Origin of the sequence: Actinomadura rugatobispora (assembly GCF_042656285.1) — a bacterium.
In the GTDB taxonomy this organism is placed as follows: Bacteria; Actinomycetota; Actinomycetes; order Streptosporangiales; family Streptosporangiaceae; genus Spirillospora; species Spirillospora rugatobispora.
The window spans coordinates 1-56387 of sequence record NZ_JBHSON010000074.1 but is presented as its reverse complement, the minus strand read 5'-3'; the positions used below and the strand labels follow the sequence as shown (position 1 = coordinate 56387).

General features: G+C 69.2%; 58 protein-coding genes (1 of these 58 running past the window's edge). 38 read left to right on the top strand and 20 right to left on the bottom strand.

What is annotated here, in order from left to right:
- Together ACFPZN_RS39485 and ACFPZN_RS39480 are read left to right on the top strand one after the other, a co-directional pair.
- A protein-coding gene (locus ACFPZN_RS39485) for a phenylacetate--CoA ligase family protein (RefSeq protein ID WP_378287689.1) crosses the window boundary here: on the top strand, positions 1–719 show its 3' portion. The gene continues 361 nt to the left of window position 1, outside the view; only the last 719 of its 1080 coding nucleotides appear in the window; its start codon lies off the left edge, out of view; its stop codon occupies positions 717–719.
- A 45-nt stretch (positions 720–764) separates the two neighbouring features.
- Positions 765–2366, top strand: coding sequence for an AMP-binding protein (locus ACFPZN_RS39480; protein ID WP_378287688.1), 1602 nt, complete (start codon positions 765–767; stop codon positions 2364–2366).
- Here the strand turns inward: ACFPZN_RS39480 and ACFPZN_RS39475 are convergent.
- Entirely contained in the window at positions 2363–2779 is a 417-nt protein-coding gene (locus tag ACFPZN_RS39475; protein ID WP_378287687.1) for a Zn-ribbon domain-containing OB-fold protein, read from the bottom strand. The two genes, ACFPZN_RS39480 and ACFPZN_RS39475, sit on opposite strands and share 4 nt — an antisense overlap.
- Positions 2776–3951, bottom strand: coding sequence for a thiolase C-terminal domain-containing protein (locus tag ACFPZN_RS39470; RefSeq protein ID WP_378287686.1), 1176 nt, complete (start codon positions 3949–3951; stop codon positions 2776–2778). The genes ACFPZN_RS39475 and ACFPZN_RS39470 overlap by 4 nt, the downstream gene beginning before the upstream one ends.
- Positions 3952–4199: 248 nt before the next feature.
- Between ACFPZN_RS39470 and ACFPZN_RS39465 the strand changes: the two genes are divergently transcribed.
- Positions 4200–4715, top strand: a complete 516-nt coding sequence (locus ACFPZN_RS39465; RefSeq protein ID WP_378287685.1) for a flavin reductase family protein — start codon at positions 4200–4202, stop codon at positions 4713–4715.
- Between the two features lie 183 nt (positions 4716–4898).
- Here the strand turns inward: ACFPZN_RS39465 and ACFPZN_RS39460 are convergent, their stop codons facing one another.
- From ACFPZN_RS39460 to ACFPZN_RS39440, 5 genes are all read right to left on the bottom strand, one after another.
- Positions 4899–6164, bottom strand: coding sequence for an ROK family protein (locus ACFPZN_RS39460; protein WP_378287698.1), 1266 nt, complete (start codon positions 6162–6164; stop codon positions 4899–4901).
- Positions 6164–6952, bottom strand: coding sequence for an ATP-binding cassette domain-containing protein (locus tag ACFPZN_RS39455; protein WP_378287684.1), 789 nt, complete (start codon positions 6950–6952; stop codon positions 6164–6166). Before ACFPZN_RS39455 ends, ACFPZN_RS39460 begins: the two co-directional genes overlap by 1 nt.
- A gap of 131 nt (positions 6953–7083) precedes the next feature.
- Positions 7084–8364 (bottom strand): sugar ABC transporter permease, encoded by a 1281-nt coding sequence (locus tag ACFPZN_RS39450; RefSeq protein ID WP_378287683.1) that lies wholly within the window; start codon positions 8362–8364, stop codon positions 7084–7086.
- Positions 8365–8374: 10 nt separating this feature from the next.
- Complete coding sequence (locus ACFPZN_RS39445; RefSeq protein WP_378287697.1) at positions 8375–9130, bottom strand: ATP-binding cassette domain-containing protein; 756 nt, start codon at positions 9128–9130, stop codon at positions 8375–8377.
- Between the two features lie 201 nt (positions 9131–9331).
- On the bottom strand, positions 9332–10402 hold the full coding sequence (locus ACFPZN_RS39440; RefSeq protein WP_378287682.1) for a sugar ABC transporter substrate-binding protein: 1071 nt from the start codon (positions 10400–10402) through the stop codon (positions 9332–9334).
- Between the two features lie 411 nt (positions 10403–10813).
- Between ACFPZN_RS39440 and ACFPZN_RS39435 the strand changes: the two genes are divergently transcribed.
- On the top strand, positions 10814–12040 hold the full coding sequence (locus ACFPZN_RS39435) for a hypothetical protein (protein WP_378287681.1): 1227 nt from the start codon (positions 10814–10816) through the stop codon (positions 12038–12040).
- A 16-nt stretch (positions 12041–12056) separates the two neighbouring features.
- Here the strand turns inward: ACFPZN_RS39435 and ACFPZN_RS39430 are convergent, their stop codons facing one another.
- Positions 12057–13124 carry a zinc-binding dehydrogenase gene (locus ACFPZN_RS39430; protein WP_378287680.1) on the bottom strand — a complete coding sequence of 356 codons (1068 nt, stop codon included), beginning with the start codon at positions 13122–13124 and terminating at the stop codon, positions 12057–12059.
- Positions 13125–13320: 196 nt separating this feature from the next.
- Between ACFPZN_RS39430 and ACFPZN_RS39425 the strand changes: the two genes are divergently transcribed.
- The gene (locus tag ACFPZN_RS39425; RefSeq protein ID WP_378287679.1) at positions 13321–15873 is read left to right on the top strand and encodes a M14 family zinc carboxypeptidase; all 2553 of its coding nucleotides are present in this window, start codon (positions 13321–13323) and stop codon (positions 15871–15873) included.
- Positions 15874–15930: 57 nt separating this feature from the next.
- On the opposite strand, the gene ACFPZN_RS39420 is transcribed toward ACFPZN_RS39425, so the two are convergent.
- Positions 15931–16605 carry a hypothetical protein gene (locus tag ACFPZN_RS39420; protein WP_378287678.1) on the bottom strand — a complete coding sequence of 225 codons (675 nt, stop codon included), beginning with the start codon at positions 16603–16605 and terminating at the stop codon, positions 15931–15933.
- A 207-nt stretch (positions 16606–16812) separates the two neighbouring features.
- Here ACFPZN_RS39420 and ACFPZN_RS39415 point away from each other — a divergent pair, with 207 nt between their 5' ends.
- The 3 genes from ACFPZN_RS39415 to ACFPZN_RS39405 all read left to right on the top strand — a co-directional run bounded on the left by ACFPZN_RS39415 (position 16813) and on the right by ACFPZN_RS39405 (position 19507).
- Positions 16813–17985 carry a hypothetical protein gene (locus tag ACFPZN_RS39415; RefSeq protein ID WP_378287677.1) on the top strand — a complete coding sequence of 391 codons (1173 nt, stop codon included), beginning with the start codon at positions 16813–16815 and terminating at the stop codon, positions 17983–17985.
- 114 nt (positions 17986–18099) lie between these two features.
- A complete protein-coding gene (locus ACFPZN_RS39410; RefSeq protein ID WP_378287676.1) occupies positions 18100–18768 on the top strand; it encodes a TetR/AcrR family transcriptional regulator in 669 nt (222 codons plus the stop codon).
- Positions 18769–19276: 508 nt separating this feature from the next.
- Positions 19277–19507, top strand: coding sequence for a hypothetical protein (locus ACFPZN_RS39405; RefSeq protein ID WP_378287675.1), 231 nt, complete (start codon positions 19277–19279; stop codon positions 19505–19507).
- Between the two features lie 113 nt (positions 19508–19620).
- Here ACFPZN_RS39405 and ACFPZN_RS39400 read toward each other — a convergent pair whose 3' ends face one another.
- Positions 19621–20724, bottom strand: a complete 1104-nt coding sequence (locus ACFPZN_RS39400; protein ID WP_378287696.1) for a thiolase C-terminal domain-containing protein — start codon at positions 20722–20724, stop codon at positions 19621–19623.
- A gap of 390 nt (positions 20725–21114) precedes the next feature.
- Here ACFPZN_RS39400 and ACFPZN_RS39395 point away from each other — a divergent pair, with 390 nt between their 5' ends.
- Positions 21115–21720, top strand: a complete 606-nt coding sequence (locus ACFPZN_RS39395) for an ankyrin repeat domain-containing protein (RefSeq protein WP_378287674.1) — start codon at positions 21115–21117, stop codon at positions 21718–21720.
- Between the two features lie 34 nt (positions 21721–21754).
- Here ACFPZN_RS39395 and ACFPZN_RS39390 read toward each other — a convergent pair whose 3' ends face one another.
- A complete protein-coding gene (locus ACFPZN_RS39390; protein WP_378287673.1) occupies positions 21755–22054 on the bottom strand; it encodes a Dabb family protein in 300 nt (99 codons plus the stop codon).
- A gap of 55 nt (positions 22055–22109) precedes the next feature.
- Complete coding sequence (locus ACFPZN_RS39385) at positions 22110–22565, bottom strand: flavodoxin family protein (RefSeq protein WP_378287671.1); 456 nt, start codon at positions 22563–22565, stop codon at positions 22110–22112.
- A 185-nt stretch (positions 22566–22750) separates the two neighbouring features.
- Between ACFPZN_RS39385 and ACFPZN_RS39380 the strand changes: the two genes are divergently transcribed.
- The 4 genes from ACFPZN_RS39380 to ACFPZN_RS39365 all read left to right on the top strand — a co-directional run bounded on the left by ACFPZN_RS39380 (position 22751) and on the right by ACFPZN_RS39365 (position 26828).
- A complete protein-coding gene (locus ACFPZN_RS39380) occupies positions 22751–23380 on the top strand; it encodes an RNA-guided endonuclease InsQ/TnpB family protein (protein ID WP_378287695.1) in 630 nt (209 codons plus the stop codon).
- The gene (locus tag ACFPZN_RS39375) at positions 23381–23950 is read left to right on the top strand and encodes an RNA-guided endonuclease InsQ/TnpB family protein (protein ID WP_378287694.1); all 570 of its coding nucleotides are present in this window, start codon (positions 23381–23383) and stop codon (positions 23948–23950) included.
- Between the two features lie 236 nt (positions 23951–24186).
- Positions 24187–25245: an LLM class flavin-dependent oxidoreductase gene (locus ACFPZN_RS39370; RefSeq protein ID WP_378287693.1), complete on the top strand. Its 1059-nt coding sequence runs from the start codon at positions 24187–24189 to the stop codon at positions 25243–25245.
- A gap of 53 nt (positions 25246–25298) precedes the next feature.
- Complete coding sequence (locus ACFPZN_RS39365) at positions 25299–26828, top strand: AMP-binding protein (RefSeq protein WP_378287669.1); 1530 nt, start codon at positions 25299–25301, stop codon at positions 26826–26828.
- A gap of 70 nt (positions 26829–26898) precedes the next feature.
- Here the strand turns inward: ACFPZN_RS39365 and ACFPZN_RS39360 are convergent, their stop codons facing one another.
- On the bottom strand, positions 26899–27825 hold the full coding sequence (locus ACFPZN_RS39360) for a cyclase family protein (protein WP_378287692.1): 927 nt from the start codon (positions 27823–27825) through the stop codon (positions 26899–26901).
- A 36-nt stretch (positions 27826–27861) separates the two neighbouring features.
- Between ACFPZN_RS39360 and ACFPZN_RS39355 the strand changes: the two genes are divergently transcribed.
- Positions 27862–29061, top strand: a complete 1200-nt coding sequence (locus ACFPZN_RS39355; protein ID WP_378287667.1) for a serine hydrolase domain-containing protein — start codon at positions 27862–27864, stop codon at positions 29059–29061.
- 5 nt (positions 29062–29066) lie between these two features.
- Here ACFPZN_RS39355 and ACFPZN_RS39350 read toward each other — a convergent pair whose 3' ends face one another.
- The gene (locus tag ACFPZN_RS39350; RefSeq protein ID WP_378287665.1) at positions 29067–29807 is read right to left on the bottom strand and encodes an SDR family NAD(P)-dependent oxidoreductase; all 741 of its coding nucleotides are present in this window, start codon (positions 29805–29807) and stop codon (positions 29067–29069) included.
- Positions 29807–30430 (bottom strand): isochorismatase family protein, encoded by a 624-nt coding sequence (locus ACFPZN_RS39345; RefSeq protein WP_378287663.1) that lies wholly within the window; start codon positions 30428–30430, stop codon positions 29807–29809. The genes ACFPZN_RS39350 and ACFPZN_RS39345 overlap by 1 nt, the downstream gene beginning before the upstream one ends.
- Before the next feature lie 61 nt (positions 30431–30491).
- Here ACFPZN_RS39345 and ACFPZN_RS39340 point away from each other — a divergent pair, with 61 nt between their 5' ends.
- The 6 genes from ACFPZN_RS39340 to ACFPZN_RS39315 all read left to right on the top strand — a co-directional run bounded on the left by ACFPZN_RS39340 (position 30492) and on the right by ACFPZN_RS39315 (position 36435).
- On the top strand, positions 30492–31196 hold the full coding sequence (locus ACFPZN_RS39340) for an endonuclease V (RefSeq protein ID WP_378287661.1): 705 nt from the start codon (positions 30492–30494) through the stop codon (positions 31194–31196).
- Between the two features lie 65 nt (positions 31197–31261).
- A complete protein-coding gene (locus ACFPZN_RS39335) occupies positions 31262–31663 on the top strand; it encodes a Zn-ribbon domain-containing OB-fold protein (RefSeq protein ID WP_378287660.1) in 402 nt (133 codons plus the stop codon).
- Complete coding sequence (locus ACFPZN_RS39330; RefSeq protein WP_378287659.1) at positions 31660–32004, top strand: VOC family protein; 345 nt, start codon at positions 31660–31662, stop codon at positions 32002–32004. The genes ACFPZN_RS39335 and ACFPZN_RS39330 overlap by 4 nt, the downstream gene beginning before the upstream one ends.
- A gap of 54 nt (positions 32005–32058) precedes the next feature.
- A complete protein-coding gene (locus ACFPZN_RS39325; protein WP_378287658.1) occupies positions 32059–33633 on the top strand; it encodes a class I adenylate-forming enzyme family protein in 1575 nt (524 codons plus the stop codon).
- Positions 33630–35696, top strand: a complete 2067-nt coding sequence (locus ACFPZN_RS39320) for an acetate--CoA ligase family protein (protein ID WP_378287656.1) — start codon at positions 33630–33632, stop codon at positions 35694–35696. Before ACFPZN_RS39325 ends, ACFPZN_RS39320 begins: the two co-directional genes overlap by 4 nt.
- Positions 35683–36435: a glucose 1-dehydrogenase gene (locus ACFPZN_RS39315; RefSeq protein WP_378287655.1), complete on the top strand. Its 753-nt coding sequence runs from the start codon at positions 35683–35685 to the stop codon at positions 36433–36435. Before ACFPZN_RS39320 ends, ACFPZN_RS39315 begins: the two co-directional genes overlap by 14 nt.
- Here ACFPZN_RS39315 and ACFPZN_RS39310 read toward each other — a convergent pair.
- Positions 36422–37798 (bottom strand): amidase, encoded by a 1377-nt coding sequence (locus tag ACFPZN_RS39310; RefSeq protein WP_378287654.1) that lies wholly within the window; start codon positions 37796–37798, stop codon positions 36422–36424. The two genes, ACFPZN_RS39315 and ACFPZN_RS39310, sit on opposite strands and share 14 nt — an antisense overlap.
- A 69-nt stretch (positions 37799–37867) precedes the next feature.
- Between ACFPZN_RS39310 and ACFPZN_RS39305 the strand changes: the two genes are divergently transcribed.
- The 5 genes from ACFPZN_RS39305 (at position 37868) to ACFPZN_RS39285 (ending at position 41892) form a co-directional block, all read left to right on the top strand.
- Positions 37868–38419: a TetR/AcrR family transcriptional regulator gene (locus ACFPZN_RS39305; RefSeq protein ID WP_378287652.1), complete on the top strand. Its 552-nt coding sequence runs from the start codon at positions 37868–37870 to the stop codon at positions 38417–38419.
- A 407-nt stretch (positions 38420–38826) separates the two neighbouring features.
- Positions 38827–39048: a hypothetical protein gene (locus ACFPZN_RS39300; RefSeq protein ID WP_378287650.1), complete on the top strand. Its 222-nt coding sequence runs from the start codon at positions 38827–38829 to the stop codon at positions 39046–39048.
- Positions 39041–39616, top strand: a complete 576-nt coding sequence (locus tag ACFPZN_RS39295; protein WP_378287649.1) for a DUF2637 domain-containing protein — start codon at positions 39041–39043, stop codon at positions 39614–39616. Before ACFPZN_RS39300 ends, ACFPZN_RS39295 begins: the two co-directional genes overlap by 8 nt.
- A 235-nt stretch (positions 39617–39851) precedes the next feature.
- A complete protein-coding gene (locus ACFPZN_RS39290; RefSeq protein WP_353821829.1) occupies positions 39852–40445 on the top strand; it encodes a hypothetical protein in 594 nt (197 codons plus the stop codon).
- Between the two features lie 4 nt (positions 40446–40449).
- Positions 40450–41892: a hypothetical protein gene (locus ACFPZN_RS39285; protein ID WP_378287646.1), complete on the top strand. Its 1443-nt coding sequence runs from the start codon at positions 40450–40452 to the stop codon at positions 41890–41892.
- A 27-nt stretch (positions 41893–41919) separates the two neighbouring features.
- Here ACFPZN_RS39285 and ACFPZN_RS39280 read toward each other — a convergent pair whose 3' ends face one another.
- Positions 41920–42381: a hypothetical protein gene (locus ACFPZN_RS39280; RefSeq protein ID WP_378287645.1), complete on the bottom strand. Its 462-nt coding sequence runs from the start codon at positions 42379–42381 to the stop codon at positions 41920–41922.
- A 436-nt stretch (positions 42382–42817) separates the two neighbouring features.
- Here ACFPZN_RS39280 and ACFPZN_RS39275 point away from each other — a divergent pair, with 436 nt between their 5' ends.
- The 5 genes from ACFPZN_RS39275 (at position 42818) to ACFPZN_RS39255 (ending at position 46947) form a co-directional block, all read left to right on the top strand.
- Positions 42818–43096, top strand: a complete 279-nt coding sequence (locus ACFPZN_RS39275; RefSeq protein ID WP_378287643.1) for a hypothetical protein — start codon at positions 42818–42820, stop codon at positions 43094–43096.
- 86 nt (positions 43097–43182) lie between these two features.
- Positions 43183–43539 (top strand): hypothetical protein, encoded by a 357-nt coding sequence (locus ACFPZN_RS39270; protein WP_378287641.1) that lies wholly within the window; start codon positions 43183–43185, stop codon positions 43537–43539.
- A 1-nt stretch (position 43540) separates the two neighbouring features.
- On the top strand, positions 43541–43996 hold the full coding sequence (locus ACFPZN_RS39265; protein ID WP_378287639.1) for a winged helix-turn-helix domain-containing protein: 456 nt from the start codon (positions 43541–43543) through the stop codon (positions 43994–43996).
- 49 nt (positions 43997–44045) lie between these two features.
- The gene (locus ACFPZN_RS39260) at positions 44046–44612 is read left to right on the top strand and encodes an HD domain-containing protein (protein ID WP_378287638.1); all 567 of its coding nucleotides are present in this window, start codon (positions 44046–44048) and stop codon (positions 44610–44612) included.
- A 106-nt stretch (positions 44613–44718) separates the two neighbouring features.
- Complete coding sequence (locus ACFPZN_RS39255) at positions 44719–46947, top strand: NACHT domain-containing protein (protein WP_378287637.1); 2229 nt, start codon at positions 44719–44721, stop codon at positions 46945–46947.
- 15 nt (positions 46948–46962) lie between these two features.
- On the opposite strand, the gene ACFPZN_RS39250 is transcribed toward ACFPZN_RS39255, so the two are convergent.
- Together ACFPZN_RS39250 and ACFPZN_RS39245 are read right to left on the bottom strand one after the other, a co-directional pair.
- Positions 46963–47445, bottom strand: a complete 483-nt coding sequence (locus ACFPZN_RS39250; protein WP_378287635.1) for an NUDIX domain-containing protein — start codon at positions 47443–47445, stop codon at positions 46963–46965.
- 3 nt (positions 47446–47448) lie between these two features.
- A complete protein-coding gene (locus ACFPZN_RS39245) occupies positions 47449–48192 on the bottom strand; it encodes a helix-turn-helix domain-containing protein (RefSeq protein ID WP_378287634.1) in 744 nt (247 codons plus the stop codon).
- 177 nt (positions 48193–48369) lie between these two features.
- Here ACFPZN_RS39245 and ACFPZN_RS39240 point away from each other — a divergent pair, with 177 nt between their 5' ends.
- The 8 genes from ACFPZN_RS39240 (at position 48370) to ACFPZN_RS39205 (ending at position 54569) form a co-directional block, all read left to right on the top strand.
- The gene (locus ACFPZN_RS39240) at positions 48370–48519 is read left to right on the top strand and encodes a hypothetical protein (RefSeq protein ID WP_378287632.1); all 150 of its coding nucleotides are present in this window, start codon (positions 48370–48372) and stop codon (positions 48517–48519) included.
- A gap of 222 nt (positions 48520–48741) precedes the next feature.
- A complete protein-coding gene (locus ACFPZN_RS39235; protein WP_378287631.1) occupies positions 48742–48930 on the top strand; it encodes a hypothetical protein in 189 nt (62 codons plus the stop codon).
- Positions 48931–49000: 70 nt separating this feature from the next.
- Positions 49001–49303: a hypothetical protein gene (locus ACFPZN_RS39230; RefSeq protein ID WP_378287630.1), complete on the top strand. Its 303-nt coding sequence runs from the start codon at positions 49001–49003 to the stop codon at positions 49301–49303.
- Between the two features lie 59 nt (positions 49304–49362).
- On the top strand, positions 49363–51090 hold the full coding sequence (locus ACFPZN_RS39225; protein WP_378287629.1) for a cell division protein FtsK: 1728 nt from the start codon (positions 49363–49365) through the stop codon (positions 51088–51090).
- 164 nt (positions 51091–51254) lie between these two features.
- Positions 51255–51443: a helix-turn-helix domain-containing protein gene (locus ACFPZN_RS39220; protein WP_353832870.1), complete on the top strand. Its 189-nt coding sequence runs from the start codon at positions 51255–51257 to the stop codon at positions 51441–51443.
- Between the two features lie 90 nt (positions 51444–51533).
- Positions 51534–52712 carry a site-specific integrase gene (locus tag ACFPZN_RS39215; protein WP_378287628.1) on the top strand — a complete coding sequence of 393 codons (1179 nt, stop codon included), beginning with the start codon at positions 51534–51536 and terminating at the stop codon, positions 52710–52712.
- 295 nt (positions 52713–53007) lie between these two features.
- On the top strand, positions 53008–53433 hold the full coding sequence (locus ACFPZN_RS39210) for a DUF2637 domain-containing protein (protein WP_378287627.1): 426 nt from the start codon (positions 53008–53010) through the stop codon (positions 53431–53433).
- A 497-nt stretch (positions 53434–53930) separates the two neighbouring features.
- Positions 53931–54569 (top strand): GAD-like domain-containing protein, encoded by a 639-nt coding sequence (locus tag ACFPZN_RS39205; RefSeq protein ID WP_378287625.1) that lies wholly within the window; start codon positions 53931–53933, stop codon positions 54567–54569.
- 111 nt (positions 54570–54680) lie between these two features.
- Here ACFPZN_RS39205 and ACFPZN_RS39200 read toward each other — a convergent pair whose 3' ends face one another.
- Entirely contained in the window at positions 54681–55460 is a 780-nt protein-coding gene (locus ACFPZN_RS39200) for a DUF6881 domain-containing protein (protein ID WP_378287623.1), read from the bottom strand.
- Between the last annotated feature and the right edge of the window lie 927 nt (positions 55461–56387).

The following is a 56387-nucleotide window of genomic DNA, read 5'->3' as shown; positions in this document are numbered from 1 at the left end:
TCCACCTGGAATTCCTGCTCGACCCGCTGGACCTCGAACTGCGGCACATCCTCCTGGTGGGAGAGGTGCCCTCCCCCAACACCCACCGGCAGCTCGCGGCCGAATTCGAGGCGTCGGTACGGGAGCTGTACGCCGACCCCTACTCCGGCACGCCGATCGCCCAACGCGACCCCGCCAGGGAACCCGTCCTCTCCCCCGTGCGGGAAGGGCTGCTCGGGCTGGCCCCCCTGGACAAGGACGTGCTCCTGGACGCCCCCTACAGCGAGGGCCTCGCCGAGCTCGTCATCACCCCCGCCTGGCACTCCTCCCTCGGGGACGCGACGCTGCGCACCGGCCAGGCCGTACGCCTCGAAGGCGGCGAAGCAGGAGTGCCCGCCCCCGCCCACACCGTGGGCGAGCACGTGCTCGTGCGGGGCCGCTGGCTGCCGGTCCCCAAGGTGGCGGCGGCGCTCAGCCGCATCGACGGCGTCAGCCACTGGGACCTGCGCGTCAGCCGGGAGGGCACGCTCGACGCCGCCGCGCTGCACGTCACGTTCAACCGGGACACCCTCGTGAAGAACCCGATGTGGAAGTCGCGGATCGCGCAGGCCCTCTACGCGCTCACGCCGGTCTCCGTCGACGTCGTCATCGAGGAGGCGGTCTCCGAGGAGCGCCGCCCCGGCACGGTCACCGACCTGCGCGGCCACCACCTCGGCCGGGACCGTTCACAACCGTCCTAGCCCGTCTCAGGCAGTCGTCGTTCGTCGCCGCTCCGAGGAGGCGCGATGGAAGTGCAGCCCGTACCCGACTGGCGGACGATCCCGCGCATGCTGCGCGACCAGGCGGCCCGGCACGGGGACACGGAGGTCGTCGTCTCCGGCGACACCACGCTGACCCTCGCCGCGCTCGCCCGGCGGGCGGGCGAGGTGGCGCGCGCGCTGATCGCCCTGGGCGTGGAGCCCGGCGACCGCGTCGCGGTGTGGGCGCCCAACACCCCGGACTGGGTCGTCGCCGCCTACGGCGTCTGGGACGCCGGGGCGATCATCACGCCGCTGTCCACGCGCTTCAAGGGCATCGAGGCGGCCGGGCTGCTGCGGAAGGTCGGCGCCAAGGTCCTGCTGGTCGCCGAAGGGTTCATGGGCACGTCCTACCTCGACATGCTCGCCGGGGAGCGCGACTCCCTGCCCGATCTCCGGCATGTCGTCGTCCTCGGCGGACCCGCCGCCGGGCAGGACGGCGCGATCGGCTGGGACGAGTTCCTCGCGGAGGGCGCGGGCGTCTCCGCGGAGGCGGCCGAGGAGCGCGCGGCGGCCGTCGGCCCCGACGACCTCGCCGAGATCATGTCGACCTCCGGCACCACCGGAACGCCCAAGGGCGTCATGCTGCACCACGAGCAGCTCCTGCGCGGCTACTGGGACTGGGCCGAGCTGGTCACGCTGCGCGAGGGCGACCGCTACCCCGTCATCGCGCCGTTCTCGCACGGCTTCGGGATCAACGCGGGGCTGCTGGCGTGCGTGCTGCGCCGCGCCACCATGATGCCGATCGCGCTGTTCGCGCCGGACGAGCTGATGGGCCTGATCGAGGAGCACCGGGTCAGCGTGCTGGCCGGGGCGCCCCCGATGTTCTTCAAGATCCTGGACGAGCTGGACGGGCCCGCGCCGCGCGAGGTCTCCTCGCTGCGGGTGGCGATCTGCGGGGCCGCCGCGGTGCCGCCCGAGCTGATCCGCCGGCTGGACGACCGGGTCGGCCTGGACCGCATGATCAACGCGTACGGGCTGATGGAGGGCACCGTGGTGTCGATGACCCGGCCGGAGGACCCGGTCGAGGTGATCGCGGGCTCCACGGGCCGGGCCGTGCCGGGCGTGACGCTGCGGATCGTCGACGACGAGGGCAAGGACCTGCCGCCGGGCGAGCGCGGCGAGATCCTGGTCGGCGGGTACGGCGTCATGCGCGGCTACTGGCGCGACCCGGAGCGGACCGCGGAGGCGGTCGACGCCGACGGCTGGCTGCACACCGGCGACATCGGCACCCTCGACGAGGCGGGCAACCTGGCCATCGTCGACCGCAAGAAGGAGATGTTCATCGTCTCCGGCTTCAACGCCTACCCGGCGGAGATCGAGGGGCTGCTGCTGCGCTGCCCGCTGGTGGCGCAGGCCGCGGTCATCGGCGTCCCGGACGAGCGGCAGGGCGAGACCGGCCGGGCCTACGTCGTACCCGCCCCCGGCGGCGCGGCGACCCCGGACGCGATCATCGCCTGGGCCAGGGACAACATGTCCAACTACAAGGTGCCGCGCCGGGTCGTGCTGGTGGACGCGCTGCCGGTCAACGCCAACGGCAAGATCGACAAGCCCGCCCTGCACGCCCGCGCCGCCGCGGGCGCCGGCTAGCGGCGGGGACGCCAGTTCACCAGGGTCGTCGACTCGTCCACGTCCGCGAACACCGCCTCGACGGGGAGCCCCGGCTCCAGGACGGCCGGCTCCCCGTCGGTGAGGTCGCCGTACATGAGCAGGTCCTCGCCGTCGTCCAGGCGCACCAGCAGCACCGGGAACGGCACCCGGCCGGCCATCGCGGGCATGAAGACCTGGTGGTTGACGATCCAGCTGTAGACGCGGCCCCTGCCGCTCACCGGCACCCACGCCGACTCCCGGCTCCGGCAGCGGTTGCAGATCGCCCGCGGGGGGAAGCGCAGCGTGCCGCACCCCTCGCAGCGCTGCACGGTGAGCTCGTGCCGCCGCACGGCCTCCCACCACGGCGCCGAGTCCCGGTCGGGCTCCGGCCTGGGCAGCCCCTGAACGCTCACGCGTCACTCCTCAGGATCAGGGCGGACGTCCCGGCGAGCACGTAACCGGGCTGGGAGGTCGACAGGGCCACCTCCGCGCCCGGCACCTGCCTGTCACCGGCCGTGCCGCGCAACTGGGACACCGCCTCGGCGACGTGGTTGATGCCGTGCACGTACCCCTCGGACAGGAAGCCGCCGTGGGTGTTGACGGGCAGCTCGCCGTCCAGGGCCAGCGCCCCGGACGCGGCGTAGGGCCCGCCCTCCCCCTTGGCGCAGAACCCGTAGTCCTCCAGCTGGACGAGGACCGAGTAGGTGAAGCAGTCGTACAGCTCGGCGACGTCGATGTCGCCTGGGCCGACCCCCGCCATCGCGTACAGGCGCGGCGCCAGCCTGGCCGCCTCCGTCACGGTGAGGTCCGTCCCGGACGGGACGCTGCCCGCGCCCGAGAAGAAGCTGTCGCCGCCCGCCCACGCGGCGCCGGAGATCAGCACGGGGACGTGCCGCAGATCGCGGGCCCGCTCCCGCGAGGTCACCACGACCGCGCAGGCCCCGTCGGTCTCCAGGCAGCAGTCCAGCAGCCGCAGCGGCTCGGCGATCCACCGCGACGCGAGATGGTCGTCCAGCGTGATCGGGTCGCGCTTGAGCGCGCGCGGGTTCTTCACCGCGTTGGCGCGCTGCCCGACCGCGATGTGCCCGAACTGCTCGGCGGTGGTCCCGTAGGCGTTCATGTGCGCCCGCGCCGCCATCGCGAACTGCTGCGGCGGGGCGAAGTACCCGTACGGCGCCTGGTACTGGACGTCGAAGATGGGCGCCGGGGCGCGGCCCGTGCCGCCCATCCGGAACTCCGAGCGCGCGTTGATCGCCCGGTAGCAGACGACCGTCCGGGCGACGCCGGACGCGACCGCCATCGCCGCCTGCCCGATCACCGAGTGCGAGACGCTGCCGCCGCCGAACTGGTCGAGGTACCAGGTGACCTCCGGGATCCCGAGCGCGGGCGCCACCACCCACGGCGGCGTGGAGTCGCCGACCCGGTGCGTGGCGAGCGCGTCCACGTCGCCCACCTCCAGGCCCGCGTCGTCCAGCGCGGCCAGGACCGCGTCGACCGCGAGGGTGAGCGTGGAGACCCCGGAGTCCTTGCTGAACGGGGTGTACCCGACGCCGGCGATGGCGGTGCCGTCCCGAAAGCCGCCCACGATCCCCTCCAACCGAGCAAGCGCTTGGCCACAAATTAGGGCGGCGCAGCACCCCCTGTCAACGCCGCGAACGCCACCGGCGCCCCTGACAGCGGAGGGGCACTCGGCTTGACACCGCGAACGGCACCCCCCTATCGTCCAAGCAAGCGCTTGGCTAAGAGAAGGGATCGGGCCCGATGGCCGAAGCAGCCACCGCACGCTTGGACGCACCGGCCGGACGACCCCCCGGCCAGGGAACGGAACGCCGCATGCACGGATCCCCCAACGGATCGGCACGGGTGACCGACATCGACTCCGCCCGCTTCCGGTCCGTCCTGGGCCGGTTCGCGACCGGAGTGGTCGCCATCACCGCCCTCGACCCCGCCACCGGACGCCCCACCGGCCTGGCCGCCAACTCCTTCACCTCGGTCTCGCTGGAACCGCCCCTGGTGGCCTTCTGCGTGGCGCACACCAGCACCACCTGGCCCCGGCTCCGCGACGCCGACCGCCTGTGCGTCAACATCCTCGGCGAACCCCAGCTCGAGGTCTGCAAGCAGCTCGCCGTCAAGGGCGGCGACAAGTTCGCCGACATCGAATGGACCGGCTCCCCCGGCGGCAGCCCCGTCATCGAGGGCGCCCTCGCCTGGATCGAGTGCGAGGTCGAGAACGAGTACGTGGCCGGCGACCACGTCATCGTCGTCGCCCGCGTCCACCACCTGGACAAGCACCACGAAGGCGACCCGCTCCTCTTCTACAAGGGAACGTACGGAAGCTTCGCCAGCTGAGCACAACCCCACGACGACCCCGGCTTTTCCACTGTCCGGCCCGGAGCGGAGCGCCAGCGGAGCGGAGGGACGGGCAGGCGGCGGGGAGCGGGTCCGCAGCGAGCCCCCAGGCGAGCGGAGAAGGCGTTCACCGCCGTCCCGGGGGGTGTGGGGGGGCGCCCCCCCACAATGAAAAGAGGCGCTTCACGCCGTCCCGGGGGGCGTGGGGGGTCGTCCCCCCACAATGACACTGTCTTCGGGGGTCTTGAGGCGGGCCAGGACCTGTACCGGGTCGGCCAGGACTTCGGCGAAGGCGAATTCGGCGGCGCCCACCAGGGTCGTGTCATCGCCCAGGGCCGCGGTGCGGAGGCGGACCTTCTCCCTGGGGGCGGCCAGGGCGCCGGTGGCCAGGACGCTGCGGACCTGGGCGGCGGCGCCGAGGTAGATGTCGCGGAGCGTGCCGCCGAAGACGACCAGGCCCGGGTTGAAGATGTTGACGAGGTTGGCGACGCCCCAGCCGAGCCAGGTGCCGACGCGGTGGAGGGCGTCGCGGGCGACGATGTCGCCGCGGTCGGCGGCGTCGACGACCGCGCGGACGGCGTCGCGGCCGACGAGGTCGGGGGACTCCTCGCGGCCCGCGTGGTCGAGGAGGGTGCGCTCGCCGACCTCGGCCTCCAGGCAGCCGCGGGAGCCGCAGGCGCACAGCCGGCCGCCGGGGTTGACCATCATGTGGCCGATCTCGCCGCCGTAGCCCTCGTCGCCGCCGAGCAACCGGCCGCCGACGATGATGCCGCCGCCGACGCCCACGTCGCCGTGCAGGTAGATGAGGTTGTCGCAGCCGACACCGGCGCCGCGCTCGTGCTCGGCGAGGGCGCCGAGATTGGCGTCGTTGCAGACGGAGACGGGGATGCCCAGGCCCAGGCGGCGCGAGAGGGCGTCGCCGAGGGCCGGGTCGCCGACGTCGAGGTTGGGGCCGAACATGATCTGGTGGTCGGCGCGGCGGACCGTGCCGGGGAAGGCGAGGGCGGCTCCGACGCAGACGGCGTCGCGCCCGGCCTTGCGCATCAGGGAGCGCGCCGCGGCGGCGAGGGCGCCCACCACCTCGCCGGGGTCGGACGGGCCGCGGGTGCGGGACGCCTCGCGGCGTTCGAGAATGGTCCCGCCGAGGCCGACCCGCGCCACGCCGAGCCGGTCGACGCCGACGTCGAAGGCCAGCACGTAGACGCGGGTGGACTCGGGGCGCACGACCAGGGAGGGCCGCCCGGCGCGGCGGCCGGGGCGGCGCGGCAGTTCCTCGCGGACCAGCCCGGCCGCGGTGAGGTCGGAGGTGAGCGCCATGATCGTGCTGCGGTTGAGGCCGAGCGACTCGGCCAGCGTCGCGCGGGAGGCGGGGCCGCGCAGATGGACGTAGCGCAGCAGCGTCCCCAGGTTGTGGCGCCGGATCTCCTCTTGTGACGGGCCCGCCTTCATCATGCGGGCGGTCCCGCCGGGGTGTCGGCGTCGCGCGGGAGCCCGAGGTCGCCGCTGCGCCCGGAGGTGATGAGCTCCACCACCTGCGCGTGCGTCACCTCCGAGGTGCTGACCTGGGCGGCCATCCGGCCCAGGTAGAGCGCGGCGATCCGGTCGGACACCGCGAACACGTCGTTCATGTTGTGCGAGATGAGCACGACCGCCAGGCCCTTGTCGGCGAGCCGCCGGACCAGTTCCAGGACCTGCTGGGTCTGGGCGACGCCGAGCGCGGCGGCGGGCTCGTCCAGGACGACCAGGCGGCTGTCCCACAGGACGGCGCGGGCGATCGCGACGGTCTGCCGCTGCCCGCCCGACAGCGCCGACACCCGCTGCCGCACCGAGCGGACGGACCGGACCGACAGGGCGGACAGCGTCGTGACGGCCAGCTCCTCCATCGCGGCCTCGTCCAGCACGGGCCCGCGGCGGCGCTCGCGGCCGAGGAACATGTTCTGGACGATGTCCAGGTTCTCGCAGAGCGCGAGGTCCTGGTGGACGACCTCGATGCCGAGCGCCGCGGCGGCGCGGGGGCTGTCGGGCCGCACCGGCCTGCCGTCCCACAGGTACCGGCCGGAGTCGAAGGAGTGGATGCCGCCGACGCACTTGACGAGCGTGGTCTTGCCCGCGCCGTTGTCGCCGACCAGCGCGGTCACCTCGCCGGCGCGCGCGGTGAAGTCGACGTCGTGCAGGACCTTGACGGGACCGAAGCTCTTGTCGATTCCGCGCAGGTCCAGAACGGGTGTCTCTGACATGCCGAAGGGCTCCCACCGTGCCGCGCCGCGGTCGCGCGGAACGCGGTCCTGCCAGGTGAGCGTAGCAGCAGCGTTCGGCGCCCGGAAAGCGGTGACCTCCGCGCGCGGCGGGCCCTCCGGGCGCCGGTCGCTCATCGTCCCGCCACCGCTCTCCGGCGGCGGGCCAGCGCGTCGATGCTGGCGGCCAGCAGCAGCACCCCGCCGGTGATGAGGAGGTTGGCGTACGCCTTGGCGCCCAGCAGGCCGAGGCCGTTCTCGATGGTGGCCACGACCAGGCCGCCCAGCACCGCGTCCCGGGCCCGGCCGCGCCCGCCGAACAGGCTGGTGCCGCCGATGACGGCGGCGCCGACCGCGTACAGCAGGGTGTTGCCCGCGCCCGCGTCGGGGGTGATGGAGTTCAGCCGGGACGCGGCCACGATGCCGGCGACCGCCGCCAGCGCCGAGCAGATCATGAACACCGACATCCGCAGCCGGGTCACGTTGATGCCCGCCCGGCGGGCCGCCTCGGCGTTGCCGCCGATGGCGTACAGGTGCCGCCCGTAGGCGGTGCGGCCCAGCACGAACGTCGCCACGATCAGCAGCACGCCCACCAGCGGCACGCCCCACGGGATGCCGGCCAGGGTGACCAGCGGGCTGGGCGCGCGGTCCAGGCTGAGCAGGTAGGTCCCGAACAGCAGCGCCGCCGCGACCACCGCGACCTGGGCGATGACCAGTTGGACGGGCTTGGAGGCCAGCCCGCGGTCGTGCTGCCGCTTCCACCGCCACAGCTGGAGCGCCCCGTACACGGCGGCGCACGTCACGGCGAGCGTCCAGCCGAGCCAGACCGGCATGTTCTTGTTGGCCAGCGCCACGATCACGTCGTCGCGGACCGGGACGGTGCCGCCCTCGCCGATCAGCCGCAGCGTGATGCCCTGCAGCCCGAGGAACAGCGCCAGCGTCACCACGAACGAGGGGATCCGCACCACCGCGACCAGCCAGCCGATCGCGGTCCCGATGATGATCCCGGTGGCGACGGCCGACAGCACCGCCACGTACCAGGGCTGGCCGGCGTCGACCATCAGGTTGGCCATCACGGCGCCGCAGACGCCGCTGGCCACCCCGGCCGACAGGTCGATCTCGCCGAGCAGCAGCACGAACACCAGGCCCATCGCCAGGATCGTCACCGGCAGGGCCTGGGTGAACAGGTTGGCGATGTTGCGCTCGCTGAGGAAGGTCTCCGGGCGCAGCGCGGTGAACAGCACGACCAGGCCGGCCAGGCCGAGGATCGCCGGCAGCGCGCCCAGGTCGCCCGAGCGGACCCGGGCCCAGTAGTCGCGCAGCGCCGAGGGCACGTCGTGCACGCGCCGGTCGGCGGCGAAGTCCGCTTCCGCGAGCTTCACGGCGGCCCCTGCCGCCTGCTTGTCGATGGACATCGAGGCCCCTTCAGATGCTCTCGGCGGCGGTCGCCGGCGCGAGGCCGAGATCGCCGGTACGGCCGGCGGTGATGAGCTCCACGACCTGCCCGGTGGTGACGTCGGCGCGGGGCACGTCCGCCGCCACCCGGCCGAGGTAGAGCGCGGTGATGCGGTCGGACACCTCGAACACGTCGTTCATGTTGTGCGAGATGAGTACCACCGCGTGACCGGTGTCGGCCAGCCGGCGGACCAGGTCGAGCACCTGCCGGGTCTGGGCGACGCCGAGCGCGGCGGTGGGCTCGTCCAGGATCACCACCTTGGAGTCCCACAGCGCGGCCTTGGCGATCGCGACGGTCTGCCGCTGCCCGCCCGACAGGCTGGCCACCTGCTGCCGCACCGACTTCACGGTGCGCACCGACAGCCGGGCCAGGGTCTCGCGGGCCGCCTGCTCCATCGCGTCCTCGTCCAGGACGATGCCGCGGCGGCGCTCGCGGCCGAGGAACATGTTCTGCACGATGTCCAGGTTGTCGGCCAGCGCGAGATCCTGGTAGACCACCTCGACGCCCAGCGCGGAGGCGTCGCGGGGCCCGGAGATCTCCACCGGACGGCCCTCGAACTCGATCGTGCCCGAGTCGATCGGATGGATCCCGGCGATGCACTTGACGAGGGTGGACTTGCCCGCCCCGTTGTCGCCGACCAGGGCCATCACCTCGCCGCGCCGCACCGCGAAGTCCACGTCGTGCAGCACGTGGACGGCGCCGAAGCTCTTGTTGAGCCCGGTCAGCCGCAGGACGGGCGCCCCGCGGCCGGGGTCGCCGCCCGCGGGGACATCGTCCGCCGCCGTGGTGTCCACGGGGGTGTCGCCGACGGGTTCACCGTTGTCTGACACGTGTCTCCCTTTCCAGGGGCCGGAGGGCCCCAGGGGTACGCCCGTGGCGGGTCCCGGGCGCCCAGGCGCCCCAGCGGCGGGACCCGCCACGAGGGCTCACTGGATGCCGGCGTCCTGGCACTTGGCGGCGTAGGCGCCGGCGCACAGCTCGTCCTTCTTCACGAAGCCGTCGTCGACGACCCGCTTGATGTTCTCCTTGGAGACCGGGACCGGGTCGAGCAGGACCGAGGGGACGTCGCGCTTGCCCTGCGGGTCGTTCACCGTCCCGGTCGTCTCGGCCTTCTGGCCCTTGAGGACGGCCAGGGCGAGCTTGGCGGCGGCGTCGGCCTCCTGCTTGACCGGCTTGTAGACCGTCATGCACTGGGTGCCGTCCAGGATGTTCTGCAGGCCCTGGAGGGTGGCGTCCTGGCCGGTGACGGGCACCTTGCCGGCCTCGCCGTTCTTCTTCAGGATCGAGATGGCCGAGTTGCCGACGCCGTCGTTGGCGGCCAGCACGCCGTCGATCTTCCCGCCCTGCTGGGTCCACATCTGCTCGAAGATCGTGGCGGCCTTCTGGTTGTCCCAGTCGGGCACGGCCTGCTCGGCGACCTTCTTGTACGTGGTGACCTTGTCCAGCACGCTGTGCGCGCCCTGCGCGAAGAGGGTGGCGTTGTTGTCGGTGGGGGCGCCGTTCAGGTAGGCGATGTTGGCGTTCTTGTCGCCCAGGCACTTCTGCAGGCCCTTGCCGAGCTCCTCGCCGACCTTGGTGTTGTCGAAGGAGACGTAGTAGTCGCCGACGCCGCCGAGGGTGAGCCGGTCGTAGTCGATGGTCTTCACGCCCTGCTGCTGCGCCTTGCGCTGCACCGCCGCGGCCGAGTTGGAGTCGATGCCGTCCACGACCAGCACGGTGACGCCGCCGGTGATCATCTGGTCGGCGATGGTCTGGAACCGCTGGGTGGAGCCCTCGGCGTTCTGGATGTCGTACTGGACGCCCGCGGCCTTGAACGCCTGCTCCAGGTAGGGCCGGTCGAAGCTCTCGTAGCGGACCGAGGACTTGGTGTCGGGCAGGATCACGCCGATCTTGCCCGCCTTGGAGCCTTCGGCGCCGCCGGAGTCGTCCCCGCAGGCGGCGAGGGTGAGCACCGCGGCCGCCGAGAGGGCGGTGAGGCTGAGGATCCCCTTGCGCATGGGCCCGGGTCCTTTCTGGGGGTGGGTGGACGGGCCATCGGTGATCGACCTCACACCGATGAATGTTGTGCCCCGCAACTTATGTCGCGAAGGCCCGATTCGTCGAGAGGTGATTTGTTGTCGGCGGTAACAATCCAGTAACACGCGGGGTGAACAGGGGGTTCTTCCGAGCAGAGGCAGCGTCCGCTCGACGGGGGCGCCGGAGGCGAGTATGTTCGCCGCCTCAACATTCGGTGATCGAGACCCGCGCGGAGCCCGGCGGCCGGGCCGGTGGCGGGGCCGCCGCGGCGCGTCCCGTCCGTCCCGCCGGCCGCGCCGGCGCCTCGGACACGGGTCGCGCGTTCGCGAATGCCCGGACGGCATCCGGGATATGTTGCGCGTAACAGTCGACGGGTCGAGATGGGGGCGGGAATGACGGCGTACGCGGGATCGAGCCCGGAGCTGCCTCGGGACCTGACCCGGCCCGACCTGCCGCTCCCCAAGCCCGGCGAGAGCAGCACCACGGCGCCGCCGCCGCTGCAACCGCCCGTCCCGCCGCCGTCCGCCGCGGGCCAGGCCCCCTCCGCCGCCAGCGGCCGGAACTGGCACCGCTACCACTACCCGATCGGCGCCTTCCTGGTCGCCTACGGGGTGACCGGATTCGCCACCGGGCTGCTCGGCTGGAGCGACCGGCGCGAGGAACTGGCCGGGTACGTCGGCTCGGGGCTCGCCACGCCCGCGCTGGCCGCGGTGAAGCTGATCGAGCTGCTGCTGGTCGCGCTGACCCTGGCCGGTCTCGCCCGCCGGCGGGACGTGTGGTTCCTGCCCGTGCTCACCGGCTGGCTGGCGGGGTTCGCGGTGTTCGCCGTCCTGGACGTCTTCAAGGGCAAGTGGCTGAGCCTCCTGGAACACGCGGTGTTCCTGGGAGGCTTCGGACTGCTGCTGTTCGTGTCGTACGGGCTGAGCGTGAAGGCCCGCGTGGGACGTGCCGCTGCCGCACCTCCGCCGGCGCCCACGGCCACGGCCACGGCCGAGGCGGGCTCGGAGGCGGGCTCGAAGGCCGCCCCCGCGCCCGCCGCCTCCGCCGCCGCTCCGGCGCCCGTCCCGGGGCAGCCGGGCGGGCTGACGCGCACGCAGGAGTTCGCCCTGGCCGCGCTCAACCGCTGGCAGCAGCGCGCCACCTCGTCCCCCGCGCCGCCCTCGGCTCCACAGCCCCCGGCCCCCGTTCCGGCCCCGGCCCCGGCGTCCGCCGACGAGACCGTGCTGGACGCCGAGCTCCCCAAGCCCAAGGCGCCCGAGCCCAAGCCGGAGCCCGCGCCCGCCCCTGAGCCGGAGCCGGAGCCGGAGGCGTCGTTCCAGGCCGACGAGACCGTGCTCGACGCCGAACTCCCCAAGCCCGTACCCCCGCCCCCGGCCCCGGTCGCTCCGGCCAAGCCCACCGTGCCGCAGCGGCTGCCCGAGCCGCCGCCCGCGGCCAAGCCGGGAGAAGGGGAAGGGGAAGGAGCCGCGAAGAGCGACGAGGCGGCCAAGAAGACCGTGCAGACGCCGCTCCCCCGCAAGCGGCGCGACTCGTCGCGGCAGGGCACCGCTCCCCTCCCGCTGCCCAAGGCGCCCGACGCGCAGGACGACCGGGACCAGGACCAGGGCAAGGACGACTAGCGGCCCGCGCGCCCGCTCACGGCACCACGACGATCTTGGCGTGCCGTTCGGGCACCGCCAGTTCCTCGAACGCCCCGGCGACCCCGTCCAGGCCGACCGTGCCGGTGATGATGGAGCCCGCGTCGATCCGGCCGGAGGCGATGTCCTCCAGGGTGGCCCCGTACTCGGCCGGGAGCGCGCCGAAGGTGCCGCGCACGGTCAGCTCCTTGCTCACCGCCACGCCCGGTTCCAGCCGGTCGGTCTGCATGCAGACCCCGACGAGCATGATGGTCGACCCGGCGGGGGCGCCGTCCAGGGCCGCGCCCAGCACCCCCGGGACGCCGACGCACTCGAAGATGACCGCCTCGCGCACCTGGGTGCCGAGCAGCTCGGCGGCGATCCGGTCGGTGATCCCCGTCGGCACGCCGAGGTCGGCCCAGCGGTCGTAAGGGGAGGCCGCCGCCGGGTCGATCAGCTCGTCGGCGCCCAGTCCCTCGGCCAGCGCGCGCCGCTTCGGCGAGAAGTCGACGGCCAGCACGGGGCCGTGCCCGCGGGCTTTGAGCGCCGCGACGACGCCGAGCCCGATCGGCCCCAGGCCGAGGACGACCGCGACGTCCCCGGCGCCGATGCCGCTGCGGCCGACCGCCCGGGTCGCCACCGAGAACGGCTCGGTGATCGCGGCGACGCGGGGGTCGAGCCCGTCCGGGACGGCGAAGGTCAGGCCCTCGTTGAGGATCATGTACTCGCCGTAGCCGCCGGGGAACATCGGGGCGTACCCGATGATCCCGGCGCCCTGCGGCCCGAACCCGATCGGCGGCCCGCACACCACGGTTCCGGCGGGCAGGGTGCGCTGCGTGCCGGGGCCGTGGTCGACGATCTCCCCGGCGAACTCGTGGCCGAACACCAGGCCGTCGCGGGGGTCGTAGGGGGTGCCGCCGGAGCGGCGGGTGGTGTCCATGAACGCCTCGGGGTCCTGGAGGGCGTGCAGGTCGGAGCCGCAGATGCCGCAGGCCAGCGTCCGTACCAGGAGCTGGCCCTCCTGCGGCACCGGGTCGGCCACCTCGGTGACGACCATGGTGTTGTCCTTGGTGAGCGCGGCGCGCATGCGTGGCCTCCGGGGGTGGGCGGCGAACAACGTCTTCACCCGCACCGAATCATGCCGGGCCCGGCCGCGGTACCCCCGACGCCACCGAATACTGGCACGTTTGTTGTCAAACGCCCCCGCCCACCCGACCGGCTGGGACGATCTTGGCAATACTTGCCCTTGGTGAACGATTCGGCCGCTGTCACCCTTTCCGCACATGAGAGCCCGAAAAATCGCGTGGTCGGTGATGCTGACCGCGTCGCTGGCGGCTCCGGCCGCGTTCGCGGCGACGGCCGCGGCGCAGCCCGCCGCCCCGGCCGGGGCGCCCGGAGCCTGCGACCCCACCCAGACCGAGCCCGTCTACCGCGGCAAGGTCCCCTCCCCCGAGCAGGTCCTCGGCATCGAGCTCGGTGAACGGGCGGTCACCGCCGCCGAGTCCGACCGGTACCTGGAGACGGTCGCCGCCAGGAGCGAGCGCGTCATCTCCGGGACCCTGGCCACCAGCGGCCAGGGCCGTCCCCTCAAGTACGCGATCGCCGGACGGCCCGAGCTGCTGACCAAGGCCGGCCTGGCCAGGGTGCGCACCGAGGCCGGGCTGCTGCGCGACCCGCGCACGCCCGAGGCGCTGGCCAAGAAGATCGCCGAACGCGGCGTGCCGATCCTGTGGGTCGCGGGCAACGTGCACGGCGACGAGCCCAGCGGCACCGACGCGGCCCTGCAGGTGCTGCGCAACCTCGGAGACCGCACCGACTGCGCCGCGACCGGCGTGCTGAACAACGCCCTGGTCGTCGTCCTGCCCACGCAGAACCCGGACGGGCGCGAGGCGGAGACCCGGCAGAACGCCTACGGCTTCGACATGAACCGCGACTGGTTCGCGCGCACCCAGCCCGAGACCGACGGCAAGCTGGCGATGCTCAACCAGTACCCGCCGGTCCTGTTCATCGACGCCCACGAGATGGGCGGCGACTCCTACTTCTTCCCGCCCAACGCCGACCCGATCTACCACGAGACGCCCGAGGAGGCGGTCGGGTGGATCAACGACGTCTACGGCGCGTCGATGATCGCCGAGTTCCGGCGGCAGGGCATCGACTTCTTCAACCGCGACGTCTACGACCTCTTCTACCAGGGGTACGGCGACACGGTCCCGACCACCGCGTTCCACGCCGCCGGGATGACCTTCGAGAAGGGCGGCGACAGCCCGTACCCCGACAGGTTCCGGGAGCAGTACCTCACGCAGTGGGTGTCGCTGTCGGCGGCCGCCGCCAGGCGCTCCACCATCCTGACGCAGTGGCACAAGATGGCCGTCGACGCCTACGCGCAGGGCCGGGCGGGGCAGCTTGAGCCCAACCAGGTCTACAACCCGCCGAACCAGATCGACCGTCCCGTGCCCGACCGCAAGGTGCGGCACTACTTCCTGCGCGCCGACGACAGGGCCAAGGCCGACGAGGTGCGCACCATCGTGCGGCGGCTGCAGCGGATGGGCGTTCAGGTCCAGCGGCTGTCCAAGCCCCTGGCCGTTCCCGACTTCAAGCCCTACGGGCGGCCCGAGGCCAAGACGACGCTCCCGGCGGGCACGTACTGGATCTCCATGGCCCAGGGCCAGAAGCACTGGATCCAGGCCATGCTGAACGAGGACTCCTACACGCCGTTCCCCTACTTCTACGACGTGACGGCGTGGAGCCTTCCGCTGCTGGGCAACGTCGCGGGCGGGTCGTCGGGCGCGGAACTGCGGCCGCGCGCCTCCACCGTCCCGCCGCTGCCCGCCGAGAAGGCCGCGCGCCCCACCGGCAAGGCCCCGAAGATCGGCGTCCTGCAGCTGTCGACGACGTCGTCCTCGGCGCGGCAGTCGGCCGGCTGGCTGCGGCACAAGCTCGACCGCGAGTGGAAGCTGCCGTTCACCCTGCTGAGTCCGGCGGACGTGGCGGCGGGACGGCTCGGCGGGGTCGAGGTGCTGCTGGTGCCCAACGGCCCGGCCGCGACCGCCTACGACCAGCTCGGCGACGGCGGGCGCGCCGCGCTCCAGAAGTGGACGCAGCAGGGCGGCCGGTACGTCGGCTGGCAGGGCGGCACGCAGCTGGCCGCGCGCCTCGGCCTGACCACCGCCCAGCTCAGCGAGCCGTCCTCCGACGTCCCCGGCACGCTGTTCCGGGTCGCGGTGGACGGCGGCAGCCCGCTGGCCCGGAACGTCGGCGCCAGGGCCTGGCAGTTCTACTCCTACGACCTGGTCATGCGGCAGTCCGACCCGGCCAAGGTCGCGGTCTCCTACCCGGCCGTGAACTCGCCCGACTGGTTCGTCTCCGGGTTCGAGCGGGGCGCGTCCGAGCTGGGCGGCACCGCCGCGGTCGTCGACGAGAGGGTCGGGAAGGGCCGTTCGGTGCTGTTCGGCGGTGAGCCCAACTTCCGGGCCTTCACCGACGGGACGGCGCAGCTGCTGGTGAACGCGATCATCGGCCCGGACCCGTCGCCGCGGGTGGCCGGAACCGGCCTGCCCGCCCCGTCCCCGTCCGGCGCCGCCGCCGTGCGGGCCGGGGCGCTGCCCCAGGCCGAGTCGCCCATCCGGGTCTCGGTCAAGGCCGCCGACGCCGCCCGCACGGCCGCGCTGCTCCGTTCGGTCGGCGCGCAGTGGCGCGAGCGCCGCACCGGGGACGCGGTGCAGTACGTCATCGACAACCCGCGGGGCCTCCCGGCGGATCAGCACCCGTTCGCGGGACGCCTGGCGTCCCAGATCCGTAAGTCGGGCATCGACCCGATCGCGGTGACACTGCCCTGACACCGTGGGGGCGCGGCGGGCCGGGAGAGCGTCCCGGCCCGCCGCGGCCCACGTGTCTCAGGCGGTCACGATCCAGCCGATGGCGGTCATCGTGCCGGGCGGCACCTCGGTGAACCCGGCGTCGCGCACCGCCACCGTCGCCTGCTCCACGCAGCGCCGCCACGGGACGTCGCGGGCGATGTGCACCCGCAGCCCGCCCTCGATCCACGCTGCGACCCGCGCCGGGTCCGCCTGCCGCAGCAGGAGCTGGGCGGCGTGCCCGGACTGGGCCGCGGCTTTGCCCGTCGTCATCGGCACGTCCGGGTTGAGGGCGATCGCCGCGTACGGGGGCTCCGGCGGCGGCTTGGGCTCCTCGTCGTCGGCCAGGTCGAGCCCGGCGACCTGGAGCTTGGCCAGTTCCGGCGGCACCTCGGTCACCGGGCCCGGCACGAACGCGCGCACCTCGGCGCCGTCCTCGTCCACCGTGACGCCGGGCAGGGCCTGCGCCTCGGGCCACCGCACGCCCCGCGCCCGCCGCGTCACCTTCCGGATCCGGTGCGACTCCCAGTGGTGGACGCGCTCGTGCCACTCCCCCTCCGGATCGGCCGCGCGGGGGTCGGTGAGCAGTCTCACGACCGCCGTCGCGGCGGGCGCGCACACCGCGGAGTGCGCGGGCGGCGCGGCCTTCTCGGACCGTGCCACCAGCTGCATCGCCCACGGGGGATCGTCGGGGGAGTCGTCGGATACGCGCACGGCAGGAGTATTCCACCGCGCATCGGCGGGATTCACGGTGACTTCCCGCCGACCGATCTGGGTACGGCAACTCCTAGCGTTTCCCGATCGTTCAACGTGGTGCGCATCGAGCCGGAGGAGGCCGACGGGACACGACGGACTGACACGACGGGACGGGACGGAACCCGACGGGAGAGGTCGGGGCGCTGGCCTGATCGGAGGTCGCCGGTGACCAGTGGTGCCTGGAGCAACTCCATCCCGGGCATCGGGACGTACTTCGTGGGGATCGACGTCGCCCCGGGCCGCTACCGCTGCGAGGACGGCAAGGGCGGCTGGTGGGTGCGCTTCACCGGCCCGGGCGGGGGCGACCCGGTCGGGTCGTGGCCGCTGCCCGCCGGGCCGACCGAGATCGAGATCGCGCCCACCGACTTCGCGTTCGAGACCCATGTCGGCACGTACTGGCACCGGATCGGGTCCGCGGACGCCGGCGACGGCGTGTCGGGGGCGCGCGAGCTGCGCCCGGTGGCCGATCCGGCCCTGCGCGCCGAACTGGACACCATCGTGGCGCGGCGCCGCCCGCTGGTGTGGCTGGCGCCGCTGACCGTGCTCGGCATCGGCGTGCTGGGCGCGCCGCTGCTGGGGTCGCTGTGGCTGCTGGGGATGGCGATGATGGCGGTGCTGGTCGCGATCGGCTCGCCGTCGGTGTCGCTGGACCTGCAGCGCGCCCGCGAGCTGTCCCGGCGCCGCGACCGCTACCTCACCCCGCAGGACTTCGACGACGACGGCCGCGCGCTGCTGGCCCGCGTGCAGGCGGCGGTCGACACCGTGCGCGACTCGCGGGTCAACCGGGAGGGCCTGCTCGACACGGTCGACAACGCCGTCACGCTGCCCCGCCAGGAGTGGGAGATCGCGCAGGTGCTGGCCCGCCAGTCCGGCCTGCGCGCCGAGCAGCGCGCGGCCGCCTCGCCCGCGCTCCCGGAGGTGGAGGCGGCGCTGCGGCCGTTCCGGGAGAAGCTCGACCTCTCGGTGCGGGCGGTCACGCGCCGGGTCGAGGCCCTGGAGCGGTACGCCGAGCGGGTGCGGGCGGCGGACGAGGCCCTGGTCGCCCAGCGCCGGCTGGAGGCGCTGTCGGCCCGCGCGCAGGAGTACGACGACCTGCTCGCCGACACCGTCCGCGACGATCTGGCGCTTCCGGCGATCGAACGGCTCACCGAGCAGAGCGACGCGCTGGTCCGGAGCCTGCGCGACCGCCTGGCGGAGGCCGCCGAGGCCGGCGGCGAGGCCGGAGTCGAACTCCCGCCCAGCACGCCCCCACCGCCACCCGGCACTCCCCCGGGGCCGCCCGGCGCTCCGCCGCCTCCGCCGGACGCGCCTCCGCCGTCCGGCGAGCGGCGGCCGTGACCGCGGCGGGCGCGCCGGTTCCCCGGATTTACACCAAGCGCTTGCTACCCGTCGTAACCTGGTGTTGACACGCAACCTGAGCAAGCGGTTGTGCGTGCACGGCATAATGAGAGGGTGACGACCACGAGCACCAATTCCGGAGGACCCAAAGCCCGTACCGGCGGTGAGGGGGGTGCCCGGCGCCGCGGCAAGGGCTCGCCCGGCCTGGCCTCGGAGCGACGGGAGCACCTGGTCAGGCTCGCGGCCGAACTCTTCGCCGAGAAGGGGTTCCAAGCCACCACGGTCCGCAACATCGCCGACGAGGCGGGGATCCTGTCCGGCAGCCTCTACCACCACTTCGACTCCAAGGAGTCGATCGTCGACGAGATCCTCTCCGGCTTCTTCGAGGAGATCATGTCGGCGTACCGCGCGGTCATCGACGAGGGCAAGGAGCCCCGGGAGACCATCGCGGGCCTGGTCCGCATCGCCTTCGGCACGCTGGAGCCGCACCGCGCGGCGATCACGGTGATGCAGAACGACTGGAACTACCTCAAGGACATGGAGCGCTTCGCCTACCTCACCAGGGCCGAGGACGAGGTGGAGAAGATGTGGGTGAGCACCATCAAGGCCGGTCAGGAGCAGGACGTGTTCCGCCCCGACATCGATCCCAAGCTCACCTACCGGATGATCCGCGACACCGTCTGGGTGGCGGTGCGCTGGTTCAAGCCCGGCGGCCGGCTCAACCCCCAGGGCCTGGCCGAGCACTATCTCAAGGTCATGTTCGACGGGATCAACACGCACTGACGGGCGCGGGGCATGGAGGCCGCCTTCCTCGGCACCGGGGACGCGTCCGGCAACAGCGGCCGCTGCGACCACACCGGCGGCGCGCTGCGGGCGGTGTCCGACACTGGCCGGACGCGCGCCCGGACGCGCATCCGGACGCCGGATCGCTCCGGCGACACCGTCCGGGCCGGCACTCTCATGGAGCGTTCCCGCGGCGCCGACCTGCTCGTGCGCGAGGACCGCTTCCAACGACCGCGAGGTGCCGTACCGCCTGAGCCACCGCCCCCTGGCGGCCGGGGCGCACCGGCCGCGCCGCCTCCGGAACGTGCTCACCCCATGACTCCGGCCATGCCCGGACGCGAGAACATCGGGCACGAGCGCGCCCATGGCGGCATGGTGGTAGCGCTGGGACCGCGGCCGCCCGGCACGCGAAGGAAGCCGCGGTGTTTTTCGTCACAATTTGACAAATCGTGGTGATGTTCCGGGCGGACCGGGCGCTGTTACGGGTGAGATGGAGGGGGGAGGCGACATGACGGGGCAACGGGGCACCGCCGGTCACGAGGAACCGACACCGGCGCAGCTGCGGGCGGCCACCGTCCGCAGCCTCCAGGGCCAGTTCCCCGGCGTGCGCGTGTGGTACGGCGAGGCGACCGGGTCATGGTGGGCGATGGTCCCGCTGCGCGACGGACCGCGGCTGATCGAGGCACCGACGCCTCAGGAGATCCGCGACCTGATCCTGAGGGCGCGGTCACTGGGGTGACCGCCGCCGGGCGCGGCGAGCACCAGGGCACGACAAGCCGGAACACGGCCCGCCAGGGCACGGCACATCACGGCACGGCACGTCTCGGGCACCGCACGGGACGTGCCGCGGCCTTACGGTGCGGTGAGGATGGCGGCGCTGCCGTAGCCGCCGCCGAAGCCGGTGCACAGGGCCACGGAGGCGGCGCCGACCTGGCTGGTGCCCGTGCCGCGAAGCTGGCGCACGGCCTCCGCCACGTTGTTGAGGCCGTGCACGTAGCCCTCTGAGAGCAGCCCTCCGTGGGGGTTCACGGGAACGCGTCCCTTCCAGGAGAGTTCGCCGGTCTCCAGCACGGCGCCCAGGTCGGCCCGTGCGACCAGGCCGAAGTCCTCGAGCTGGCGCGGTACGAGCCAGCTGTAGGCGTCGTACAGCAGGGCCACGTCGACATGCTCGGGCTTCATCCCCGCAGCCGCGTAGAGGGGCGCCGCGAGGTAGGACGAGAAAATCCGGGTGACGTCGTCGGCCTTGTCCATGGTGGAGGCGCCCGGGCCTCCGCCTCGTACGACCGCGTGGATCCTGGGCGCGGCCGGGGCCCGGTCGGCCTTGGTGACGACGAGGGCGCACGCGCCGTCCGTCTCCTGGCAGCAGTCGAGACGGCGCAGGGGCGAGGCCACCATGGGGTCGTCCAGGTACTCGAAGATGTCGATCCTCTGGCGCCGCAGTGCCCTCGGGTTGCCGGCGGCGTGTTCCCTGGACTGGGCGACGACGGCGTAGGTGTGGCGCTCGGCCAGGCCCGTGTCGTAGAGGTAGCGCTGTCCGGCCAGGGCGAACTGGTGGACGGGTCCGGCCATGCCGTAGGGGTGCGTGAACTGCTCCTCGGTCCCCTCGCCCAGTTTCAGTCCAAGGGCGTTCATGCGCTTCCCGGAGCGCCCGTTGAGGGCCCGGTAGACCAGGACCGTCCCGGCCAGCCCGGTGTCGATGAGCATGGCGGCGTCGGCGAGGATCGAGGCGCTCTGCGTGCCGCCGCCGTAGATCTCGTTGTGCCAGCCGATCTCGTGCAGGCGCAGGGCGCGGGCCAGGTAGAGGACGGGCGCCGAGTCGTTGAGGTGGTAGCTGAGGATCGCGTCCGGGCGCACGGCCTCGCCGAGGGTCTCGGCGGCGTCGGCGAGGGCGGCCTGGGACGCCTCCAGGGCGAGTTCCAGTTCCGTGCGGCCGGAGGCGCGCGACAGGGCGGTCATCCCGACGCCCGCGACCGCCGCCTTGCCCGAGAAGCCCTGCCGGGCCGCGGGGCCGTGGCCTCCGATCACGCGTCCTCCGTCACTTTCCGGGCCGCCGCTCCGGGCGGCCGGTCCGGGGCGATGCCGCCCGCCGGAGACGGGGCGCGATCCGTCCCCGGCGAGCGGCGCCCTGGATTGGCAGACCGGGGGACGAGGGGGACGTCCCCCGGCGGTGCCGTCGCAGGCGAACCTAACCCGCCGCCCCGGCTCTTCACAAGCGCTTGCTCGGTTTCACTCGCCCGCGTCCAGGTATCCCCGGTTGGACGATCTTCGGGACGGCGCCCCGCCCTTCCCGCAATGATGATCAACACGGGTCCGGCGCGGCCGGCCCCGGCGCAGGAAGAGGAGCCCGTGACCGAGCCCGTGAACGACGAGGAACTGCTGACGGCGGCCGCCAGGGGCGACGCCGCCGGGGTGCGGGACGCGCTGCAGGGCGGCGCGGCCCCGGAGGCCCGCGACAGCCGCGGCCGGACGGCGCTGCTGCTGGCCGCGGCGGCCGGCCATGTCGAGGCCGCCGAGGTCCTGGTGCGGGCGGGCGCCGATCCCGACGCGCGCGACCACCAGCGCGACACCCCGTTCCTGGTGACCGGGCGGACGGGGAACACCGCGATGCTCCGGGCGCTGCTCCCGGCCCGCCCTGACCTGACCCTCAGCGACCGGGACGGCGCGGTGGCGCTCATCCCCGCCTGCGGGCGCGGCCACGCCGGCTACGTGCGGGAGGTGCTGGCGGCGGGGATCGAGGTCGACCACGTCAGCCGGCTGGGCTGGACGGGCCTGCTGGAGGCGATCGTGATGGGCGACGGCTCCCGGCCGTTCCGGGAGATCGTGGGGCTGCTGATCGAGGCGGGCGCCGATGTGAACCTGGCCGACGGGGAGGGCGTCTCGCCGCTCCGGCACGCGCTGGACAAGGGGCACCGGGAGATCGCCGCGCTGCTGCGCGCCGCCGGGGCGCGCTGAGCCCGGCGGGCCCGGGCGGCCCCGGCGGCCCACGTCACATCTCGTACTGGACGGCGGCGCGGCGGTCGAGGATCGGCTTGATGTAGCCGTCCACGACGGCGCGGTGGGCCGGGTGGTCGCGGTAGGCGATGTAGGCGTCGCGGTCGGCGAAGTCGCCGACCACCACGAAGTCGAAGTTGCCCGCGTTGACTCCGGCGTCGGCGCCCAGGCTGAGCGAGCCCACCTCGGGGATCACGGCGGGCAGCTCGGCCAGCCTGGTCCGGACCTCCTCCTGCTGGGACGTGGTCGTCCCCTCGGCCCACGCGAACATCACCACATGCCGGAATCCGCTCATGGGGATCACGGTAGCGTCCGTGCGGGTCAGGGACGTGCGGATCAGGGCGCGCGGATCAGACGGTGCCGAGCTCGGCGGCCACGGTCGCGCCGAGTTCCCAGCACTCCTCCAGGCCGGCCTTGCCTGGCTCGCCGGTCACCACCACGGGCGGGCGCACGGCGCGCCACTTCAGCCCGGTCGTGATCGACTCCAGCGCGCGCAGGGCTCCGGCGGCGTCGCTGTTGCCGTGCAGGTAGGCGCCGAAGGGGCGGCGCACCGTCTCCTCCAGGCACGGGTAGTACACCAGGTCGAAGAAGTGCTTGAGGGCCCCGGAGAGGTAGCCGAGGTTGACCGGGGTGCCCAGCAGGTAGCCGTCGGCCTCCAGGACGTCCACGGCCGAGGCGGTCAGGGCCGGGCGCGCCACCACCTCGACGCCCTCGATCTCGTCGGTGGTGGCGCCGGCGCGCACCGCCTCGTACATGGCCTGCAGCGTCGGCGACGGCGTGTGGTGGACGATCAGGAGCCTCTTCATCAAAGGACCTCCGAGGAGACCCCGGCCTTGATTTGAGGCCGGGGACGAATCGGACCCCTGCGAAGCAGGGCAGGCAAAGGAGACTCGCCCCCGGGGCGGATACCGGTTGACCAGGCACCATCCAGCACATTTTCGCCCATGTGTTCGAGCGTGCACGCTAGGCTCGCCTCGTACCGCGCTACCGCCTGGACCCCACGCGAGAGCAGGAGCAAGCCTTGGTCTCGCATTGCGCGCACGCCCGGTACGTGTGGAACCTGGCCGTGGAGCAGCACGGCTTCTGGTCCCGGCACCGGGGCGGGGCGCCCGGCTGCAACGCCCAGTCCCGGCAGCTGACCGAGGCCCGTGCCGAGTTCGACTGGTTGCGGGCCGGGTCCCACACCGTGCAGCAGCAGGCCGTGCGTGACTTCGCGCAGGCGTTGAGCAACTTCTTCGCCGGGACGCACAAGCGCCCCACCTGGCGCAAGCAAGGCGTGCATGAAGGCTTCCGGCAGGTCGGCCTCAAACCCCACCAGGTCAAGCGGTTGTCGCGCAAGTGGGGGGCGGTGCTGGTGCCCAAGTGCGGATGGGTCAGGTTCCGCCTGTCGCGACCGGTACCCGAAGGCGTGAAGTCCTATCGGGTGACTCGTGATCGGGTCGGGCGCTGGCATGTGGCGTTCGCGTACATCCCCGACCCGGTCCCCGGGCCCGGCGACGGGACCGTGGTCGGGGTGGACCGCGGCGTCACCGTCAGCGCCGCCCTCTCGACCGGGGACCTGCTGCACGTCCCCGGCCTCACCTCCGGGGAGAAGCGACGCCTGCGACTGCTGGCCCGCTAGCTGGGCCGTGCCAAACGCGGCTCCGGCCGCCGCGCCAGGCTCAAGGCCGCGCTCGCCCGGTTCCAGGCCCGCCAGAGCAATCGCCGCAAAAACTGGGTGGAACAGACCTCCACGATGCTGGCCCGCCAGTTCGACGTGATCGGTGTCGAGGACCTCAACATCGCAGGCATGACCCGCTCGGCCAAAGGCACCACCGAGCGGCCGGGGCGCAATGTGGCCGCCAAGGCGGGGCTGAACCGGGGCATCCTGGCCGGCGGTTGGGGGATGCTGGTCGAGCGGCTGGAGCATAAGGCGCCCAGCCGCGTGTACAGGATCGATCCCGCGGGCACCTCGCAGCGTTGCTCGGCGTGCAGGATCAGGGACCCGGAGGCGCGTGAGAGCCAAGCGCGTTTCCGGTGCCGGTCCTGCGGTTTCGCCTGCAACGCCGATGTGAACGCGGCACGCGACATCGCCCACGAGACCACACTCATACTCATGGGTACGGCGGCCGGACCGGCCGTTGCTGCGCGGGGACGCTCCGGGTCGCCGGGGCGGACGAACCGCGAACCCCAACCTGTCCCCCTCTCCTGAGGCCACGGGTTGGAATCCCCCTCGTTCATTCACGAGGGGGAGGAGGTCAACACCTCCGACCCTAGCCAGCGCGGGGCGCCGCGGCGGGAGCGGATGACCTGTTAGGCTTCCCAAGCGAGCGCTTGGTACGTAATGATGGGTCATGGCGGCACCGGCGCGGCGGCGGAGTCCCCTCCCGCCCGCGCCTCCCCGCCAGGCCCGGCGACGAAGGAGCCGTACACGTGGCTGACCGCCCGATGAAGTTCTCGACCTTCCACCTGTTCCACCAGTTCGCGGGGCATACCGCGAGGGAGGTGTACGACTACCAGATCGAGATCGTCGAACTGCTCGAGGAACTCGGCTTCGACGGGGTGTGGGTCGCCGAGCACCACTTCCGGGACTACGGCACGGTGCCCAACATCTTCACCATGCTCTCGCATCTGGCGGCCCGTACCGAGCGGCTGCGGCTGGGCACCGGCATCGTCGTGCTGCCCCTGCACAACCCCGTCCACGTGGCCGAGGAGGCCGCGATGGTCGATCTGCTGTCGGGCGGGCGGCTGTCGATGGGCGTGGGGCGCGGCTACCAGAGCATCGAGTTCGAGAACTTCGGCCTGGACCTGTCGGAGGCCCGCGACCGGTTCAACGAGTCGCTGGACATGCTGATCGGCCTGTGGACCAAGGACGACTTCGAGTACAAGGGCCGCTTCTACGAGACCCACCACCCGCTGACGCTGACGCCCGGTCCCGTGCAGCGCCCGCACCCGCCGCTGCACGTGGCGGCGGTGAGCCCCGAGACGGTGGAGATGTACGCGGCGCGCGGCCTGCCGATCCTCGCCGACCCGGCAGCCCCGTTCAAGAAGATCGCCAAGGCGGCGGAGACCTGGCACGCCACCGCCGCCGCCGCCGGCATCGACACCGCCGGCGTCGAACTGGTCGCGAGCCGGTCGGTGTACGTGGCCCCGACGCAGGAGCAGGCCCGCGAGGACCAGGCCCGGTTCGAGGCGAGCTTCGACCGGTCCCGGATCTTCAACGTGCGCAGCGCCCCCATCGACCCCAGCACCGGCCAGGCCGCCAAGGGCTTCGAGTTCTACCAGGACCGCTACCTCAAGGGCGGGTCGGTGGACAACGAGTTCCGCTGGAACCAGCTGGAGGTCATCGGCGACCCCGAACGGGTCGTCGGCCAGATCAAGATGATCCAGGAGATGGGGTTCGACAACCTCATGTGCGACTTCGGCAGCACCCGCGAGCTCCCCCTCGAGGACATGAAGAAGGTCCTGAGGTTCTTCGCCGCCGAGGTCATGCCCGCCTTCCGCTAGCCCCGGCCCACGTCCGGCACCTGTTTCCGGCACCTGTTCGACCAGGAGGCGCGATGTCCGTCGTACACCGGCTCACACTCGGGGACGTGCTGAGCGAGCACCGCCGCGGCCGCCCGCTGGGCACCGCCGTCGTCGACGGCCCGGTCCGGCTGACCTATCCCGAGCTCGACGAGCGGGTGGACCGCCTGGCGGGCGCGCTGGCGGGCGACGGGGTCCGCGCCGGCGAGCGCGTGCTGTGGCTCGGCCAGAACTCCTTCCGCGTCCTGGAACTGCTGCTGGCCTGCGGCCGGCTCGGCGCCGTCTTCTGCCCGGCCAACTGGCGGCAGAGCGCCGACGAGCTCGCCCACGTCCTGGACGACCTCGCGCCCGCGGTCGTGGTGTGGGACGAGTCCGAGGCCGTGGAGAAGGCGCGTGGCGCCCATGAGACCAGGGGGCAGGTGTCCCTGGACGCCCGCTGGGTGAAGTCGGGCGACGAGTACGAGTCGTACGTGAGCGCCGCGCAGCCCGCACCCGTGACGGCGACCGAGGTCGACGCCGAGGCCCCCGTCCTCGCCCTCTACACGGCCGCGTTCGACGGGCGTCCCAACGCGGCGCTGCTGAGCCACTCCGCGCTGATCGCGCACAGCATGGCGCTGCTGCACATCCGCCAGATGGAGGACGGCTTCACGTTCCTGGCCTGCGGCCCGCTGTTCCACGTCGGGACGATGATGTTCACGCTGGCGACCTTCCAGATCGGCGGGAAGCTGGTGTTCACCCCCGCCTACGAGCCGGTCGAGGTCTGCCGGCTGATCGAGGCCGAGCGGTGCACGCAGGCGTTCCTGTTCGGCCCGATGATCGACGGGCTGGTGGAGGCGAACAAGGACCGCGCCTACGACCTGTCCTCGCTGCGCTTCGTGGCGCACTCCCCCGAGTGGGACGAGATGATCACGGTGGACGACAGCCCGTGGTGCGCGTCCACGATGGGCGGCTACGGCCAGACCGAGGTCGGCGGCATGCTGACCTTCCTCGGCCTGGGCATGGGCGGCGCGGGCTTCGCCGGGCGCAGTTCCCCGCTGGTCCACGTGCGGCTGCTGGACGCCGACGGCGAGGAGGTCCCGGCGGGCGAGGTCGGGGAGATCTGCGCGCGCGGACAGAGCGTCTTCTCCGGCTACTGGAACCGTCCCGAGCTGAACGCGGCCCGGGCCGCCGGGGGCTGGCACCACACCGGCGACCTGGGGCGGCGCGAGCCGGACGGCACGCTCACCTTCATCGGGCCCCGGCTGCGCATGATCAAGTCGGCCAACGAGAACATCTACCCGGCCGAGGTCGAGCGCGCCCTGAAGTCGCATCCGGCGGTCGCCGACGCGGCCGTGATCGGCGTGCCCGACGACCGCTTCGGCCAGTCGCCCAAGGCGATCGTCGTCCTGGCGGAGGGCGCGGAGGCGACCGCCGAGCAGATCGTCGAGCATGTGCGCGGGGAGATCGCCTCGTACAAGAAGCCGCGCGATGTCGAGTTCGCCGGGTCGATCCCGAAGAAGGGCTACATCCCCGACTACGACGCCCTGGACGAGCAGTACGGAGGCGGCGCCTATCCCGGCTCGTAGCCGCCGGCAGGGACGCGGGAGGGGCCCCGGCCGTCGCCGGGGCCCCTCCCCCTGTACGAGGGTGCTCCGCTCACAGGACGGCGATCGGGTTGATGGGGCTGGCCGTGCCGCCCTCGATGCGCAGCGGCGCCGCGACGAACAGGAACTCGGCCCGGCCGGCCTCCGCCAGTTCCTCCAGCCAGAGCATCTCGGCGAGGTACACGCCGTGCCGCCACAGGAGGATCATGTGGAGGTCGTCGGCGAGGTCCTCGTCGGCGAGCTGCCGCGCGTTGAGGCCGCCGATCGCGGCGTTGTCGGCGGCGACCACGCACACGTCGCGGGCGGCGAGCCAGCGCCCGCCGTCCGCCGACAGGCCGGGCTGGCCCGCCCAGTACCCCTCCGGCCCCTCGCTCTGCCAGACGAGCGGCCACCCCGTGCGGACCACTGCCACGTCCCCCGGACGCAGTTCGACCCCTGCCTCGTCCAGGCATGCCTGGAGTTCGTCGGGGCCGATGCGGTCGTCCACGGCGAGGTGGGGGACGCCCTTGAGCCGCGGTATGTCGAACAGGACTCCCCTGGCGACGACGGGTCCGGCCTTGTCGATGCCGCAGCGTCCTGCGCCGTACGATCGGACCCTGTCGGCGGAGTGGCCGTTGTAGAGGCGGTCCCCCGACCACATGTGGCACAGGGCGTCCATGTGGGTGGTGGTGCCGTGCGGTGTCACGACCAGGGCGTCGTCCGCCATTTTCAGGCCCGCGCCCACGGCCCTGGTACCGGCGGCGTAGTCTCCTCCGTCCACCGACATGAAGTGCTGCGGCAGCGGCCGCCCCCGCAGGTGCGGGACGGTCGTGGGGGCGGGTGAGGAGGTGGCCCCGCGGATGGGCAGGGACAGCTCCAGCACGCGCCCCTCGCGGACGCACCCGGCGGCGGCCGCGACGACCTCGGGGGTGAGCAGGTTGAGGGCGCCCCGCTCGTCGTCGTGACCCCACCGTCCCCAGTTATCGGATTCATCGAGCATCATTCGGTTTCAGACCTTCCAGTGAGAGGACCGCAAATGACGACTGTCGAGGGCACGTGCGATCCGGCCTTCTCCGGCGTGCGGGACGTCTTCGAGCGGAACTTCGCCGAGGGGCGCGAGCTCGGGGCCGCCGTGGCGGTGTACGCGGGCGGCCGCAAGGTCGTGGACCTGTGGGGCGGTGTCGCCGACCGCCGCACGGGCCGAGCCTGGGAGGCTGGCACCCCCTGCTTCGCCTTCTCCTGCACCAAGGCGCTGACGGCGACGGCCGCGCTGCTGCTGGCCGAGCGGGGCGCCTACGACGTGGACGGGCCGGTGACCGACTGGTGGCCGGAGTACGGCGCGCGCGGCAAGGAGGGAACGACGGCCGCGCATCTGCTGTCGCACCAGGCGGGGCTGCCCGCGTTCGCCCGTTCCGTCTCCGCCGAGGAGGCCGCGGACGCCCCGGCGCGGGCCGCCGAGCTGGCGGGGCAGGAGCCGGAGTGGACGCCCGGTGAGGGGCACGGCTACCACGCGCTGACGTACGGGTGGCTGGCCGGGGAGATCGTGCGCAGGCTGTCGCCGGGGAACCGCACCGTCGGCGAGTTCGTCCGCGACGAGTTCGCCGGGGACCGCGACCTGTGGATCGGCTCCCCCGACGACGTCATCGAGCGCGCCGCCAAGCTGACCGCCCGGCGCCCCACCGCGTCCAGCGACGCACCCGCGGGCGGCGGCACGACCCCGGGCGCGCCAAGCGGGGACGACAACATCCTCAGCCGCCTGGCCAACGCCTACACCGACCCCGGCAGCGGCTTCAACCGCGCCATCAACAACCCCCACCCTGGGAAGGGCGGTTACAACAACCCCGTGGTGCTGCGGGCGGGCTGGCCTGCGGCGGGGATGCTCACCACCGCTCCGGCGCTGGCCGGTTTCTACCGTGACCTCGTGGCGGAACGGATTCTCAGGCCCGAAACGCTGCACGAGGCCATCAAGCCCAGGGTGAGCGGCCCCGACCGCACGATGCTGGTGGACAGCGCCTTCGGCCTGGGCTACATGCGTCCGGCGATGACGTTCTTCGTCCCCGCGGCGGGACGGGAGTCGGCGTTCGGCCACACGGGTGCGGGCGGCTCCATCGGCCTGGGCGACATCGAGGCGGACCTGGCCGTGGCCTACCTCCCCAACCTGATGGGCGACCAACTGTCCGGCGACCTGCGCGCCTACGGAGTGCTGGAGGCCGCCTACGGCGCGCTCACGCCCTGATCCCCTCAATGCATCGTGATGCCGCCGCTGACCGAGATGGTCTGGCCGGTGATGTACTCGGCGCGGTCGGTGCAGAGGAAGGCGACGAGTCCGGCGATGTCGTCCGGGCGGCCTATGCGGCGCAGCGGGATCTGCTTGGCGAGCTTGTCGAGCAGGCCGGGGTGCTGGTCGGACACCGTCCGGACCATCGGGGTGTCGGTGGGGCCGGGGCAGACGACGTTGCTGGTGACGCCGCCGCGCGCCGCCTCGCGGGCGAGGGTCTTGGCGAACCCGAACAGCCCCGACTTGGTGGCCGAGTAGGCGCCCTCGCCGCCCGACCCGGCGCGCGCGCCGTCGGAGGAGATGAACACCAGGCGCCCCCAGCCGCGCTCGGTCATGGCGGGGAGGAGGGCCCGGGTCAGCAGCATCGGGGCGCGGAGGTTGATCCGCCACATGAGGTCCCAGTGGTCGGGGTCGCTCTCCACGAACGGCCCGACGATGCTGACGCCGGCGTTGTGCACCAGGATGTCGGCGGAACCCGTCTCGGCCGCGAAACGGTCGATGTCGGCGGGGTCCCCCAGGTCGACCCTGAGGGCGGCGCAGTCGCCGCTGAGGGATTTGGCCGTCTCCTGAGCGGCGGGCAGGTCGAGGTCGGCCACGACCACGCGCGCTCCGAGCGCGGCCAGGTCTGCGCATATGGCGCGTCCGATGCCGCCCGCGCCGCCGGTGACCACGGCGGTGCGTCCCGCCAGGGCGGTCCCTTCCATCAGGTCCTCCATGCCGCGATGAGGTCGTCGGTCGTCACCCGGGCCGCCAGCAGGCTGATGGTGTTCGCCATGACCGCGTCCCCGTACTCGGCGGGCATGCCCGCCACCGCGTCGGTCAGCACGACGACCCGGTAGCCCAGGTTCACGGCCTCCAGGCACAGCCCGGGTATGCCGAGGTTGAGGGAGAGCCCCATGACCACGACGGTGCGCGCTCCCAGCGAGCGCAGGGTCTGGTCCAGGGACGTCCCGGTGAACGGGGAGAAGCCGTGGTAGCGGCGGGCCTCCAGGTCGGCGGGGTCGTCCAGTTCGGGGAGGACCTCGACGGCGCCGGTGCCCTCCAGCATGTGCCCTGGGTCGCGGAGCAGCCCCTTGATGAACGGGGCGTTGTCGGTATGGCTGCCCGCCCGGTCGGCGCGGAACGCGGCGGTGCACTGCACGACGCGTACACCCGCGGCGCGGGCGGCGGAGGCGGCGCGCGCGGCGTTGCCGACCACTCCGCGCTCCGCGCAGGTCTTCACCAGCTCGGGGAACTTGGCGAGGTCCCCGACGACGCCGCGCTGCATCTCCATCACCAGCAGCGCGGTGTGCCCGGGTCCGGCCAGTTCGGCAAGATCGATCGCCACATCACGCAATCTAGCACTTGCTTGGGAGTCTGTCCGGGGGCGGAACGGTAGCGTTCCCTGCATGGAGGTACGCGACCTGCATCCGTGGCCCGGCACCCCCGAGGAGGCCCGGGCGATCCAGGACCGGCTCCGTCCCCTGCTCGACCTGGACGACCCCGCCCCCGTCTCCCCGCGCACCGTCGCCGGGCTGGACGTCTCCTACGCGGGCGACGGCCGCGACGACGGGACGGCCGCCCGCCTGGCCGCCGCCGTCGTGGTCCTGGACGCCGGCTCCCTGGAGGTCGTGGAGGAGTCGGTCGTCACCGGCACGGCGGCGTTCCCGTACGTGCCCGGCCTCTTCGCCTTCCGCGAGCTGCCCGCGCTGGTCGAGGCGCTGCGGCGGCTGAACACCGTGCCGGACCTGCTGGTGTGCGACGGCTACGGGCTGGCCCATCCGCGCCGCTTCGGCCTGGCGTGCCACCTGGGGGTGCTGACCGGGCTGCCGTCGCTCGGGATCGCCAAGAGGCCGTTCGTGGGCGCGTACGACCCGCCCGGCGAGGAGCGGGGCTCGGCCGGGCCGCTGCGCGACGGCGGCGAGGTGGTCGGGCGGGTGCTGCGCACGCGGCAGGGCGTCAAGCCGGTGTTCGTGTCCGTGGGCCACCGCATCGGGCTGGACGAGGCGTGCCGGGTCGCGCTGGCGCTGAGCCCGGAGTTCAGGCTGCCGGAGACGACCCGCCGCGCCGACCGCCTGTCCCGCGACGCCCTGGCCGGCCTGCTGCCGTCCTGAGGTGGCCGCGCGGCCGCGGAGCGGGGTATTGTCCGTCAACCAAGCGTGCGCTAGGTTGGCTCGCGATGGACCAGCCGCGCCCCGTACCAGCGCCGAACCCGCGCACCGAGCCCTACTGGGCCGCCTGCGGGCGCGGTGAGCTGGCGCTCCAGCACTGCGCCGGATGCGCGCGGTACGTGCACTTCCCCGAGCCCCGGTGCCCCTACTGCGGCGCCGCCGACCTGCCGTACGCGACGGTGGGCGGGCGCGGGACCGTGCACACCTTCAGCGTCGTGCACCGCTCGTTCCTCCCCGGCTTCGACCCGCCCTACGTCGTCGCGTGGATCGACCTGCCCGAGGGGGCCCGGGTCTTCGGGGACGTCACCGGCTGCCCGCCCGAGTCCGTACGGATCGGGATGCCGGTGGAAGTGCACTTCGGCGAGCTCGAAGGCTTCGGCCCGATCCCCCACTGGAGGCCCGCGTCATGACCCGGATCGGCAATGTCCTCTACGGCGCCAGGGACGTGGAAGAAGCGGTCCGCTTCTACCGCGACGCCCTGGGGCTGGCCGTGAAGTTCCAGGACGGAAGCCGGTTCGCGGCACTGGACGGAGGCGGCACCACCTTCGCCATAGCCGGCCCTGAAGAGGACGTCACCGGGGGCGAACCCGCCGTGTCGTTCAAGGTGGACGACGTCGCGGCCATGGCGGACAAGCTCACCGCGGCGGGCGCCAGGCTCGTCCGCGGCCCGGAGGAAGGCCCCCACGAGGTGCGGGCCGTGTTGCGCGACCCCGCGGGAAACCCCTTCGTCCTCTACGCAAGCCGCACCTAGACCCCCTCACCCCCACACACGGCCCCTTGTGACCACCCGGCAAGGAGACGAGCCATGGCGCGAGTGAACTCCCCCTACAGCAACTACGCCCACGCGATCCTGACCGCGAACGCGCTTCGCGCCCCCGACCGGACGGCGCTCACCTACTGCGGCGAGCAGAGCTTCACCTACGACCAGCTCAACCGGAAGGTCAACCGGGTCGCGCACGCGCTCCTGGCGGCGGGCGTCGAGCCCGGCACCCGCGTGGCCTCCCTCATGAACGAGACGCTGCACGTCGCCGAGGTCTACCTCGCCCAGATGAAGATCGGCTCGGTGGTGGCCGCGCTCAACCCGTACTGGCCCGCCGACACGCTGCGGCAGGTCGTGGAGCACTCCGAGTGCACCGCGTTCGTGTACGACGCCACCGTCGAGAAGCTGATCGAGGAGATCCGGCCGGAGTTGCCGGGCGTCAAGCTGTGGCTGCGGGTGGGCGGCCCCGCCGAGAGCTCGGTCGACCTCGACGCACTGGCGGAAACGGCGAGCGAAGCCGAGCCGCCGCTCGGCGGGTACGGCGACGACCTGTGCGCCCTCTACTACACCTCCGGAACCACGGGCCTGCCCAAGGCCGTCATGCACACCCACGCCAGTTCGCTGGCCAGCGCCCAGATCTGGCTGGACGTCGACCGCGACCAGGACTCGGTGATGGGCACCGGCGCCATCATCTGGGGCATCGGCTTCCCCGCCCTCGTCGGCCCGGCCTTCTACGCGGGGATGACGCTGGTGCTGGAGCAGGACTGGGGGCCGTCCAACTTCCTCAAGGTCGTCCCGAGGGAGAAGGTCACCCACGTCAGCCTGATCCCCAGCTTCTTCTCCGCGCTGCTCGGCTCCGACGAGCACGAGGGCGTCGACCTGTCGTCCCTCAAGGCGATCGTGCTGGGCGGCGAGCCGCTGCTGCCCGCCCTGCGCGAGCGCATCATGAAGCGGGTGCCCGGCTCGGCCATCTACAGCTACTACGGGCAGACCGAGGCCCCCTACACCTGCTTCGGGCGCCATGACGACGGCAGCCAGGACATCTCCTCGGTCGGCCGGGCGCGGATGTCGTGCGCGGTGCGGGTCACCGACCCGTCCGGCGCCCGGGTCGTCGGCGAGGTCGGCGAGATCAACCTCAACGGGCCCAACGTCATGGCCGGCTACGACAAGCAGCCGGACAAGACCGCCGAGGTGCTGCGCGACGGCTGGTACGTCGGCGGCGACCTGGGCCGGATGGACGAGGACGGCTTCGTGTACGTGCTGGGCCGCCGGGAGGACTCCATCCTGAAAGGCGGCCAGTGGTCCCAGCCCGTCCAGATCGAGGAGGCGGCGATCGAGGTCGACGGCGTCGCCGAGGCCGGCGTCGTCGGCGTCCCCGCCCACCCGGAGGGGCAGGACGCGGTCGAGCAGAAGATCCTCGTCGCGGTGGTGCCGCGATCGAACACCTCCCTGGACGCCGACGCGGTGAAGGCCGCGCTGGCCGGCAGGCTGCCCGCCCACCAGGCGCCCGACACGGTCGTCGTCGCTTCCGAGCTGCCGCACACCCAGGACGCCTCGGGCGGCCCCGGCAAGCTGCTGCGCCGCGGCATCCGCGACCAGTACGCCGACCGCGTCCGGTGAGCACGCAGCCTGAGCACGCCGTCAAGGAGTGGATCTCCGGGTTCGGCGTGAACGTGCCGCGCGGCGCGACCGCCCCGGACCCGGCGTCCCTCCAGGCCGCCGCCGCCGGCCTGGCGCCGCCCCTGGTAGTGAAGGCGTACGGCCCCGGACTCCTGCACAAGAGCGACGCGGGCGCCGTCCGCCTCGGCCTGGACTCTCCAAGGGCCGCGGCCGAAGCAGCAGCAGAGATGCTGGCGCGCGGCATCGTCCCGGACGGTTTCCTGGTCGAGGAGCAGGCGGACTCGGGCGTCGAGGTCATCGTGGGCGCCGTGCGCGACCCCGCGTTCGGTCCCGTCCTGCTGGCCGGGCTGGGCGGGGTCTGGACGGAGGTGCTGCGGGACACGGCGCTGCGCCTGTGCCCGATCACCGAGGCCGACGCCCGCTCGATGCTGGACGAGCTGCGCGGCCGGGCCCTCCTGGACGGCTTCCGAGGCGGCCCGCCCGTCGACAGGGACGCCCTGGTCAAAGTCCTGCTGGCAGTAGGCGGCCCAGGCGGAGTCGTCGAATCCCTAGACAACCGACTCACCGAGTTCGAACTCAACCCGGTCATCTGCGGCCCCTCCGGAGCGGTAGCCGTAGACGCCCGCCTCCTCACAACCGAAGAACCCCCCGCCCCCTCCCAGAAAACCCGTGACACGGACTTCGAGCGACTCTTCGCCCCCCGCGGCGTGGCCGTCGTCGGGGCGTCCACGAAGAGGCCCGGCTTCGGGAACATGTTCCTGAACTTCTACAAGGCCGCCGGTTTCACGGGGCGGCTGGTGGCCGTCCACCCGACCGCGCCCGACATCGACGGCGTGCCCTGCGTGCCGTCCCTCTCCGGGGCGGACGTGGACTACGCCCTGGTCGCGGTGCCCGCCGCCCGCTGCGCCGATGTCGTACGGGAGGCGGCCGGGATCCCCTTCGTCCAGGTGATGAGCGGCGGATTCCGCGAAATGGGCGAACCCACCCTCGAAGAGGACCTGCTCGCCGCCGCCCAAACCGCAGGCGTGCGTCTCCTGGGTCCCAACTGCATGGGCGTCTACTCTCCCGCGGGCGGCCAGACGTTCCTCGGCGGCGCCCAGGGACGTCCCGGGCGGATCGCGGTGGTCTCGCAGAGCGGCGGCCTCGCGGGCGAGGTCATCAAGGTCGGCGAACGGCGCGGACTGGCCTTCTCCAAGGTCGCCACCGTCGGCAACAGCGCGGACGTCACCCCCGCCGAGCTGCTCCGCTTCCTCGCCGCCGACGACGACACCGCCGTGATCGGCCTCTACCTGGAGGACCCGCGCGACGGCCGCGGCCTCTACGAGGCGCTCACCACCCTACGGAAACCCGTCGTCGCCCTGGTCGGGGGACGCAGCGGGCAGGGCCGCAAGGCCGCCGCCTCGCACACCGGGGGAATGATCAGCGACACCCGCGTCTGGTCCGCGCTGGCCGAGCAGACCGGCATCACCCTCGTCACCAGCCAGGACGACCTGATCGGCGCGCTGGACCTCCTCGACCTGCACGCCCAGCGCCCCGCGCCCGACAACCCCGGCGTCCTCGTCATCGGCCCCAGCGGCGGAGCCAGCGTGCTAGCGGCCGACGTGTTCGACACCGCCGGCCTGGACTTGTCCCCCCTCCCCGCCCCCGCAACCGCCGCCCTACGCGACCTCGGCCTAGGCGCGGGCAGCTCGCTGGCCAACCCCCTGGAAATCCCGGTCGGCCCCCAGGGCAACCCCGAACTCATACAGCGCGCGGTAACGGCAATCCTGGCCGCCCACCCCTACCCGGACGTCATCGCACACGTCAACGTGCAGAGCTTCTTCACCTTCGGCGACAGCGCCGACCCCCTCCTCGCGTACACGCGCAGCGTCGGCGCCCTGCAACAGGAACTCGCCGCCACCCGGATCACCCTCGTCATCCGGAACGCCGAATGCGCCCCACCCGGCGTGGAGGACGCCGTCCGGGAGCTGGCGCGGGCATCCGGCGTACCGGTCTACAGGAACATGGAAGCCGCCTCGGTGGCGGTGACCGCGGGCAAGAGGAGCGCGCATGGGACAGCTTGACGGCAAGGTCGCCCTGATCACCGGCGGCGCGCGGGGCATGGGCAAGGCCCACGTCCGCCGCTTCGTGGACGAGGGCGCCAAGGTCGTCTTCGGGGACGTCCTGGACGAGGAGGGCGCCAAGCTCGCCGCCGACCTCGACGGCGCCGCCTACGTGCACCTGGACGTCACCGAACCCGCCGACTGGGAGGCCGCCGTCCGCGCCGCCGTCGACGCGCACGGCGCCCTGCACGTCCTGGTCAACAACGCCGGGATCATGAAGCACAAGACCATCGAGGAGATGACCCTCGAGGAGTGCCGCCGCATCATCGAGGTCAACCTGGTCGGCCAGTGGCTCGGCATCAAGACCGCGACCCCGGCGCTGCGCGACTCCGGCGGCGGCTCCATCATCAACGTCTCGTCCACCGAGGGTTTCATCGGCGCCGCCGGGATGTCCGCCTACAGCTCCAGCAAGTTCGGCGTGCGCGGCCTCACCAAGTCCGCCGCCCGCGAACTGGGCCAGTACGGCATCCGCGTCAACTCGATCCACCCGGGCGGCATCATCACCGCCATGTCGATGCAGCACGACGTCGTCGAGGCCACCGCGCACCGCGCCGAGGCCATCCTCGACAACCTCCCCCTCCGCCGCCTGGGCGGCACCAAGGAAGTATCCGGCCTGCTCGTCTTCCTGGCCTCCGACGACTCCTCGTACTGCACCGGCAGCGAGGTCCTGGTAGACGGCGGCCTGGTCACAGGCTTCTAGCAGGCCACCGCTCCGTCCACCCCTCGACCGCCTCAAGCTGTGCGGCCAGCGAGATCAACATCGCCTCGTCCGAGTCATGCCCCAGCAACTGCGCCCCAATGGGCAGACCCCCCTTACTCAGCCCGGCAGGCACGTTCACCCCGGGCCACCCCAGCACATTCCAGGGCCACGCATAGGGACAGGCCGCCGCAACGCCTCCTTGCGTCTTGCGCCACCCCACCCCCTCGTACTCGCCCACCCGCAAGGGCATCTGCGCAGTAGTAGGCGTAAGCACAACATCGGCATACCGAAAAATGCGCCCCACCCTCCTCTGCAACCGAGGCTCCAACCACTTCGCCACAGGCAGCAGCCTCCGCCCGACAACCCGCCCCAAACGCGCCTCTGCAAGCGTCCGAGCCTCGAACACACCCTCCTCCATCGCCTCAACCCAGTCCGCCACACCCGCCGTCCCCCGCGGCACAAGGCCCAGCCCCACGGGCCCATAGTCGGGATCGGCGGGAAACACCTTGTGCCCCAACGCGGTCAGCCTCCGCGCAACCCGTTCAACGGCCCCCCGTATCTCCGGATCCAGCTTCCCCCCGAGCGCCATCCGGAACGAAACCGCCACCCGCAACCTCTGAGGCTCAACCCGCGCAGCCTCCTCAAAAGACTTAACGGGCGCATCCAGCCGATGCACATCCTCCGGATGACTCCCCGTAAGCACGTCCAACAACAACGCCGCATCCCCCACACTCCGCGCCAGCGGCCCATAAACCGTCAACCCGTAAAACGGATCGGTGTGCGGATAGCCCGACACCCTCCCCCGCTGGGGCTTGATCCCCACCAGCCCGCTCCAGGCCGCCGGAATCCGGATCGACCCCGCCCCGTCCGACCCCACCGCCCCCGCGACGATCCCCGCAGCCACCGCCGCCGCACTCCCACCCGAAGACCCACCAGGCGTACGGGCAACATCCCAGGGATTGCGGGCACACCCGGTAGAAGACTCACTGAACGGCCACAACCCGACCTCACACGTGGTCGTCTTCCCGACGATCACCGCCCCCGCCTCCCGCAACCGCCGCACCACCTCGGCATCCCTCTCAGCCACGGGATGCCGCCCCCCAACCGCAAACGGCGTGGTCTCCCCAGCCAGATCCGTATCGTCCTTGATCGCGACCGGCACCCCCAACAACGGCAGCCGCTCCCCCGCCCCCAACCGCCGGTCAGCCTCCCGAGCCTCTAGAAGCGCCGCCTTGTGACGCACCACCCGAAAGGCCCCCAAATCACACCCCTCCTCGGCGGCCTCCAACGCCGAGGCAACGAGCTCCTCCGCCGAAACCTCACCCCGCCCCAACGCCACCGCCTGCTCCCGCAACCCGAGCACGCACAACCCCTCTCGTTCGTTCGAACGAACGATACGCTGGACGTCTCCGATGCGAAAGACTGTGCGACCGTGACCACACCCCGCGAGCGGATCCTGCAAGCCGCCCTGCGCCTGATCGGCGAGCAGGGCGTCGGCGCCGTGACCAACCGCGCCGTGGCGCGCACGGCCGGCGTCTCCCTCGGCTCCCTGACCTACCACTTCCCGAGCCAGTCGGATCTCCTCCGCGAGGCCCTCCAGACGTTCGTGGACGGCGAGATAGCCCGCGTCACCGCCCGCGCCGCCCGCCTCCACGGCGCCGGCCCCGACCAGGCCGCCGACGAGGTCGAGAAGGCCATCGTCGACTTCGCCCACGGCCCGGAGCAGATCGCCAACCTCGAACTCCACCTGCACGCCGCCCGCGACCCCGCCGTCCAGGCCACCGCCACCCGTTCCGTGGAGGCCTACGACCGCCTCGCCACCGCCATCCTCGACACGCTGGGCATCCCCGACCCCGAACGCCACGCCCCCGCGGTCGTCACGATGCTCTACGGCCTGGCCGTCCGCCGCCTGGCCACCGGCGACACCTCCGCCACCGGCACCGCCGACGCCCTCCGCCTCCTCCTGCGGGGCGCCCTCCCCTGAAAAGGCTTCTGGCCCGTACGGCCCCAGAGCGGGGTTACAAGGCCGTACGAGCCAGAAACCAGTCTCAATCAGGAACCTCAGTCGGAACCTCAGCCGACGTTCGCTCTGCTTCCGCCTGTGCACCTCCGCCGTGTCTCCGATGTGACACCCAGAACGCTAGATCCCCCCACCCCCCACCGGAACTCCCTTAAGCCTCACTTAGGGAACCCCTGAGTCAGCCTTATTCGCGCCCCGTCCGGCACCGTCCGGGGAAGTCGACCAGGGAGCCGCTCACCTGCGAAAACAAGGGAAGGAGCCCACGGGACCAGTCCAGGCCCGTCCAGCACCGTCGCATCAAACCGACTGACGCTGGCTCCCCGGATTGGCTCCCGTGGCTCCCCCCTCTCAGCAGGGAGGAGGCCACACCCATGGCCCTAGAAATCACCGCAACCAGGATGACCGCCACAGCAGCCGGCAAGGTCATCGTCACCGCCACGCGAACCGACTGTGGTTGGCACGTCACCACATGCCCACGCCCCGTCGACCGCAACACCGCAATCACGGCCCTGATGCTCGCCGAACGCCTCATCACCCACGGCGAAGACGACCCGTGCGCCCAGGACCTGCGACGGGAGCTGAGCCGTGACTGACCGCCTCATCCGCATCACAACCGCGCTCGCCGTGGTGGCGGTAGCCACGGTGGCAGCCGTCATCTCGTACCGCCACGCCTACGAACTGGTCCACTCCCACGGCGAGTCCGGCCCAACGGCACGCCTCGTCCCGTTCACAGTTGACGGCCTCATCTGGGCAGCCTCCATGGTGATCCTGGACGCCAGCCGCCGAAAGCACCCCGCACCACCGTTGGCCAAGTGGAGCCTCGCCGTAGGCATCGTGGCCACGGTAGGCGCCAACGTGGCGCACGGCGCGACCCACGGCCCCATAGGCGCGATAGTCAGCGCCTGGCCGGCCCTCGCCCTCGTCGGGAGCTTCGAACTCCTGATGACCCTCACCCGCGCCGCAGCCAGCCCAGACCTCACCCAGAACGAGCAGCGCACCGAAGTGGAGCAAACGCCAGAAGAAGCGGTACTGCACGAGTACAGGGCGAGCCTGGACGGCCCAGGCCGTCCCCTTTCCCAGCGCTACCTAGCAGAGAAACACGGCATCGACCGCCGGAGGGTCAAGCGGGTCATCATGAACACGAACTCGGAGCCGATCTAGAGATACAAGGCTGCACCGCTGACGCACAGGAGGCCTCGGCGGTGCAGCCCTCCCACGCCCTCATAGATCGGTGTAAACCCCACCGCCGTCCCATCGATTTGCGAAATCCAGCAGACTCGGGTGGATATATTACAATACCCAGCCCGACGCCTCACAAAACAGATCGGTTCACAAGATGCTCCTGACCCAATGTGGCCACCTTTTAAAGGACAGACGAGATATACAATCGATTGCTATGGCGGGAGAGGATTCACAGCTAATCGGCCAAATTGGTCTTCACAATGCGAAGCGATGGCTGGACAAGTCAACCCGAGTCGCTAAAGCATGGTCCCACGAAGACCTTGGACTAAAAGAACTACTAGAATTCACTTGGCCACACGACAATTCATTCTCATTCGACCTGGGCGGGCAGTTTCGCGGCGAAAAACTAGAAGGACAATATTTTCTTGCCGAGATCAAGAACTACAAAAGCGAGAGCAATCTGCCCGAGCATTATCGATCCTTCCTCGCCAAATGCTATGTAGCATTCACCAAAAAGCCTCAACTCTGTGATCATTTTCTATGGATCTCTTGGTCGCCTTTCCAGGCGCGAAAATGGGATCACCACACGACAGCCGCGACAGTAAAGGAGTCTGTTCTCCACGAGAGGAAGAGAATATTTGACACGGACGATCAGGGACAGGCCCTCGCGCTTCTGGACGTGGCCGCCGTTAGCGCGGTTGCGGACAGACTTTGGCTAATAACTCTGTGCGACAAGCAGTTGCAGTTGGTCCTTTCTCCTGAACATCACGGAGAAGTCCTGAAGCTCATGAAGGTGAACGAAGGATAAGAAAGTGTCTCAAGTTCTTTCCCGCGCCCTAGAAGTGGCTTTTTCTCATCCTTCCCCTGACGACAGAGTTGCTGCGATAAAAACCGCGATCACTGGCCAACTAGAGCAAACAGATACCGGCGCACAGGTACGTCACACCGAGTATTTTAACAACACCATTGCACCCGATCTCGTTATGCACTGGCCGCGCGAGAATCGAGAGCGATTGGTTTTTCTTCGGCCGAGTCCTGCGCCAACCTACTTCACCGAAGATCTCGAATGGATCTCTCCCAGCAAGCCACTTGTCATCACACTGAACACTGCATTTGATAACGGAAATAGAGAGAGCTTTGATGAGCTACGACAGCTCGCCGTTAGCAGTGACACCCTAGTTGCCGACCCAAGAGCAATCGGCGAACTTGGTGAGCGAAATGCCAGCGAGCCAGCCGCAGGACTGATGGCCCAAGCTGTACTTCGAGGAGGACGAGGCCTCCTGGATGAAAAGACGACGCGTGAAGCTATCTCGAAGACTGTGGAAGGATTCCACGGAGCCGAGTTTGTCAATCTAGAAAAAACTCGCCAAGCCACTAACCTAGTATCTTCTCTGCTTCAGCCCGAGCAAGCTGGCCGAATCAGTCGCGTGCTGCAATCTGTTTGGGAGGGTCACGGCGGAAGCGCTTCGCATTTCCCTGGCTCGCCTGACCTGGCTGGGGCGATGAGCGAAGGGGATATTGAATTTCTCATAGAGAACGTTCCTACAAGAAGCACTGACTTTTGGCACAGGATCGGGCGCGGGATCACGGCGACCCAGATCGGACGTCTACAAATAGAAGCCTACTCGACAAACTTTCAGCTTCTAATTACAGCGAACAGCGATGTTCTCCTCGCTAAAGCAATGCGGGTCTTCCGCGGGCAGCGCCGACTCGATGAAGAACACGAGACTTCCACCCCTTATTGGATCACCTCTCGCGGATGCATTGTTCTCAGAGGGGACGGCTGGGAAGCACACATCGCACCGAACAGTATCAACGACCTACCGAAGAGCGTTAGGCAAGACGGACCTTCTCTCGACGACGTCAGAGATAGAGCTGACAGTCATGGGACTGTCATTGGAAACTTGAAGCTCGACACCGGCGATCGCCTCATTTCTTATTCATCTAAGGCAGGAGAGGATGTCCTGCATGATGAGAGAATCGCGCAACTGGTAGGTCAACCGACCGTACGCGTCAGCCGAGCCACACTTGCCCTTCCCGGAGGAAGTCGACTGATCTGCGACTTCAATACGATGACAGCGTCTGGCCAAACGAGCGCCACGTTCGCGGTAGGGAACATCTCCAAATTTGCCCTCCCCATTCTAATGAAATTGCGTGAAGAAGATGATGCCCACCTTGAAAATCTCAACGTTTCTCTCGCTCAATCTGGGGCCGCTGAACAGCAAGAGCTGGACCTAGATCTAGACTTGGATTAAGCCCTTTTCCTTGCAAAGGGCCCTGAGTCATACACTGGAGGAGCACGCCCAAACGCGTTCGAAGCTCTCCAGGTGCGTGCTCGCCATGTCACCGTCTTCTGTCCGCCGCAAGTGAAGGACAGGAGCGTGGGCTGCGGCGATGCCGTAGGCGTGCGGGTTGATCAGTAGGTCGTCATCGGCGCGGTAGACGGAGTTATAGAGCACGGTGTCATGAAGCCGGATATCAACTCCCGCCACCTCGCGTAGGGCGCGGTAGTGGACCAGGGCGTTCCGGATCTTCGCGGCCATGGATTCGCCTACGCCCTCGTCGCTCCCGCGCTCGGCCACGCACGCGCCATCCGGGTCGCCGAGCAGGATGCGAACAGCGACGCCGGCGCGCGCCCGCTGTGCGAGCACGCGCATGATGCCCATGTCTTCGGCGAGGAAGAGTCCCGCGTAGGCCAGGACGCCGATCTCGTCGCGCGCGGCCCGGAAGAGCTGATGCCACACCGGACGAGGCACGGCCATCGGTGCGGGTAGGTCGCCAAGACGTCGATCGCTGGTGGCTCTACCCGGACGTTCGTCATGGCGAGGTGCGGCCACAGGTCGGCCTCGTCTCGTCCGACCAGTGAGGCGACCCGCGTTCGGTGGCGTGGGTAGGGCACGCGCCCGGCGACCCACCGTTGGACGGTCTTGGGGTCCACACGCAACCGCGCCGCAACGTCGGCTTCGGTCAGGTGCGCGTCGGCAAGGGCACGTCGCAACAAGTCGTTCACCGGGCCTCCCGCGATGCAAGTGAGAACGACGCATGACCGACGCTAACAGAAGACGTCCCTAGACGTCCCTGGATGCCGATAGAGAGGTCCCCGTACCGGACGGAAGGCTCAGGACACAGGCGAACACGCCACCTCGTACCAACGAACCCGCAAGACGAGGAGCCCACCCCATGTCCACCGAACAGCCCCCTCAGACCACTCCCGATGTCGTCAAAGCCGAAGCAGAGGCGGCAGAGAAGGCGCTCGCCGACTTGCGCCGGGACTTCACCGGATACCGCATATGGCGCGCCACCCGGTGGGACGGGCGTCTCGGGGACTGGGTGGCGAGCTTGCACGACCCGCGCGCCGGCGTGGATCCGACGGTGATCGCATCGAACCCCGCCGCGTTGCGTGAGGCCCTCGTCCACGAGGGCGAGCGCGCCAAGAACCCGCGCCCAAGGACCCGGTGATGGCACGGGAGCGAGCCCCGCAACTGTCACCGGAGGAGGCCGTGATGGGGAGCACGGCCTCATGGGGTGGGGAGGAGGTGGCGCGGTTGGTGCTGCTTCCCTCGAACGCACCGACCGCGCTCCCTCCGCCCACCTACAGCGGTCCATGGCGCGCATGCTGGCACCTCACGCGTCTCGCCCTCGTCCTGCGCTGTGACGGCTGGACGACTCAACTCCGCACCGAGACTCCCCACACGCTCCTACGCGTCTACTCCAAAGGCGCGCCCACCATCGGCGAGAGCATCTCCGTGGCCTGGGGCAAGGGCACCTGGTGGTACCTGTCCAGCACCGGCCTATGGCTCACGCCGCGCAAACGCCTCTGCCTCGCCGCGGACAAGTTGAACATCCTGCTCCAACCCTGGGTTGCGGCGGCATTCGATCCCCTGAGAGACGAGCAGCACTGACATGACCCGCCGCACGGCATGGGGCACCCACGTGCACATCACCCGCGTGCTACGGCACCGCCTCACAGATGGCAGCTACACCCCAGGCGCCCGCCTACCGAGCGAAGCCGCCCTCTGCGCCGAGTTCGGCGTCGTCCGCAACACCGTGCGGCGGGCCCTGTCAGTCCTACAAGCCGAAGGACTCATCACCGTCCGCGCTGGCGTGGGCCGATTTGTCCCAGACCCCGACACCCAACCGCGCACGAGTACAGAGCACATCGCCGCAAGCCTGCGCCACCAGATCGAGACCGGACGCTTCCAAGCGGAAGACGCGCTCCCCAGCGAGAAGCAACTCGCCCGACGCCACGACGTATCCCGCTCCACCGCCCGCGCAGCCCTCCTTGCCCTCGAAACCGCCGGCCTGATCACGTGTGTGCACGGCAAGGGACGTTACGTCAGCCAGGACGTCCCAAAATGACCCCCGTGTGCCCGTGGACGTCCACCCGCATCCTCGTAGCGTCGAGCTCATGAAGAAGAACACCGCGGCCTGGGCAAGCGACCTCGCGCGCAGTCAGCTAGAGATCCCACTCCCCCGCCGCTGGGCACACACCCAAGGCGTAGCCCATCAGGCCCGCACGCTCGCTCCCCTTCTCGGGGAAAACGCCGACCTCCTAGAGGCAGCAGCCTGGCTCCACGACATCGGCTACGCCCCTGGTCTCATCAGCACAGGCTTCCACCCACTAGACGGCGCCCGATACCTCCGGCAAATCCACGACACCCACGAACAACTGTCTCGTCTTGTCGCCCACCACTCGTGCGCCTTGGTCGAAGCACACGAACGCGGACTAGCTCACGACCTCATTCAGGAGTTTGGTTCAGAACCTCCCTCTCTGAGTGTTCCTCTCACCTATTGCGACATGACCACCGGCCCAGGCGGCGATCGGCTCTCAGTGGAGGAACGGATCAGCGAGGTTCTAGCCCGCTACGGAAACGGACATATAGTAGCAAAAGCTATCCAAGTTGCACATCCCACACTCGTCGGGTCGGTGCAGGTAGTTCACCAGAGTCTTCTCATATCCCAACGAACCGCCTAAACTGAGCAATCCGCAGCAGCTGCTCACCCGAGACCGCAGCTGACTTGCTCGATGAATGGCGGACGCTATGCATGGGGAGACAGGCGCCGAGTTTGAGGTTAGAGCCTTGAAGCTCGCTCGGGCGATCCATGATCCAACCGACACCCAAGGTGCAAGCATGCAAGGAGGGAAAGAGCGGGACGCGGTCTTCATCACTAACGAATCAATTCATATTTACGAGTTCACAGTATCGCGCACCAAAGACAAAGCAACACAAGACGCCAAGAAGATCATTGAGCTGATTGAAACCCTCCACAAGAGACCCGAAAATTCTTACAAGAATTTTACTGGATGGTTTGTCACACGAGAAGAACCTACAGCAGATCAACGCCAGGCGATTGCAGTTCTCCTCAAGAATAAGCACGTTACGGTACATGCAATTAGCATTGCAACACTATACAAGCGCTTGTGTGACTCAGAAGCCTATCTGGCAGCGCGCGAAAACGCTCCCTTTGGGAGCATCGTGTATGCCTCTCAACAGGCACTTCCGCAGACAAAGGTCGAAGTGTCGTTCACTCGGCACGATAGCCAAAAGCTAACTGTTCGAAAACTTTCCGAAAAGCTTATTTCGGGTTCCAGGAACCTACTCACTGGAGAGTTTGGTGTAGGCAAAAGCCATGCCCTTCGTGAAATCTACTTCGAACTACGCAAGCGCTACTTTAAGGGTAACAGACTCACGCCTTTCCCCGTGCACATCAACCTGCGTGATTGCACCGGACTGCGATACCCCTCCGAAATTCTGCGCCGCCACGCGGAAGAGATCGGATTCGCCGATGATAGGAGTCTCATCTCGGCATGGCGTGCCGGTGCCTGCATCCTCCTACTGGACGGATTCGATGAGATTGTCCCCTCGCGGTGGCTGGGTAGCGCATCTGACCTCAAGGGAGTCCGCTGGGAAGCCCTATCACCAATACGGCGTCTAGTCGAGGAAACCCCGCATGGGGCAGGCATTATCGCTTGCGGTAGGTCACACTACTTCTCTTCACCATTCGAGATGGCCGATACGCTGGGTTTCGAGTCAGAGTCCGAAATTATCTCTCTTCAAGATTTCGACCAACAGCAGGTTGCAGATTATCTCGAACTGGCGGGCGTCAAATGGAAAGTGCCTGAATGGATGCCTACACGCCCACTGCTTATCGGCTATCTAATAGCCATGGGCTCTTTTACAGACATAGATGCCAGTAATACCACTCAAGCAGACGCATGGCGCAAACTTTTCCATGCAATTTGCCAACGGGAATCTCGTATCTACACTGCCGTGCGGCCAGAAACAATAAGACTAATCGTCTCTCGCCTTGCCACTCTTGCACGGTCCAAGGGACAAGAAACCGGCCCTGTTGACATGGAAATGATGAAATCTGCCTTCGCCGACATAAATGGGCGTGAGGCGGACGAGGAGGGAATTCAGCTGCTTCTGCGTTTGCCAGGCTTCGCTATCGGCGGTTACGCTGGCACGCAAGAACAGAGAGTATTTGCGGACCGCAATCTAGCGGAGACCGCTTACGGCGAAGACCTCGCAACTTACCTAGTATCGCCTTACGAGGGCCATCCCCTCTCTCGCACCGCGTCCTGGGGTACGGCAGCAAATAGCCTCGGAGTGGAAATCGCGGCATCAGCGTTGCTTGAACAACGAGTTCCCGCATCAACCGCCCTTGCGGCAGCTAGCCGACGTCAGGACAATCACCAGTTTGATGCTGTCTTGGCGGATTCCTTGAGGGTAAGCAGTGAACTAAATCCGACCGACGAGCAAGTCCGTCACGGATTCTTGGTCGAGGGCGTAATCGTCCCATTCCTCGCTATTAACGGCGACGACCCAGTACTCTCGCGAACTATTTTTCGCGACAGCCTGATCGATGTCCTGGATTTGTCGGGGATCTCCAGAGGAGAACGTTATCCTACCTTCCAAAGCTGCATTTTTGGCTACGTTGACGGAATGTCTGGATTTCCATCATGGCTGAAAGAGAACTTCATTGATTGCGAAGTGGAGAAATTCTCCACGGTATCAGAAACAACCTCCGGGATAATGGACCTGAAAATTTCGCCCGAGAGAAGGGTTGCACTTACCGTTCTCAAAAAGGTATACAATCAACCGGGCAGTGGCCGCAAAGAAGAAGCACTATCGCGCGGCCTAGATATGGCGAGCCGCGAACTGGTTCCCAACGTACTAAATAGACTCGTTTCAGACGGATGGCTTCATCCGGTATCGAGTCGCGGCAAAATAATATACGTGCCAGTTAAGGGTCGGCGCGCAGCGGCATTGCAAGCTTTGGAAAGCCCGAACAGTTTCCATATCTAGCAAAGGCTCGACAGTTCAGGCGATCTCGACTCGACTCGACCCTTTATGCAAGTATCTCGTGATTCGTCTTCTCATGGATTGATCCATTTGTCTGCTGAGAAGATTCGCATCGATCGGAACCCACTCCACCGAACTTGATTCTGCACTTCTCCGCATACGGCCTCCAAATGGAAGCGCAGCAAGCAGAATAGAAAACTCCTGACGAACTTCGTTGTTGCTCGTGTAGCGAATGACGTGTTTCGGATCACTGTAGATTCCGACTAGACCAGTGACCTCTACGTCAATGCCGGTCTCTTCCTTGGTTTCCCGAATGGCGGCTTGGGCAACAGACTCTCCCAGGTCAATAGCCCCACCTGGGAGCGCCCAATTTTCATTGTCAGTGCGACGGATCATAAGGATCTCGCCTTTGTCATTCTCGACGACGACATTGACGGAGGGGACGAGGCTGTTGGCCTTCGGGGCGTTGGGGTCGTCGTAGTAGTCAATTCTGCGGCCCATGCGTCAGTCCCCCGCGATGGGTGTGGCGCCTTCCCAGACGCGTTCGAAGCTCTCTAGGTAGGTGTTGACCAGATCTCCGCCGGCTATGCGGCGTAGGTGCCAGACGGGGGCGTGGGGGCCGGTGACGCCGTAGACGTGGGTGTTGACGAGGAGCTGGTCATCGGCACGGTAGATGGAGTTGTAGAGGACCGTGCGGTGAAAGCGGAACTCGACGCCGTCTTGCCTGCGCAGGTTCTTGTAGAGGACCAGGGCGTTGCGGATCTTTGCGGCCTGGGCGTCGCCTACGCCCTCGTCGTCGCCTCGTTCGGCTACCTGTGGGCTGTCCGGGTCGCCGAGGAGGATACGGACGCGGACACCGGCCTCCGCTTTCTCAGCGAACGTGCGTTGGATGCCGGAGTCTTCGGAGAGGAAGAGGCCGGAGTAGACCAGGACGCCGATTTCTTCTTTGGCGGTGGCGAAGAGACGTCCCCATGCGTCCCTCGGGACGGATGTCCGGTGCGGGTAGATCGTCACTAGTTCGCTGCTGGACGCTGCGGTGACCTGCTCGTTAGAGAGTGCGTCCGGCCATAGGAAGGTCTCGTCTACGCCCAATCGCGAAGCTACTGCGTAGCGATGCCGCCGGTAGGGGGTGCGGTCCTTGGTTATCCACCGTTCTACCGTTTTTGGGTCAACGTCGAGTGACTCGGCGAGCGTGGCGATAGTCAGGCCCTGCTCTAGTAGAGCGGCGCGTAGGCGTTCGTTCGGCATGCACCCGTCCGGATTCCGGGACGTCCTAGGACGCGGTCAAGCCTATGAGGACGTCATGAACACGTCCAGTCATGTAGTGATCTCGTCCCGCAGGTCAAGCGCACTCTCTTTCTCGTAGACACCGACCGCCCGGACCGTCCCCGCCGGATACGGGCCTTACGAGAGGAGTGGTCACAGATGATCCTCGTTCTGGCAGCGATCCTCGCCGTCTTCCTCGCTGGCTCCACCTGCGGAATCTTCGCGATGCTCGTCATCGGCATCCACGCCGAAGAGCGCCGGACCGCGCGAGGGCTCGCCGAGACGTCCCCGCGTCGGCACCGCCTCTAGGCGAGTGCTCAGCACCCGCACATGTGACGACATGCCGGCCCGCGTACCGGCGGGGCGGTGACCATGCGGATGCCTCGCGCCATCACCGGTCACACGTGCCCCTGTGGCGCACGCGTCGAGCCCGGTAGCCGGAGGTGCCGCAAGTGCCGCGCCCGCGCCCGGTGGCTCCGCCGCGGGCGCGGCCCGCAATACCCCGTCCCGTGGCTGTGAGGAGGTACGTCAGTGAACGTCTCTCTTCCCCTGGTGGCGATCCTCGGCGCCGTGGTGTGGGTCGCGTGGCGGTACATGGGACTTCGCGGCTGGCACATCGCGGTGTGCCTGCTGTTCGGGTTCTTCCTCGCCGCGACCAGCGCCGCGCCGGAAATCCGCCGCCTGGTGGCCGTCCTCGTCCGGTCCCTTTCTCAGCACTGACGTCCCCTACCGAAGGGAGGGATGCCTTGGTGCCTGATACACCGCCGCATGTCCAAGTCAACATCAAGAGGTGCGTACGCGGAGCCTCGCAGCGCGTGAGATCCTCTCCAGCCTTTCCGAGGCGATGCCGTCCATCGAGGATCTGTGGGCGCGGCTCTACGCCGCGCTCGCCGATGTTCCCCAACTCCTCTCCGAAATCTCCCGGCTCTCGTCCCTGCTCGCGAAAGTCCGGCGGGACCGCGCGAATCTGGCGGCTGCGGGGCGAGCCACTCTCCGAGCCGACCGCGACGGCGAACCGGATCCGCTGTACTACCTGCGCGATGAACTACGCGCGCAAGGCCACCTTCCCCCGGAGTCCTGGGGGCGCTCATGAGCCGGACGCGTCAGATGCGACGGCATGCCCAGAAGATGCGGCGCAGTGGGTTGCAGCCCATGGTGATCATCGACCGTGACGACCAGTTCCCGGACGTGGCCGGCGTGCTCCTCGCGCGGGCCCTGTGGCGGTACCGGTCCGAGCTGGGGCCGGTCTACCTGGTGGCCGCGCTTGCCGTGGGAGGTACGGTCCTACATCTCACCCATCCGGAGTGGTGGCCGTGGCTGTTGGCCCTTGCCTCTTTGGCTGCGTGGGCACTCGCCATGTTCGGCGAGAGGTTGGGCCTCTCTCCGCGAATCGAGCGGCTGTATGCCGCTGGCGTCGTGATGGGGGCTGGTGGGTGGCTGTCTGCGGCTACTGCACTCGGGCCCACGGTCTCGCCGCTTCCTGGGATGCTTGCCGGGGGCGTAATCGCGCTCGCCGCGCCGTGGTGGGCGCACCGGAGGCGGCGCGCCAGAGTGCGAGTCGACCGGCAGATAGCCGCGTGGCCGGAGATCGCGCGGGACGTCGGCCTTGCTGGCTCGCGCGCGCAATCCGCGGTGGTGGACGTGTGGGGATGGCGCGCACGGTTCGCCCTGGCACGCGGCCAGACGATCCAGGACGTCATCGCCAAGGTTCCGGCTATCGAGTCGGCGCTTGGGACGTTCCGGGGTGCTGTACGCGTCGCACCGACGCGCGACGGCAAGGCCAACCGGTTCGAGTTGCGCGTGCTCGACAGGGACCCGCACGCCGACGCGATCCCGTGGCCGGGACCGTCCGTCTCCTCCATCACCGAACCGATCGACCTCGGCCCGTTCGAGGACGCGACCGGCGCGCGTGTTCTGCTGCTGCGACGCCACGGCCTCTTCGGGGGCGTGGCCGGCTCCGGGAAGAGCGGCGGGATCAACGTCCTGATGGGCAACCTCAGCGCATGCCGGGACGTCGTTATCTGGGCCGTCGATCTCAAGCGCGGGATGGAGCTCCAGCCGTGGGCATCCTGTATCGATCGGCTCGCCACCACACCGGAGCAAGCCCGCGCCATGCTGCGCGACGCCGTCACCGTCCTGGAGGCTCGCGCCGAATGGCTCACGGCCAACGGGCGGCGCGTGTGGGATCCGACGCCGGAGCATCCCGCGCTCGTCATCGTCGTGGACGAGTACGCCGAACTCGCCGATGACGCTCCCGACGCCGCAAGCGACACCGACTCGATCGCGCGGCGGGGGCGCGCCGTCGCCGTGACGCTCATTGCGGCGACCCAGCGGCCTACGCAGAAGGCCATGGGCAAGGGGGCCGTCCGGTCACAGATGGACGTCCGCGTGAGCTTCCGCGTCCGGGAACGCAAGGACGTCGATCTCATCCTCGGGCAAGGGATGCTCAGCGCTGGATGGCACGCCCACACCCTCAACGCCCCCGGCAAGTTCCTGCTCTCCGCACCCGAACACGACACACCTCGGCGAGGCCGCGCCTACCTGCTCACGGACGCCACCGTTGCCGAGACAGCAGAGCGCCACGCGTCCATCCGGCCGACGCTGGACGAGGTCTCGCTACGCGCGCTGGACGAGGCACACATGGCGCCCGTCTCTGAGCCGTCCGTCCTCGTAGCGCCGTCCCGTGAAGACCACGCCGAGACAGCACTGAGGGAGGCCCTGGACGGTGCGCCAGAGGAGGGCCTCCCGATCGCCCATCTGCTGATGCTCACCGGGCTGAGCCGTCCCACCCTCTACCGGCGCCTCGCCGAACTGGTGAAGGCCGGCCACGCCGTCCAAGTCGGACGAGGCCGCTACAAGGCGTCCGATCACACCCCGTAATCGTCTCAACGTCTCGTCTCGCGCACGCGTCTGTACGTATGGGCGGCTGAGACGTCCATGAGACGAGACGAGAAACGAGCACACACCGCAACCGAGGAGATGATCCCCACCCACATCCGCGCACGGCCCCGGGACGAAGCCCGGGTGAGAGGAGGTGGTGTCCCCTGCAGGCGTACACCGTCGAGCAAGTGGCCGAGATCCTCAGCATCGGACGGGACAAGGTCTACTTCCTGATCCGCACCGGCCAACTCCGCAGCATCAAGATCGGCAAGCTGCGCCGCATCACTGACCGGCACCTCGCCGAGTTCGTCACCTCCCTGGAAGAGCCCTCCCTCGAAGAGGCCAAGCGCTGACACCCGCACGGGAGGCCCGTCCGGACCTCGCCCGTAAAAAGGGCCTCCCAACCTAGGGACGTCTTGGGACGTCTTGAGTTATGGTCGGTGGTGACCTCGATCGATACGAGGAGGGATCCGTTGGCAAAGATCCTGGTCGGCACGTACGAGGGGTCGATCTACGAGGAGGGCGACGGGTACACCGGCGCGCTCTCGCTCGGCTTCGGCCCGGACGGCAAGCGCAAGCGCAAGCGGCTCAAGAGGAAGGGGCGCACCAAGACAGAGGTCAAGGACAAGCTCAAAGAGGCCGTCGAAGAGCTGGACAAGGGCGTCAAGACGGACCGCAACTACTACGTCCGGGACGCGGTAGAGGAGTTCCTCGCCGCGTTCGCCAAGTCCGGCAAGTCACCGAAGACCAACGAGGTCTACCGGTCACTCGCCGATCACCAGCTCATCCCGTTCATCGGACGGACTCGCCTCAAGGAACTCACGGCCGACGACGTCGAGACGTGGCTCAACGGCAGAGCCGAACACCTCACATCGTCCTCGCTGGGCATCGTTCACAGCATCCTCAAGCGCTCGATCCGCAGAGCGGCGCGCCATGACCGCATCGGCCGGAACGTCGCCGAACTGGTGGACACCCCGGACGGCAAGCCCGCCCGAAAGTCGCGCTCGCTCAGCCTGGTGCAAGCGAGCACGCTGCTCGAAGAGGCAAGCAAGCCGATGCACCGGTTCGGTGCGTACGTCGTCTTGGCGATCGTCTCGGGGCTCCGCACGGAGGAACTCCGCACCCTCAAGTGGAGTGACGTTGACCTCGACAAGGCGACCGTCTACGTCCTGCGAGCCGACCGCCACAAGGGCGAGACCAAGACGGCGCTCAGCCGACGCGGACTCGGCATCGCAGACATGGGCGTGGAGGTGCTCCGCAGCCACAAGACGAGGCAGGGCGCCGAGAAGCTCAAGGCCGGCGAGGCGTACCAGGACAACGATCTCGTGTTCTGCCACGAGGACGGGCGCCCCTACACGGCGCAACACGTCCGGCACCGGTTCCGCAGGGTGCTCACAGCGGCGGACCTAAACCCCACAGAGTGGTGCCCTCGCGAGCTACGGCACACCTTCGTGTCCCTCATGAGCGACCACGACGTCCCCATAGAGAAGATCAGCATCCTCGTCGGGCACTCCAGCACGAAGATCACCGAAACCGTCTACCGCCACCAGCTCAAGCCTGAGATCCGCGACGGCGCTGAGCACATGAACGACATCTTCACCCGCAAGACCAAGTCAGCGTAGGGACGAGCGTGCTCCCGAGCTGGCTCCCCAAGGCATCGGACGGAAAGGCGCCCCTCCCCCACCTGGATCGACACAGAATCCAGGCTTGGGCCTCACTTAGGGAACCGCTGAGCCACCCTTATCCACCCAAGATCCGCCCCAGTCCGAGACAGCCCCCAAAGAGCCACTCACCTGCAAAAACACAAGAAGAGGACCGGGAACCCAGTCCAAGCCAGTCGACCGGCACTCATGTCACTACGAATCACCGAAGACACGATGACCGCAACCGTCAACGGCACGGCCAAGCGCACGCCCGATGGCTGCCACCCACCTGCGTCCCGCTCCCGCACAACTCGGCGATCATGACGCCGCCGGATGCCTGACTGCCTCATTCGCGCCACCACCGCGACCGCCGTCCTGGCTGTCGGTGGCCGCGGTCATCTCCTACCGGCATGCATACGAACTGGTCCGCACGCACGGCGGGCCTGGCAGAACGGCACACCTGGTCCCGTTCACCGTGGACGGCCTGATCTTGGCGGCGTCGATGGCGATCCTGGACGCGAGCCGGCCAAGCGCCCTCTACCACCGGCGCCAACGTGGCGCGCGGCCCCTTGGGCGTATGGGCAGCTCTCGCCTTGGTCGGCTCGTTCGAGTCCTCATGCCCCTCACCCGAAATACCGTGTCACCAGCAACCGGCGAACGGAGAGCAGGAAGCGTCTCCCTGGCTGGATCTGGACTCTAGCCGCACCAAAGTGACGCCAGCCCCAGAAGAGGCGGTTCTCGCTGACTACCTCCCGAGCCTGCAAGGACCAGGAAGGCCGCTCTCACAGCGTGCTCTCGCCGAGAGGTGGCACAACCCGAATCCAGCGTGAGCCACGACAGGCCCTGACCTGCCCAGCCAATGACGTGTGCCACCGTAAGCACGCGTTAGCCGTTGCGACCGAGCGTTGTTTGTACTTTTCTGCTGCACAGCAAACCCTCGGCCTGTGCCGGCATCCGCGTCTATCCCTTATCAGCGGCCTGGATGACGACGCTCGCCAAAGCGCCCGGGACGACCCGACACTGAGCCAGACCATGTTTCGCCGCTCGTGGCGGCGTGTCTCACTAAGTCGAGCAGGTGGATCGGCCGGAACGACCCAGTCAGCCCGTCGATCGGCTGACAGTGTCGAAGTGGCGGGGAGTATGCTGAGCAGCTGATATCTTAAATATCAGGTGGGAAGCGGAACACTGATGAGTATCATGACCACCGACGCTGTCATCCGGAAGTGGGGTGTACCGTTTTCATCGGTACCGGTGCCGGGTGATCGATACAGAGAGTTCGGCGGACGGGTTCCCGACGCCCTCTTGGAGGCTTGGCGGAAGTTTGGTTTCGCCGGTTTCGCCAAAGGTTTGTGGTGGCTGTGCGATCCAGTGGCGTGGCAGCCGGCGGTCGACACCTGGACCGCCGACCTTGAACTCGATCCAGGCCCGGATCGTTGGTGTGCGGTAACACGGTCGGCCTTCGGCCAGTTGAGTCTTTGGGGCGACCGAACCGGAATGGCATTGACGATCAACCCTGTTTTCGGGACGATCTTTCCTGATGACCAGTCCGACGAAATGGACAGTCAGTTCGACCGCGACCTGCAGCTTTATTCGGCATTGCTGACCCAGCAAGCACGGGCGCTGGACATCGATGGCGACGACGAGGTTGGATTGTTCGATCGGGTTCTCGAACGGCTGGGGCCGGTTGGTCCGGATACCATGTATGCTTTCGCGCCTGTTCCGGCATTGGGCGGTCCGATGATTCCCGAGAACGTTGAGATCGCCGACGCGGAAGTGCATATGCAGATATTGAGCGAGACGACGCCCCGTCAGATCATGGCGAATCCGTACCGGTGAGGTCGGGCCGATATCCTGCGGATATTGCTTGCCTCCCGACGCGCCGCGCCGGCGGGGCACCTTGATACCGAACAGCCCAATTCGGCAAGGCTGGTATACCACTGCAGTATCTCAATCCTCGAACCCGCCGGCGGTCGTCCAGGCCACTTGAAATTCTGCCGATGTGATTTCGCAGGCTGCGAAACCTGGTCGTCGAGATATTTCGGACACCATGGGTACCGGGTCATCGTTTAGCCATGTTGTTTCGCCTTCCTCGAGTCCGCCTGCGTAATCGGATCTGCCGTCAGGGAAGATCTCGACTTTACGATTCTCGTACCCCTCCTCATCGATCTCACAGAAGATGGTCACAGGATCGGACGCCGGATCATCGGTACGGTCGATTCTGATGTACCGCATCTCGTCGGACGGCGAAAAAACTGCTGACGCGTCGATGGCCTGCGGTGCGCATTCGCTGGCCTGTCCTGGGAATATGGCAGTAGCATCCGGCGCCGAACTGCCTGAGGGATAGCCGCGCTCGTAGATCAAACGCTCTGCCTCGGCTATCTCGTCGCGCATCCATTGGGGGATCCTCGATCGCGGATACCTCTCAAGGTCAGCTTTGAGCGCAAGGCCGATCGGACTCTTCATTGATGGCCGATCATCGTAGTCAAAGCTCGTGCTGACGTCGCCGTCCGATGTGATGGTCAAATACATCGTAAACCAAGTTCCCGCCCCTGGCATGTACATGACATCCCGCAGTTCGTGCACCGAATCGGTGTCGACAAGCTCGGGCGGAAAGCCGTCATACGGACCCGTTTCCGTCTCAATGGCAATTCGGCGATGAAACCAATTACCTGCGAGCATGTAAACCGCATCAATCCGGGTCCACTTCAATGGCGCCCGGCTGGCCACTCCGCGGCTTATATGCCGAACCAACTCATGTTGCCTGACCAGCTTGGGGGTCCCACCGTCGCGGGACATCATCGATCAACTCCAGTTCTCATATCCTGGTGCGGCCAGTCGGGGTTGGACGTGTTCAGAAAGCGCCACGTGGTCATCTATCCTGCCATGCTGCGGCTTGTGGTGGATGGCGGTGAGGGAGCGGGCTCAGTTGGCGTCCCATGTTTGGTCCGGACCGGTGTGGTACCGTCCGAGATGGCGAAGTATTCTCCGGGGTGACCACACTTTCCTTGTTCTCCCGTAACCTCCTCGGCCGGGCAAGCTCGACGTAGTCGACCGTGTCACCCGGCATGGCCAGGGCTTCAAACGGAGATTGAACATCGGGGAGAACGGTGGTGCTCGGCGATAGCTTGTTCCAGCGACTGCATGAAGGGGCGGCCACCCGGCGCCCCCGCTTGCGGGGCGCCTGTCGAAAGTCTTCATCCGGCGAGGAGAGGATCACCGGGTTCGGTGGCGTTGCCCGCCGGCGAATGACGCCTCACAGTGCGCGATATGCCTTCGTCTGACTGACTCGCCGCAGGTCGTGCTGTCAGATCGTGGACAAGATGAATCAGCCGGAGCCGGGGTCCACGATCTCCGTGCAAACTGATGGGGTCGCGAAGGTCTCTGATCGGCCGCTTTGCTGACAGGATTTGGGTCTCTGGTGGAGCGACAGCGCCGTACTGGGGTCATGGCCTCGGCAGCGCCTCGAACGCACCAAGGCTTCCTTCCCGAAGTCGAAGAGGGCATCTTGCAACAGGGCGAACGCAGCCGATATCACGATGCCGTCGTGGCCGGTCCGGAGAGGAAGCGGTCGGCCTCGTCGAGTGTTCGCGGTTGCTCGGGTGTCACCTTCAGGACGTCGCGCCGGTAGTTGCGGATCTCCAGCACGCTGCCGGG

Bases quoted from the DNA above. Each gene is read 5' to 3' on its own strand.
- ACFPZN_RS39355 (WP_378287667.1), top strand. From the start codon at position 27,862: ATGACGACTGTCGAGGGCACGTGCGATCCGGCCTTCTCCGGCGTGCGG.
- ACFPZN_RS39315 (WP_378287655.1), top strand. From the start codon at position 35,683: ATGGGACAGCTTGACGGCAAGGTCGCCCTGATCACCGGCGGCGCGCGG.
- ACFPZN_RS39300 (WP_378287650.1), top strand. From the start codon at position 38,827: ATGGCCCTAGAAATCACCGCAACCAGGATGACCGCCACAGCAGCCGGC.
- ACFPZN_RS39335 (WP_378287660.1), top strand. From the start codon at position 31,262: ATGGACCAGCCGCGCCCCGTACCAGCGCCGAACCCGCGCACCGAGCCC.
- ACFPZN_RS39225 (WP_378287629.1), top strand. From the start codon at position 49,363: ATGGTGATCATCGACCGTGACGACCAGTTCCCGGACGTGGCCGGCGTG.
- ACFPZN_RS39455 (WP_378287684.1), bottom strand. From the start codon at position 6,952: ATGTCAGAGACACCCGTTCTGGACCTGCGCGGAATCGACAAGAGCTTC.
- ACFPZN_RS39360 (WP_378287692.1), bottom strand. From the start codon at position 27,825: ATGCTCGATGAATCCGATAACTGGGGACGGTGGGGTCACGACGACGAG.
- ACFPZN_RS39240 (WP_378287632.1), top strand. From the start codon at position 48,370: ATGATCCTCGTTCTGGCAGCGATCCTCGCCGTCTTCCTCGCTGGCTCC.
- ACFPZN_RS39340 (WP_378287661.1), top strand. From the start codon at position 30,492: ATGGAGGTACGCGACCTGCATCCGTGGCCCGGCACCCCCGAGGAGGCC.
- ACFPZN_RS39430 (WP_378287680.1), bottom strand. From the start codon at position 13,124: ATGCGCGCCGCGCTCACCAAGGACAACACCATGGTCGTCACCGAGGTG.
- ACFPZN_RS39390 (WP_378287673.1), bottom strand. From the start codon at position 22,054: ATGAGCGGATTCCGGCATGTGGTGATGTTCGCGTGGGCCGAGGGGACG.
- ACFPZN_RS39370 (WP_378287693.1), top strand. From the start codon at position 24,187: ATGAAGTTCTCGACCTTCCACCTGTTCCACCAGTTCGCGGGGCATACC.
- ACFPZN_RS39250 (WP_378287635.1), bottom strand. From the start codon at position 47,445: ATGGGCCGCAGAATTGACTACTACGACGACCCCAACGCCCCGAAGGCC.
- ACFPZN_RS39480 (WP_378287688.1), top strand. From the start codon at position 765: ATGGAAGTGCAGCCCGTACCCGACTGGCGGACGATCCCGCGCATGCTG.
- ACFPZN_RS39440 (WP_378287682.1), bottom strand. From the start codon at position 10,402: ATGCGCAAGGGGATCCTCAGCCTCACCGCCCTCTCGGCGGCCGCGGTG.
- ACFPZN_RS39265 (WP_378287639.1), top strand. From the start codon at position 43,541: ATGACCCGCCGCACGGCATGGGGCACCCACGTGCACATCACCCGCGTG.
- ACFPZN_RS39435 (WP_378287681.1), top strand. From the start codon at position 10,814: ATGACGGCGTACGCGGGATCGAGCCCGGAGCTGCCTCGGGACCTGACC.
- ACFPZN_RS39210 (WP_378287627.1), top strand. From the start codon at position 53,008: ATGGCTGCCACCCACCTGCGTCCCGCTCCCGCACAACTCGGCGATCAT.
- ACFPZN_RS39260 (WP_378287638.1), top strand. From the start codon at position 44,046: ATGAAGAAGAACACCGCGGCCTGGGCAAGCGACCTCGCGCGCAGTCAG.
- ACFPZN_RS39385 (WP_378287671.1), bottom strand. From the start codon at position 22,565: ATGAAGAGGCTCCTGATCGTCCACCACACGCCGTCGCCGACGCTGCAG.
- ACFPZN_RS39325 (WP_378287658.1), top strand. From the start codon at position 32,059: ATGGCGCGAGTGAACTCCCCCTACAGCAACTACGCCCACGCGATCCTG.
- ACFPZN_RS39425 (WP_378287679.1), top strand. From the start codon at position 13,321: ATGAGAGCCCGAAAAATCGCGTGGTCGGTGATGCTGACCGCGTCGCTG.
- ACFPZN_RS39365 (WP_378287669.1), top strand. From the start codon at position 25,299: ATGTCCGTCGTACACCGGCTCACACTCGGGGACGTGCTGAGCGAGCAC.
- ACFPZN_RS39275 (WP_378287643.1), top strand. From the start codon at position 42,818: ATGTCCACCGAACAGCCCCCTCAGACCACTCCCGATGTCGTCAAAGCC.
- ACFPZN_RS39405 (WP_378287675.1), top strand. From the start codon at position 19,277: ATGACGGGGCAACGGGGCACCGCCGGTCACGAGGAACCGACACCGGCG.
- ACFPZN_RS39245 (WP_378287634.1), bottom strand. From the start codon at position 48,192: ATGCCGAACGAACGCCTACGCGCCGCTCTACTAGAGCAGGGCCTGACT.
- ACFPZN_RS39330 (WP_378287659.1), top strand. From the start codon at position 31,660: ATGACCCGGATCGGCAATGTCCTCTACGGCGCCAGGGACGTGGAAGAA.
- ACFPZN_RS39205 (WP_378287625.1), top strand. From the start codon at position 53,931: ATGACCACCGACGCTGTCATCCGGAAGTGGGGTGTACCGTTTTCATCG.
- ACFPZN_RS39350 (WP_378287665.1), bottom strand. From the start codon at position 29,807: ATGGAAGGGACCGCCCTGGCGGGACGCACCGCCGTGGTCACCGGCGGC.
- ACFPZN_RS39450 (WP_378287683.1), bottom strand. From the start codon at position 8,364: ATGTCCATCGACAAGCAGGCGGCAGGGGCCGCCGTGAAGCTCGCGGAA.
- ACFPZN_RS39465 (WP_378287685.1), top strand. From the start codon at position 4,200: ATGCACGGATCCCCCAACGGATCGGCACGGGTGACCGACATCGACTCC.
- ACFPZN_RS39290 (WP_353821829.1), top strand. From the start codon at position 39,852: ATGGCGGGAGAGGATTCACAGCTAATCGGCCAAATTGGTCTTCACAAT.
- ACFPZN_RS39460 (WP_378287698.1), bottom strand. From the start codon at position 6,164: ATGAAGGCGGGCCCGTCACAAGAGGAGATCCGGCGCCACAACCTGGGG.
- ACFPZN_RS39400 (WP_378287696.1), bottom strand. From the start codon at position 20,724: ATGACCGCCCTGTCGCGCGCCTCCGGCCGCACGGAACTGGAACTCGCC.